The sequence below is a fragment of the Flavobacterium sp. NG2 genome (genome assembly GCF_034119845.1).
Classification (GTDB): Bacteria; Bacteroidota; Bacteroidia; order Flavobacteriales; family Flavobacteriaceae; genus Flavobacterium.
Genome location: NZ_CP139420.1, coordinates 40,001 through 97,671, shown reverse-complemented (window position 1 = coordinate 97,671; position 57,671 = coordinate 40,001). Strand labels below are relative to the sequence as shown.

Here is a 57,671-nt window from a genome sequence, read left to right as displayed (position 1 = left end):
TTGTATAATATGTGGCGTAGTGATGAACTGCTTGATTCCAAAACTTTGAAGTGATTGGGTTAAAAACAATGTCTCTTCAATATTGCGTGCTCCATCATCAATACCAGGGAGTAAATGCGAGTGAATATCAATATGATTGTCTGGAATCAAATCCTTTAAAGTTTGTTTTTTTTTCGAAAAGAAAAGCACTTGTTTTTTTGTTTTTGATTAGACTGCAAAGTAAATGAAATTTCTTGAATTATTGTGGGGTTAGAAGATGTCGTTAGTCGATTAGTTGTTTAAGAGGTTGAGGGTTTAAAAGTTTAAAGGTTTAACTGGTTAATCGGTTAATTATTTGCTGATTGGGTAGGTGATGAGGGTTTAAGGGTTAACTGGTTAGTTGTTTAAGAGGTTGAGGGTTTAAAAGTTTAAAGGTTTAACTGGTTAATCGGTTAATTGGTTTAATTATTTGGTGATTGGGTAGGTGATGAGGGTTTAAAAGTTTAAAGGTTTAACTGGTTAATCGGTTAATTGTTTAAGGGTTTAGTTTGTTGAGGATTGATAAGCAACAATCGTACAACTATTCCACTTTCTGTGGAGGAGTTTGACTTTTTTTCTTTCTTTGGTTGCAAAATAAATACAAAGGAATGTAAGTTGAAGTTGGTTTTCTAAAGGCTTAGCTGTTGTGAGTGTCAATGTTTGTGTCTCGGATTCCTTATTTAGGATTATTTCGTCACTATAACAGCTTTCAAAGGTATCGTTCTCATAATTCCAGTTGGTAGTGGCCATACAGAATCGTACCTCATTTGCAGCTTCAGGCCAATCTAGTTGTGTTTGAGCATTAAAATCGGTTAGTGTTATGGTTTGCTTTTCGAGATTAACCGTTTCTATTGTTTTTAATACTTGACGTAAAGGTCTCAATTTGTTGCTTTCAAAAAGAAGCAATGCTTCTTTGCCGTCCTTGGTTTTTAAAACCTTATCAAGGGTACGTTTTCCTTTGGATTCCGTTAGGTCTTCTTCTAGAATTTCTAATAAGAGTTTGTTTACTCTGCCAGCGAAACTACCGTCTTTAGCTATATTATTGAAACGAGCAGCTAATAACCTAAAGATTTTGGATTTGTGTACGCAGTACTTAAATTCTTTTGCTTGTTGTCTAATAGGGTCGAAAATAGGATTTGTTTTAAATTGCTCTGCTGTTATCCCTGTTTTGCCTTTCGTGCGAACATAATTGTTTCCGTCTGCAGTGACTACATAATTGAGATCATCAAGTGTTCCTTTAATTTTGAATGGAGCGATTACCTTTGCCATATTAGTTTTTTGTAGTAAAAATAGCGGTTATTTTTTTATTTTAGAATTTTGGGCAAAGAATATGTCGGAGGGGTTAACTGGTTAGTTGTTTAATCGTTCAATGAGGAAAGGAAACAATAGTAAAGCAGCTGTGATATTGATCTGGTTTTTTAAGGAAGATGGAAGTCGGAAGTGTAGACATTAGGTTTTCGATACGGGGTTTTACTACTGCTAAGGCTTCAGTCGAACTGAAATATAAAGACGGTTAGTTTTGTAGTGTTTTTTTTAGATATCACCCAAATGCCTATTTTTTGTGTCATTGGTCGGTTTTATTAGGAATGGCCCAATGTATATTAGTACTTTTAAAAAATAGATTATTTATTAGTAAACCATATATTGGATATATTGGTCATCAACAAACAGAATTCCATTGGAAACAAGAATTTATTCAAATAATACAAAATATAGCATTCGTCAAATACTTTTAGAGAGTATTAAAGGCTTTAAGTCTTCTTTCTACTTGGCTAGACAGTTAGCAAAAAGAGATATAAAATCCCAACATAGACAGTCCATTTTGGGAATCTTTTGGGTATTAGTTCCAGTGGTAATGAATGCTATGATATGGATTTTTTTACAAGGTACGGGTGTTATTAATCTAAGTGAAACAGGAATACCTTATCCAGTTTTTGTATTGATAGGAACAACCATTTGGTCCATTTTTGGTGAATGTTTAAATATGCCAATGACTACAGTAAATAGCAACAGAAGTATATTAACAAAGATTAATTTTGAAAAAGAAGCATTAATCAGTTTAGGTTTTATTAAATTGTTTTTTAATTTGACCATTAAGTTGAGTTTGATTCTTTTCTTTTTAATTTATTTTCGAATATTACCATCGCAAACTATTTTGCTGTTTGTTCCTTTCTTGATTGTAATGATTCTATTATTTACTAGTATTGGGGTGTTGCTGATGCCATTAGGAGTATTGTACAATGATATCAGCAAACTAATTCCTATTGGGTTACAACTTTTAATGTATGTGAGTCCTGTATTGTATGCCGTTCCTAAAAGTGGATTAATGCAAAAAGTAATGTATTTAAATCCTTTGACCTATCTACTAATAGATATCCGAAATTCATTAACAGGCATGCCAATTGCAAATTGGATGTTTTGGGGAGTATTAGTTTTAGTGACTTTTTTTTTAAGTCTAATAGCAATGGTAGTTTATCGAGTTTCGATTCCGATTATTACTGAAAGAATGAGTGCCTAATGGGAGAAGTGTTAATCAAAGTAGAAAACGTTTCTAAAAAATTTGCGAAGAACTTAAAGAAAAGTCTTTATTATGGAGTGCTCGACTTAATAAGAGGGATTTCCAGAAAAGAACAGCATAAGACTTTGCGTGAAGATGAGTTTTGGGCCGTTAAGGATATCAGTTTTGAAGTAAGAAGAGGGGAGTGTTTAGGACTTATAGGGCATAATGGTGCGGGTAAAAGTACTTTGTTAAAAATGCTTAATGGATTGATTTTACCTGATGAAGGCACTATTACTATCAAAGGGAAAGTGGGTGCTTTGATTGAATTAGGTGCTGGATTTAATCCTATCCTTAGTGGAAGAGAAAATATCTACAATAATGCAGCGGTCATTGGTTTCTCAAAAAAGGAAATTGAAGAAAAGTTTGAGGCTATTATCGCCTTTTCTGAGATTGAAGAGTTTATAGATATGCCAGTACAGAATTACAGTTCTGGTATGAAAGTACGTCTGGGGTTTGCCATAGCTGCGCAAATGCAACCTGATGTTTTGATTATTGATGAAGTTTTGGCAGTGGGGGATTTGGGATTTGTATTGAAATGCTTTAAACAAATTGATTCTTTACTCCCAAATACCGCCGTAATTTTTGTATCTCATAGTATGCCAATGGTAGCTAGGGTTTCTAGTCAAATCATTTTAATGCAAAATGGTGTAGTTGAGTATCAAGGAAAGAATGTTCCTAAAGGGATTGATGCTTATTATGGGAAATTTAATTCCAACGAACTCAATATTATGTTTGATGATGGTACTGTAACATTATTAAACCATAAGACAACTAAATCCATTAAGAGAGGGGATGATTTACATATTGAATTGGAATTGTCTTTTAAAGCGTCTTTTGCTAAAGTTCCGCTCGTTTATTTAGAATTTAGAGATAAAGAACAAAGGCCCATAGCGGGAATATTAAATGAGAAACATGAGGTAGATTGGCTGAGTAAAAAAATGAAACTGATGATTAAGCTACCAAATGTTTTATTGGCAAAAGGGATTTATACCTATGATTTGTCGGTTAATCATTTTGAAAATAAATCACCTATATTGCGTATTAACAATGTCGATAGCTTTCAAGTGGAGAGTGAAACTGAGATGTGGGTACCCTTTCATTTAGACGCCCAATGGCAATTTAAAGACAAACAAAATGATTAATGTAACTCAAACTTTCTTACCGCCTATCGAAGAATACCAACTTCAGGTGCAACGCGCTTGGAATAACCAATGGTTGACTAATCGCGGAGAATTAGTTTTGGAATTGGAAGATAAGTTAAAGGTACATTTAGGAGTTCCTCATTTGATTGCGACTAACAATGGCACGACTCCTTTGCAAATTGCATTGAAATTATTAGGAAATCAAGGGGAAATCATCACCACGCCTTTTTCCTATGTGGCAACTACTGCCGCCATTGTCTGGGAACATTGTACCCCAGTGTTTGTAGATATACATCCTGAATACCTCACTATCGACGAAACCAAAATAGAAGCTGCTATTACAGAAAAAACAACAGCTATATTAGCCACACATGTATTTGGTAATCCTTGTGATGTGGAAGCAATTGAAGCAATCGCCAAAAAATACCATCTTAAAGTAATTTATGACGGAGCCCATTCTTTTGGGGTGCATTATAAGGGGCAATCTATTTTTAATTATGGAGATATCTGTAGTTGTAGTTTTCACGCAACCAAACTATTTCATACAGGTGAAGGGGGAGCTATGTTTGCCAACGATGAATCTTTAATAGATAAAATGTTTTACAGTCATAATTTTGGTCACAATGGTCCTTTGGCTTTTCATGGTTTAGGGATAAATGCAAAAATGTCCGAATTGCAAGCAGCGATGGGATTAGCCGTATTACCGTATATGGAATTCATTTTGGAAGAAAGAAAAAAAGTAATAGAGTATTATAACCAGCATCTGGATTTATCCAAACTTCAAACATTAAAAATAAGAGAAAATACGAGCTGGAATTATAGTTATTATCCCGTTATTTTTGAAAGTGAAAACCAACTTTTAAAAGTTGAAATAAAATTGAAAGAAAACGGAATAATTCCCAGGAGGTATTTTTATCCTGCTTTGAATACGATTGAATATACTAAGGGACAATCAATGCCTATTTCAGAAAGTATTGCTAGTAGGATATTGTGTTTGCCTTTGAGTCATGTTTTAAGTATTTCCGATACTGAAAAAATTGTAAATATTATTAATACTAATGAGTAAAAAAAATATTTTAGTATTTCCATGTGGTTCAGAAGTTGCGTTGGAAATATATAGGTCATTAGAACATTCTATTCATTTTAATATAATAGGAGGGAATAGTATTGATGATCATGGTAAATTCGTCTTTGAACAGTATATCGGTAATATCCCTTTTGTAACAGATGATTTGTTTATTGAATCGTTAAAAAAAATAGTAGTTGAATATAACATTGATGCCATTTATCCAGCGATGGATTTGGTTCTCCATAAATTGAAAGAGAATGAGGAGGAATTAGGTTGCAAGGTAATTTCCTCCGATATTGATACGACTTCCATTTGTTTGTCCAAATCTAAAACTTATGAGAAGTTTAAAAGCTTAATTCAAGTTCCTGAAGTTTTTCAGACAATTGAATCGATACAAACCTATCCTGTTTTTTTGAAACCCGATGTTGGTTATGGATCAAGAGGTGTCTTAAAAGCAAATAATTCTAATGAAGTCCATAATCATATTGTAAAACACCCTAATGCATTAATATTAGAATATTTACCAGGAAAAGAATTTACCATTGATTGTTTTACCAATTTTAAAGGAGAACTGTTATTTGCTGGAGCCAGAGAAAGAAGTCGGATAGCTAATGGGATAAGTGTTCATACAAAAACGATGGCTTTAGATGAAAGATTTCATTCTATTGCCCTAATAATAAATGCAACTTTAGAACTCAATGGAGCTTGGTTTTTTCAACTAAAAGAGAACAAACAAGGAGAATTAGTTTTGTTGGAGATTGCTTCACGAATAGGTGGTTCTTCGGCCGTTTATAAAGCTAAAGGGATTAATTTTGCAGCCTTATCTTTGTTTAATGCTTTTGAATTACCTGTTTCTATATTAGAAAATGATTTTGAAGTAGAAATGGATAGAGCTTTAAATAATATCTTTAAAATAGCTATTGAATTCAATCATGTATATGTTGATTTAGATGATACAATAATTGTAGACAATAAAATTAATTATAATTTAGTCGCTACCCTTTATAAATTTATAAACGAAGGAAAACAAATTCATCTCATAACAAAACATCAATTCAATTTAGCAGAGACATTACTTAACTATAAGATTGATAGATTGTTTGATAGTATTATTCATCTAAAGAGAGAAGATAATAAATTTGAACATATTAAGTATACGGACGCTATTTTTATAGATGATTCGTTTCAAGAAAGAAAAGATGTTTTAGATAAATTAAAAATTCCTGTTTTTGGAATTGATTTATCTTTTAAATAAAGAAAAAATATGATTGTAGCTCATGATTTGTTAAAATGTTTCGAGAGAAATAGTATTGATAAGAGATTACTTTTAGAGGAATTAAGTTCTTCAAAATTACCTCTATTGATTTATGGAGCAGGAGGGTATGCAAAAACTCTAAATATTTTTTTAAATGAACATAATATTAATATCAGTGGTGTTATTGTGGATAAGCAATATTATTTCTTGCCAAATAAAGAATGGGAAGTTGTTTATTCATTTGATGAAATAGATACTAAGTTTGATGCGTATAATATAGTAATTGGATTTACGGATTATTTGGTCGCTGAAAATAATATTATAGAACTTAAGAAGAAAAATAAAGTTTACTTTCTAGACACAACATTAAGCGTTGAGTTTTTAGATTATAAGTTTATTGAGGATAATTTAGACGCATTTTATTTTTCATACCAATTACTAAATGATGATGTTTCTAAAGAAACGTTTGTAGGTTATTTAAATGGAAAATTAACATTGAGATGTGATGGGATTTATGGACTTATTAATAAAGAACAATATTTTGTTAAGGATATTATTAATTTAAGTGAAAATGAAGTTTTTATTGATGCAGGAGCTTATAATGGAGATACTCTTCTTAAATTTATTAATTCAGTTAATGGCAAGTATAAAGAGATAATATGCTTTGAACCAGATTCAAATTCATACAGTAAACTAACTAATAGAGTTAAAGGTGATAATATTAGAAATGTGAGAACTATAAACAAAGGAGTATGGTCGGGGAAAAAAGCATTAAGATTTAATAGTAATGATTGTAATGCTGAGAGGTCATATTTGTCTGAAAGTTTAGGTGAAATTGAAGTTCAATGTGATTCTATTGATAATGTTTTAAATGGTCAGGAAGCTACTTTTATTAAAATGGATATTGAAGGAGCAGAAATGGAGGCTCTTAAAGGAGCAGAAGAAACAATTAAAAAATATAAGCCAAAATTGGCAATTTGTGCTTATCACAAGCCTACTGATTTAATTTTAATTCCTCAATACATTAAGTTATTAAACCCAGATTATAAGTTTTATTTGAGGCAACATTTACATATAACCCAAGAACTTGTTCTTTACGCAATTTGATTTTTTATGAAAAAAGTAATTACTTATGGAACATTTGATTTAATTCATCGAGGACATATCAATATTTTAAAACGGGCAAAAGAGCTTGGAGACTATCTGATAGTTGGGATTTCGTCGGATGAATTTAATGAATTAAAAGATAAAAAATCTTATTATACTTTTGAGGAACGTAGGTTTATAGTTGAATCCATAAAATATGTTGATGAAATTATTCCAGAGCATACTTGGGAACAAAAAGCTACAGATATTCAGAATAACAATATTGATGTTTTTGTAATGGGAGATGATTGGGCTGGGAAATTTGATTTCTTAAAAGAATATTGCGAGGTTGTTTATTTGTCAAGAACAGAAGGTATTTCGACTACTAAAGTTAGAATTGATTTAGGAGATAAACTATGAGGATATTCGAAAATTATTTTATAGTTCAATATATAATAGCACCCTTGTTTAGGGTTGTTGATTTTATACTGCCTAAAAATGAAAATTATTGGGGTTTTTCAGTTCATTTTATTAAGTCAGACCAATTTGTTGAAAACACCAGAGCAGTATTTGAAGAAGTGAAAAGTGATCAGTCTATACATAAAATCCTTTTTACACGAGATAATTTAACCGATTTTTATATTGAAGAGGCCTTAAATTATAGAGTTGTTAAGCTAAAATCATTTGAGGGACTTTATTTATTTATGAAATGCAAAGTGCTTTTTGTAGCGCATTCTATTTCAATGGATTATACGTTGAGGTATGGTCCATCAAAGTTTGTTGTTTTAAAAGCAAATATGTCTAAGAGAAAAGTTATCAATTTATGGCATGGAATTCCTTTTAAAAAATTATTTGCACTTTGGAACCCTTTAGTGAAAAAGAGAGGTGATAGAGTTCGGTTTAGACGTTATGAGCGTAAAATGTATTCGGGCTTAATATGTTCATCTGAAGTAGATGCATATGCAATGACAGCCATGTTTCATCCCATAAAAAACGCACAGGTATGGCAGACTGGTTTACCTCGAAATGATTTTTTGTTACTAGCATATAATGAATTACCAAATTACTTAAAAAGCCAAATTGATTATATTAAAGAGATTAAGAAAGATAAAAAACTGATCCTTTATGCACCTACCTACAGACAAACAGCGGCGGTAGGAAGTTCAGAATATTATCAATTTACGGATGAAGAAATTAAAAAACTAGTCGTTATCTTAAAAGATAATAATGCAATTTTAGGGATACGACTTCATTATTTTAGACATAGTGATACATTATTTAATATTGAAAAGTATATTGATGATGAATTTATCTTTGATTTAGGTCATACTAAAATTCCAGAAATTGCACCTCTAATAAGAGAAGCCGATTTTGTCGTTTCAGATTATTCGAGTGTATTTATTGAAGCCATGTATCTTAATAAAAGTGTAATTGCTTTTGCTTATGATTTTGAGCATTATTCAAAAGAACAAGATGGCGTATTGTATGATTTTAAGATGGTGTTCCCTGGGGATATAGTAAGTAATTATGATGAATTGTTAAGTTCATTGGATGTTGCGCTTCAAACTAATGAAGAGAATAGTAATGAAAGGTATAGAAATGCACAACGATTCTTCTATAAGCACAGAGATACAAGTAATAGCAAAAGAGTAGTTGAAATGGTTAAAAGCGAACTATATGATTTCTAAAACGGAAATGGATAGAAGATTTATTATTTTAGATGAATTAGAGCATTTAGGAAAAAAGAAACAAGTTAATTCCATAAAACCTTTAGTTTCAGTTTCTGTAGCCACCTATGAACAAGAAGACTTTATTAGAGAATGCTTGGAGGGGATTTTAATGCAAAAAACTAATTTTGATTTTGAGATCGTAATTGGTGAAGATGAATCAAATGATAAAACAAGAGAAATATGTAAAGAATATGCAGAAAAATACCCAGATAAGATTAGATTATTCTTAAGAGATAGAAAATTAACAGCATTGTATGATTCAAAAGGGCAATTTTATAAAAGCCTAAATGGAACAGTTACTTTTCTTTCATGTAGAGGAAAATACATCGCCCTTTGCGAAGGTGATGATTACTGGACTGATCCTTTAAAACTACAAAAGCAAGTTGAATTTTTGGAAAGCAATCCGGAATTTGGAATATGCTTTCATAATGTTATACAATTGAATACATTTGACACCTCTAAAAGTGTTGTTATTCCTAATGTTAATTATGATTTAGATTATACTTTAGAGAACTATATTTTAAGCAATAAGACGGCTACTTGTTCAATTGTTTTAAAAAAGGAGTGTGTCAACACTATTCCACGTTGGTTTTATAAAGTTCCTTTTGGGGATTTAGCATTAATTCTTTTGGTTATGAATAATTCAAATGAAAAGGGGCGTGTTTTAAAGGACCTTATGGGAGTTTATAGAATTCATAAAGGAGGTATTCACGGGAGTTTTCATAAAGATGATAAAAGTTTAATTAAAGCTTATATACAGCATGTTTCGTTTACCAAAATAATTTCTAAAGAATTTTTAGTAGAAAAAAAATATCAAAAAATTATTTTAAAAAAAATGTTGAATACGTATCATGTTTTAACAACATTATACAAAAAAGAGAACAATAAATTGCAATTTTACAAAACCTTTTTATTAGTTAAATATTATAAATTAAAATTAAAATTTATCTAGTTGAAAAAAATCCTATTCATATCGCATGATGCCACTAGGACAGGTGCTCCAATTTTGTTATTAAATTTGGTTAAATTAATACTTTCGTTTGGGAATTATGAGGTGAACTTTATACTATTAAAAGGTGGGGAGTTAGAGAGTGAGTTTAAAGATTTAGCACCAACTTTTTGTTTGAATGAAAAAAAAAGTAAGGGGAATTTATTAAGGAATAGGTTTTTTAAAATGAAATCTATTTTGGAAGATTCCTTATTTTTGAATCAATATCATTGTATAGTTTCTAATACGATAACCAATGGTGGTATTTTAGAAATAGTTAAATCAAATTATAACGGTCCTATAGTAAGTTACGTTCATGAATTAGAAATTGCATGCAAAACTTATACTACGACAGATGATTTAAAAAAAGTAATTCAAAATACAGATGTTTTTTGTGTTCCTTGTAATTTAGTAAAAGATTTTTTACATGTTAATTTAGGAGTGTCTTATTTGAAAATAAGTGAATTACCTTACTACATTCATAACAAATCTGCAATAGTATCTGGAACGAATTTACATCACGATCAGTTTATTATTGGAGGATGCGGTACAATAGACTGGAGGAAAGGTCCCGATTTATTTGTGCAAGTGGCAACGCAATTGTTTTTGTTAAGACCTGATATTTCTATTGTTTTCAAATGGAAAGGTGCTTATAAAGGAATTGAATTAGAAAGACTTCAATACCAATTAGAAAAAGCAAATTTAGGGGGTAAAGTTTTTTTTGAATTTACGTCAGATAATATGGCTACTTTTTATGATGTGATTGATTTATTGTTACTAACTTCGAGAGAAGATCCTTACCCCTTAGTAGTGTTAGAAGCAGCTAGTTATGCTAAACCGTCTATTTGTTTTGATGAGGTTTGTGGTAGTAAAGATTTTATTAATAAATCAGATGGTGGAATTGTGGTCCCATTTTTAGATATTCAAGCAATTGTTTCTTCTATTTTGAAGTTTTATGATGATGAATCGTATAGAAAACAAAAAGGAGAAAATGCAAAACATTTTTTATTAGATACACATTCAAATAAACAATATGTGTATAATGAATTTGAAACTTTAATAAAAAACTTGAATTTAAATTAATGAATAAAATAAAGCCTATAGCGATTTATTTACCGCAGTTTCATCCTATAGCTGAAAATGATGCATGGTGGGGAAAAGGTTTTACAGAATGGACGAATGTAGCTAAAGCAAAACCACGTTTTGAAGGGCATTATCAACCGCATTTACCTGCTGATTTAGGTTTTTATGATTTGCGTTTGGATGAAGCAAGAATGGCTCAAGAACAAATGGCTAAAGATTATGGTATTCATGGTTTTTGTTATTATCATTATTGGTTTAATGGTAAAAGAGTACTTCATGAACCTTTGGATAGAAAACTAAAGAACTCTAACGAGGATTTCCCTTTTATGATGTGTTGGGCTAATGAGAATTGGACAAGGACATGGGATGGAGGAGAGAATAATATACTGTTAAAACAAGTTTATTCTGAAGAGGATGATTTAAAACATATATTACATTTAATCCCCTATTTTAAAGATGATAGGTACATCAAAATAGATGGGAAACCTGTGTTTGTGATTTATAGGGCTAATTTATTTCCAGATATAAAAAGAACAATCCAAATTTGGAACGAAATTGCTATAAATAATGGATTGGCAGGATTGCATATAGGATATGTGGAGGCTTTTGAAGATAAAGAAGATAAAAAATATTTAGGATTTGATTTTGGGATAGAGTTTCAACCTAATTTTTCAAATGTGCCTAAAAAACCAATAAAAAAGGAGAAACTATTATCGAAGTATTATAAAAAGTTTCTAAAAAATATAAAGGTAAAATCTAGTAAAAGAGTGAATGAACATGATCGAGTTTTTGAATATGAAGACTTTATGGTTCTGCAAAAAAAAGCACGTTATAAGGATGATGTTAGCCCTATGATTACTCCTATGTGGGATAATAGTCCACGAAGAAAAAGAGATGCATTTATATTAAAAAACGCTAGTCCAGAATTGTATGGAAATTGGTTGGAACATTTGAGAAATAATTATGATTGGGATAAAAACAAAGAAAAGTTTTTGTTTATTAATGCTTGGAATGAATGGGCAGAAGGAAATCATTTAGAACCTTGTCATAAATGGGGTACTTCCTATTTGGAAATTACAAAAAAAGTCTTGAGTCAATGATAGCAATCGTTATTCCTTATTTCAAGCATAGTTTTTTTGAAGCTAATTTACAATCATTAGCAAATCAGACAGACAAGAGATTCAAAGTTTATATTGGAGATGATGCCAGTAAAGAACCGCCAATTGATTTATTAAAAAAATATAAGGGACAGTTTGATTTTGTTTATCATCGTTTTGAAAAGAATTTAGGAGGGAAGTCGTTAATTAAACAATGGGAAAGATGTGTCTCTTTGACTCATACTGAGGAATGGCTTATGGTTTTGGGTGATGATGACCTTTTAGGTAAGAATGTGGTGAAAGAGTTTTATTCGTTAATTGAAACTAAGAAGAAGGAAGAGATCGATTTAATTCGGTTTCGTGTCCGTACTGTGGATGAGAATAATATAATCCATAATAATGATTTTTTATTTGAAGAGCATGAAACAGCACATAAGTTGTTAGACAGAATGTTTTCAATAAAAGAAACGATTACAGCAAGTGAGTTTATTTTTAGTAGGGAGATTTATAATAGGAATAATGGTTTTGTCGAATTTCCGTTGGGATGGTTTTCAGATTATGCTTCTTGGTTGCTTTTTGCAAGTAAAACAGGAATTTTTAATATTCAAACAGAATCTGTATATTGGAGAATAAGTGGAATTAATATTTCGTCTAAATCAACAGATTTTAAAACTATTAGACTGAAAGTTAAAAGTCTTTTTATGTTTATGTTTTTTTTGCAAAATCATTTTGTAATCGATAAAATGAAACAGAAAGCATATGTCTTTAATCATTTAATAACTCTTTTGAGAGGAGTTAATATTTTAGCAATTAATACGATTTTAATTGGACAATTATTAGAGAATAAGTTTCATTTTTTGAATCAATTTATTATCCAATTTATTTTTAAAAAAAATAAAGAAAAAGCAAAAAGAGTTTATGGATATATTTGTTCCGCACGAAAAGGATAGAAATATTTATCTAGATGAAATTATTTTTTTCTCAAATCATAATTTTATTTTTGATAATTATAAAAATTATAAAGAGTCCTATAGCATTGTGAATATTCAGTTTCCAGAAGCGATTTTTGATTGGAAATCACCTAGTCAAGAACAATTGTTGAACTTTGAAAAAGAGTTAATATCATGGAAAAAACGTTCTAAAATTATATATACCTTAAATGATTTTGAAAGTCATTATGATGAGAAAAAGCAGTTTTTAGATTTATTCAGATTATTATATAAATATGTGGATGGAGTGATACATTTAGGTAATTATTCCTTAGATAATTTTAAAAAGTATTTCCCTGATAATTGTTTGCATAAGGTTATTTTTCATCCATTATATAACAGTTTAAATGATAATTTTAAAACGAAGAAGTTTCAAGATATGATTTCGGCTGATTTATCGAATAAATTTATTGTTTCTGTAGTAGGAAGTGTTAGGTCACAAGAAGAGTTAGATTTCATTATTAAGATTTTTAGGAAAATACCTATTGCAAATAAATTTTTGATTGTTCCTCGAGTTTTAAAATTTAATAAGATTCCAGATTATATCCCCACAAGGTTTAGGAAATATTATAAAAAAATGATTGAGAAAAGGGGATGGTTTTTGCTTTCTAAAAAACGATATTATTTCATGTCTCAATTTATCGAGTACAATTATTTAGTTGATTTAGTTAAGCAATCTTCACTAATGATTATTCCTAGAATAAGAAGTTTAAATTCAGGTAATTTATATTTAGGATTAACCTTTGATAAACCGATGATTATTCCCGAAATAGGAAATTTGACTGAAACAGCAAAGAATTTAAAATTGCCTTTATTGAACTTTAAAAAAGGTAATTATAAAGAAGTGATTTCAGAAGTGTTATCATTAGAATCAAATCAATATTTTACTTCAAATGATTATCTAGCAAAAAAAAGTATGTATCATCCAAGAAAAATAGCTCATGATTATGATGTTTTTTTTAACAAGATAAAAGGAATATAATGAAACCTTTAGTATCAATTATAATACCCACATATAATCGTGCAAGCCTTATTAGTCAGACCCTTGATAGTGTTTTGTTACAGACATATAATAATTGGGAGTGCATTATTGTAGACGATGGTTCATTTGATAATTCAGAAGAAGTGATACTTTCTTTTGTGAAAAAAGATATTCGTTTTCGGTATTTTAAAAGACCAATTGGGAGAAATAAAGGAGCTAGTAGTTGTAGGAATATAGGTGTTGAAAAATCTAAAGGGAATTTTATTCAGTTTTTAGATTCAGATGATGTGTTGTCTGAAAATAAACTTCAAGATCAGATAAAAAGAATCAAAGATTGGGATGCGAATATAATATGTACGTGTAAATGGGGGAGGTTTGTTAAATTCCCTAATGATTCCGTAAATTTTGATTCGTTAAATTCATATAGTGATTTTAATAGCATCCCTGTTTTTTTAGAAGCATTAGCATCATCAAAAGGATATTTTCCGATTCATGCTTATCTCATAAAAAAAAGCATCATTGATAAATCTGGATTGTGGAACGAACATTTAAGTTTGAATGATGATTCAGAATTTTTAATTCGATTATTCTGTCAAACAGATAAAATATATTTTGCACCAAATGCAATAGTTTATTACAGATGGACCAGTGCCGAAAATATTAGTAATTATAATGATTATCAAAAAGTGGATGATGCAATCCTAAGTTGGAAATCAATTGAGCTGATTTTGAAAATTAGATTTAAGGATCAAAAAACAAATTATGTTGAACTAATGAAAAATGGGTTGTATATCAATGTTGAGAGAAGTTTTCCAGAATTAATAAAAAAACATAAGTTGTTTTTCAAAAGACAAATAGAGGGACAATCCTTATTATTTAGGGGAAAAAGAAAGATTTTTAATTTATTTATAAAATTATGGAAACCTCGTCATTAGTGTCTGTTATTATTCCGTGTTACAATCATGCTGAATTTTTACCAGAAGCTCTTCAATCAATTTTAAATCAAAGCTATATGCATTGGGAATGTCTTATTGTAAATGACGGGAGTCCTGATCATACTGAAATCGTTGCTCAAGAATGGTTGTCAAAAGATTCCAGATTTAGATATTTAAAAAAAGAAAATGGAGGATTGAGTAGTGCAAGAAATTATGGGATTAAAGAAGCTAAAGGGGAATACATTCTTACTTTAGATGCGGATGATAAATACGAATATAATTTTATAGAGAAAGGTATAGGTATTCTTTTTGGGAGAAGGGATATTGGTTTAGTGAGTAGTTGGGGGGTTCGTTTTATAGGGGATAGTAAATTAACTGAATTTAAACCAACAGGTAAATCGATTGATGATTTTTTATTCCGTAATGCAGCCATTGGGACTTCATTGTTTAGAAGAGAGTGTTGGGAACAAGTTTCTGGATATGACGAAAATATGAAATATGGTTATGAAGACTGGGAATTTTATATAAGAATTTGTTTACTAGGATGGAAAGTACATATTATTGAGGAGCCATTATTTTTTTATAGACAACATGAAACTTCTATGAGAACGACTGCTGTAAAAAATCATGATAAGGATATTAAAAAATATATCTTTTTAAAACATAAAGAATTGTATATTGAGCATTTTGAGTCTTTTGTAAATTATTTTTTATCAAGAATTGAAATGGAAAAAGAAGAAAAAATAAGGTGCACAAAAAGATTAGAGTATAAAATAGGAAGTATGATAGTAAAGCCTTTGAGGTGGTTTAAATCTTTATTTAGATGAGTTCAATTCCAAAAGTTTCTATTATTATGGCAACCTACAATAGAGCACATTTTATTGTTGAAACCTTGCAGTCAATACAAAATCAAACTTTTGAAGATTGGGAATGTTTAATTATTGATGATGGGGGGAATGATAATACCAAAGAAAAAATAATACCAATTTTACAAAATGATCATCGTTTTCGTTTTGTAAAACGCTCAGATAATTACAAGAAAGGATTACCGGGTTGTCGTAATTATGGATTAGATTTGGCAAAAGGTGATTGTGTTATTTTCTTTGATGATGACGATATCGTACATCCTCAAAATTTAGAAATTAGTTTTTTTGAACTTACTAAGGGAGATGTTTCATTTTGCAGATATATTAGAGAAGTCTTTAGAGGTGATTTTAATTATAATTTTGACTATTCAAAAGATTATGATTCATTTTACATTGACAAGAATGATGTTGAGAAAATTCTAAAAAATGAACTACCTATTAATTCCTGTGCTGTGCTGTGGAAAAAAGAATGTTTTAAAAATAATAGATTTGAAGAACATTTGATGTACGCTGAGGAATGGGAATTGTATTCTCGAATAATTTCATTAGGATTTGTTGGAATATCAATAGAAAAATGTTTGTTTTTTGGTAGAAAGCATTTAAAATCAAACACAGGAGAGTTTTATTCAAACAATCCTATTCGTAGAGAGTCTAAAAAGAATGCAATATTGTTAATTATTCAGAATTTAGAGAGACAGAAGTTACTATCAGATTCGTTATTACGTTATTTTATTCAAACATCTCTAAGTTTTAAAGAGTATCAATTGTTTGATAAAATTATAAATAATCTAGAAATTTCTAAAACTTCTAAAATTAAGTGGAGGTTGTTCTATTTTGTATTGCCTTTTAGACTTATATTATATAGAGTTTATAAAAAAAAATCAAGAAATTAATTCTTTGTCATCGATAAAATAGACATTTGTTTCTATTTTAATAAACCTTACATATGAAAATCGATATAATTGCAGGCGCAAGACCAAATTTTATCAAAATAGCACCTTTAATAGAAACTATTAATAAATTTAAAAAAAACGGAAAAGATATTAATTATAGGTTGGTTCATACGGGGCAACATTATGATAAAAATATGAGTGGCAGTTTTTTTGAACAACTGGGGATTCCTGATCCAGATGTTAATCTAGGAGCTGGAGGTGGTACACAAGCGGAACAAACTGCAGCTATAATGATGGGCTATGAAAAATTATTATTGCTTGAACCTGTCGATTTATGTGTTGTAGTAGGAGATGTTACTTCAACGATGGCTTGCACAATTGTTGCGCGAAAACTAACTATTCCAGTTGCTCATATTGAAGCGGGAATTCGTTCAGGAGATTGGACTATGCCTGAAGAAATAAATAGAGTAGTTACGGATAGTATAACTAATTATTTTTTTACAACTACTGTTACAGCAGTTGAGAATTTAATAAAACAAGGAGTAGATGAGTCTCATATATTTTTTGTTGGAAATATTATGATTGATACTTTTTTCAAAAACCGAAATCATTTTAAACCTCCTCTTATCTGGAATCAACTACAACTGAAAAAAGAAGATTATCTTTTGTTAACTATGCATCGTCCTAGTAATGTTGATGATAAAGAGAAATTAATCGCCTTTTTGACTCAGATAATCAATAATTCCAAAGTTCCAGTTGTTTTTCCAGTACACCCAAGAACGAGTAAAATACTGCAAGAGATGTGCTTTGAGAGTGATAGTTTACATTTAATTGAACCATTAAGTTATTTGGAATTTAATTATCTTGCCGAAAATGCCAAAGCTGTTATTACTGATTCGGGGGGGATTACTGAGGAAACAACAGTAATGGGAGTTCCTTGTATAACCTTAAGAAACTCAACTGAACGACCAGAAACTATAACAATAGGTACGAATGAATTGATAGGTTCTAATCCCCAAGCTATTCCACCAATACTAAAAAAATTGTTTGAGAATCAGTGGAAAAAAGGAAAAATTCCTGAAAAATGGGATGGAAAAACAGCGGAGCGTATCGTTGAGATTTTATGGAATTTACGTGATGATTTGAACTAAACTATTTTTTAATTGAAAATAGGTATAAATTGAATATTGAATTTGGGAAAAACTAAAATACTTGTTGTTGTTGAGTCTATAGATATTAATGCAAATAGTGCCTCTAAAGGTAGAGTTGCTCTTATTCAAAACTTGCATAAAGCAGGATATGACTTAAAAGTGTATCATTATAGTCGAAAGACAATAAGTTTAGAAGGGATTTCATGTGTTCTAATACAAGAACAAAAATGGAATCTAGTGTATTTGCTTAGCAAGTTTCAAGTGCGCTTTAGGATGTTGACAGGAATAAATATTAATGCAACTATTGAAAAGTTTTTTGGGTTTTCGTTAACCTTTTTTAATGATTGTAAAAGTATAAAAAAGGCATTAGAAAAGGAGGTGTCATTTGAGCCAGATTGGGTGCTTACATTGAGTTATGCATCAAGTTTTCGCTCTCATAAAGCTTTATTAGATTTGCCAAAATGGCATAGCAAATGGTTGGCGTATGTTCATGATCCTTATCCTATGCACAGTTATCCCAGACCTTATGATTGGGTAGAACCGGGACATCAGTTTAAAAGAAATTTTTTCTTGAAAATTGTTAGGAGTTCACAATACCTGTTGTATCCGAGTCAGCTGTTGTCTGAATGGATGCAAAGTTATTACCCTGGTCAAAAGAATGAAGGGATTGTTGTTCCTCATCAAATTTCTGAGCAGGCAATTAATAAAGTGGAGGTGCAAACTGTTTTGTCTCCAAGTGATTTTATTATTTTACATGCTGGTAATATGATGAGTGCCAGAAATCCGTTGGCCCTGATTCAAGCTTTTGAACAGTTTTTAGATCAATTTCCAGAAGCTAAAAGCCATGCTAAATTATATTTTATTGGGGCTCCATCTTGCTATGATTTACCTATAAAAGAAAAACAAAAAATTATGCCTCAACTTTTTTTAAGTGATGGTTATATTCCTTTTAAAGAAGTTTTGGCTATGCAGGAACAGGCCTCTGTTAATGTTATTTTAGAGGCATTAGGGCCAATTAGTCCTTTTTTACCAGGTAAATTCGCTCATTGTATTCAAACTCAAAACTCAATATTATTATTAGGTCCTTTTTATAGTGAATCTAAACGATTGCTTGGGGAAGATTATAAATATTGGAGTCCAATAAATGATACAAAACTTATCCAAAAGCATATTACCGATTTATATCAACTTTGGTTGAAGAATAACAAACAAATTATAATGCGTAGGGATGATTTATTGTATTACCTATCTTCAGATTATCTAAAAAAAACTATTGATAATTTAAAGAATAAAGAATGATTACTATAGTATTTACATATCGAAATCGACAGATTTTAACTGTTGAAAAATGCTTGAATTCTTTGGCTAAACAAACAGTTGTTGATTTTAAAGTTGTAGTAGTCGATTATGGCAGTGAAATTAAATTTGCTACTGATTTAAAACAATTAATTGAGTTATATGATTTTGTTGAATTGATTAGTTTTCCAGTACAAGGACAGCTTTGGAATAAATCAAGAGCAATTAATATGGCATTGCAACAAGCAACTACTCCTTACTTTTTTGTTGGGGATATTGATATGTTATTTCGGGACGATTTTGTAGAAAAACTCTATGCACTTAAAAGCGACCAAACTGTAGTTTATTTTCAAGTTGGAGTACTGAGCCAAACAGAATCCAAGGTAGATAAAGCTTTTCAAGAATACCTAATTAAACATAAAACTAATGAAGAAGCTACAGGTATGACATTGTATCCTACTGCTGTTTTAAAAAGTATTCAGGGGTATGATGAGTTTTATCACGGTTGGGGTGCAGAAGACACCGATGTTCACATTAGGTTGCGATTAGCAGGGTATAAGATTAACTTTTTTGATGAATCAATATTGATGTTGCATCAATGGCATCCTAAAAAATATAGATCTAAAAATAGCAAAGAACCTTTTCATTCTAATTTGGAACAAATTAACCATCAATATCTTCAGAAAATAGCAATAAGAAAAGACTATGTAGCCAATACAGTTTTTGGTTGGGGGATGGTTCCTGAAATTGTTGATTTTAATATTAGTAAACCGGTAAGGATTTCGCTTACTAATCAATTGTTTGAAGTGGATGCTTTATTATACGGTTCATTAGAACATTATAAGGGGCAATGTATATCTATTGAAATAGAACCCCATCAAGAGTATAACAGTTTTAAAAATGCTCTCAAAAAAGTTATTGGAAAAAAAAGCAGGAATTTTTATAATTTTCAAACAATAAATGATTTATTATTAGTTCAAATAATTTCACGTTTTAGAGATAAGTTTTATTCTTATGAATGGGATAAACAAAAGAATTGTATTGTTTTAAAAATAGCTTTGTAAGATGAGAATACTTATGGTGTCAATGCCATCGTTGCATTTTTTTCGTTGGACAGATCAATTGAAAGATTCTGGACATGAAGTGTTTTGGTTTGATATCAAAGGAGCTGGCGAAATGGCATCTTCCATTCATTGGGTGCACCAAAATGTAGATTGGAAATTGAAATATGATTATCCTGGACGTTATTTATTCAAGATGAAGTTCTCAAAATTGTATCGATGGTTGCAACAGTATAATGAAAAAGATACAGCTTTGGCTTTTGAAAAATACCTTCAAGAAGTTCGGCCTGATGCAGTGCATAGTTTTGCTTTGTATGTTTCTTGTACTCCTATTGTTGAAGTTATGCAAAGACATAAAAACATAAAATGGATTTATTCATCTTGGGGTAGCGATTTGTTTTATTTTCAAGATAAGGCGAATTATTTATATGATATTAAAAGAGTTTTAAATCGTGTTGATTGTTTATTTACAGATTGTAAAAGAGATTATGAAATAGCAAAACAACATGGTTTTTTAGGTCAATTTTTAGGCGTTTTTCCAGGAGGAGGCGGATTTGATATGCAGTTGATGGAAAAATTTAAACTCCCTATTGAACAAAGAAAAATAATATTAATAAAGGGATTTCAAGGTCGTTCAGGAAGAGCAATACCCGTTTTGAAAGCAATAATATCTTTGAAAGAACGATTAAGTCATTTTAATATTGTCGTTTTTGGAACTGATTTGGATGCAATTGATTATATTAATTCTTCCGAACTAATACATTGGAGTAATTTTAAAGCTATTGGGAAAATTACGTACCAAGAGGTACTGAAATTAATGGGGCAGGCATTGATTTATATTGGAAACAGTAATTCAGATGGGATTCCTAATACACTTTTAGAAGCCTTATGTATGGATGTTTTTCCAATACAATCAAATCCAGGAGGGGCAACAGCTGAGATTATAATAGGTGGTGTAAATGGATTATTGATTGAAAATGCAGAGAATATAATTGAAATAAAACAACTAGTTTTAGAGGTTATAAGTGACATTTCAATAATTGAAAAAGGAGTTGTTTATAATAGTGAAATTATTAGACCAACCCTAGAATATCAAAATATAAAAGATCTTGTAATGAAGAAATATGATTTAGTTGACATATTGTTAAATTGATTAAAAAGCATTCTAAACAATGAAATTTTTAAACACAATCCGACTTTTCTGGTGGAATGAGAAGGTAATTCAAGGTAAATCTAAAGAGAATTATGGTGATTTATTGGGGAAATATCTCGTTGAGAAAATTTCAGGAAAATTAGTGGTTTTTAGTTGGCCTAGGAAATGGTCAATATTAGATTTTTTTCAACCTATCTATGTTACTATTGGTAGTATTTTGACTCATGTAGATCATAAATGTATTGTATGGGGTAGTGGTATTATCAGTAAAGAATACACTATAAAAAAAGCAAAATTTTTGGCGGTAAGAGGACCTCAAACGCGAAAGTATTTATTAGCTCTAGGGTATGAAGTCCCTCAAGTGTATGGAGATCCAGCTCTGTTACTACCACGCTTTTTTTATCCAACAGTTCAAAAAAAATACCGATACGGTATTGTACCGCATTATAGTGACTGGGAAAGAGTAAAAGATTGGTTTGTTAATAATAAAGATGTTTTGGTAATTGATATGATGACTACAGATATTGAAAGTAAAACCATTGAGTTTTTGCAATGTGAAAAGATAATTTCGTCATCACTACACGGTATTATAGTAGCTCATGCTTATGGAATCCCAGCAGTTTGGCAAAAATTTTCAGATAAGGTTTTTGGAAATGATATTAAATATAAAGATTATATGGAGTCTGTGGATATAGAATTTTATTGTCCTAAAATTCAAGAATATTGTTATTCATATTCGCAATTAGAAGACTTGTTTTCTATTTATCCTAGTTTGCCCAAACCTGAAGTGGTGGAAACATTAAGGAATGACTTGATGGCTGTTTGTCCTTTTAAAAGGGATTTTCAAAAAGCATAAAAAATTATATCTGATTTTTAAAAACAATTAAATGAAAAAAATAGCACTACTCCCATTACGGAAAGATTCCAAGGGGATACCTGGAAAAAACAAAAAGAAATTATTAGGCAGACCTTTGTTTTCGTGGGTACTATCGGAAGCTGTTTTTTCAAATTTGGATGCCGTATATGTGTTTACTGATGATTGTGAGATTTTAAGTTTTATAGAGAAAGAATACGCTTGGAATCCTCGGATAAAAGGATTGCTTCGTAATGATGAAAATGCTACAGACACTGCTTCAACAGAAAGTGTGATGATTGAGTTCGCCACTAAAATAAATTATGACTTTGATGTTTTATGTTTGCTACAAGCCACTTCACCATTGACTAGAGCGAGTGATATCAATTCAGTATTAGATAAAATTGAAAACTACGATTCGGCTTTAACAGTAGTGAAAACCCATCGTTTTATCTGGAATTCAGATGGGACTGCACAAAATTATGATGTATTCCAAAGGCCAAGACGTCAAGATTTCGAAGGGCTTTTAGTTGAGAATGGAGCGGTATATGCGACCACCAAGGCTGCTTTTTTAGATTCTAATAACAGGATTAGTGGTAAAATTGGCTTGGTCGAAATGGATGAAGCAAGTTATGTAGAAATTGACAGTATTACTGACTGGGAAATTATTGAAAAATTACTCGCGAATCGTTTGCAAAAATCTAAAGGACATCGCAGAATTGACTATTTAGTGCTTGATGTGGATGGCGTTTTTACAGATGGTTGTGTTTACTTTGGTGCTGAAGGCGAGTTGATGAAAAAATTCGATATGCGCGATGGAATGGGCTTGGAAATTTTAAGACAAAACGGAGTTGAAGTGATAGTGATGACTTCTGAGAACTCAGCATTGGTAGAGCAACGCATGAAAAAATTACAAATAGAACATGTTTTCATGGGGGTCAAAGATAAATATGCACGTTTGACACAATTTCTTAAAGATAGAACAGCCAGTTTTGATCAAGTTGCCTATGTGGGCGATGATGTCAATGATTTGGCAAATATATGTAGGGTAGGTTGGTCTTTTTGTCCTGCCAATGGAACTGAAGTGGTAAAACAGCAGTCTGATTATATCCTAACCCACAATTCCGCTGATGGTGCTATTAGGGAAGTAAGTGAGATCATTATGAAGTATAATAGGAGGTATTAATGGTCTTCGACCCTTCGACAAACTCAGGACAGGCTTAGCCCAGACTGACAGTGTGTTTTGGGTAAGAAAGAGCTATGTTTTTCGATTATCACATTCTGATATTTGAAGTAGTTGAGAGATATAATTCCACTATTGTCAGACTGAGCTTGTCGAAGTCAATTGTAGTATTATAGAACGTGAAGTTAGGAATGGGTCTTCGACCCTTCGACAAACTCAGGACAGGCTTAGCTCAGACTGACAGCTGAATTTAATGAAGTATAATAGGAGATATTAATGGTCTTCGACCCTTCGACAAACTCAGGACAGGCTTAGCTCAGACTGACAGCTGAATTAATCAAGAATAATTATCCCTTGAAAATATAATAATAGAGTATAAAAAATATTTACTTTAAGAAAAGGAAAAAATGAATCACTATAAAAAGCCTTATGTTATTGCCGAAATTGGATGTAATCACAAAGGGGATATGGAAATAGCCAAAGAGCTTATTAAAATCGCTAAAATATTTTGTAATGTTGATGCAGTAAAATTTCAAAAACGCAACAATAAAGAGTTATTGACCGAGGCTCAATACCTTGCACCCCACCCTAATGAGAGTAATTCGTATGGTGCTACCTATGGCGAACATAGAGAGTTTCTGGAGTTTGATGTGCAACAGCATGCTGAATTGAAAGCCTATTGTGAGGAAGTTGGGGTTGTTTATTCAACTTCCGTTTGGGATTTAACATCAGCCAAAGAAATTGCATCGCTGAATCCTGAGTTTATTAAAATTCCTTCGGCTTGTAATAACAATTATAAAATGTTGGATTGGTTGTGTGAAAACTATCAAGGCGAAATTCATATTTCTACAGGAATGACGACCAAGAATGAAACCGAGGATTTAGTTGATTTCTTTGTGTCCAAAGGTCGAAATAATGATTTAGTACTTTACAACTGTACTTCAGGTTATCCAGTTCCTTTTGAAGATGTATGTTTGTTAGATATTAATCTATTAAAACAAAAGTACGAAGCCAAAGTAAAATATATTGGTTTTTCAGGACATCACTTAGGAATTGCAGTTGATATGGCAGCTTATACTTTAGGAGCAAACATCATCGAAAGGCATTATACTTTAGATAGAACCTGGAAAGGAACCGATCACGCTGCTTCATTAGAACCGATGGGATTGCGAAAATTAGCACGTGATTTGAATGCTGTTCATGCAGCTTTGACTTTCAAAGCAACAGATATTTTACCGATTGAACAAGTGCAAAGAGAGAAGCTGAAGAATCAGAAGGGGTAATAATATTGAGTGTTACTGGGGTCAACCCAGCGAAGGAGGATTTGATTGATAGCGAATAAGCGAAGCCATCGACAAAAAGAGAAATAAACCTGATATGCCTGATGTGATTGCTTTGCCTGTTCGCTATCGCTCGAGCCCTCGTTCCTCGGAATGACATTCTAATAGCGTTTTTTAATATCAAATAAGAATACTTTTTTCTTAAAATAATCTTACTATATCCAGTGCAATACCCTTATTTTTGCCTCAGTTTTAAAAACATAGTTTCCTAATAAATGAAGAATAAAAAAATATTTGTTTTTTTTCCTGATGGTGTAGGCTTGCGTAATTTTGCGTTTACACAATTCAAAGCCATCGGTGAACAAAGAGGACACCAAATTGTTTATTGGAATAATACCGTTTTCTCACTCAAAGAAGAGTTGGGATTCGATGAGGTAAAAATTGAAAATCATAAAACACACCCTTTAACGTCCATTTATTCTAGAGTTAGAAAACACATTGAACTAAATGTTTCACAAAAAAAGTTTAAGGATGAGGTGTATGCAACCTATAAATTTCCGTTTAATTATAATGGACTTAAAAACACATTAAAGACTTTATATATTAAACTACTAATAGGAATTTACTCTTCTGAAAAAGGAATTCTTTATATTCGAAAAAGGATCAATGCTTTAGAACGTTCCACAACGAAGTACCAGTATTGCAAGGCCCAATTGTTGGAGCACAAACCAGATGTGGTTTTTTGTACCACACAACGAGCAACACAATCAATTAGTGCTTTATTGGCAGCTCAAGATTTAGGAATTCCTACCGTGGCTTTTGTGTATTCTTGGGATAATGTACCTAAAGCTATGCAAGTGGTGGAAACCGATTATTATTGTGTCTGGAGTGATTTAATGAAAGAAGAAGTACTAAAGTATTATCCCTTTATTAAAGAATCTCAGATTTTTGTTACGGGAACTCCGCAATTTGAGCCACATTATGATACAACATTATTACAAACCAAAGAGGAGTTCTTTACGGAACATGGTTTAGATATAAATAAGAAATACATCTGCTATTCAGGTGATGACGAGACAACTTCTCCCTTAGATCAATATTATCTAGAAGATTTGGCTCATGCAGTACGTAATTTAAATTCTAAAGGGTATTCATTGGGAATTATTTATAGAAAATGTCCCGTAGATACCACTAACAGATACGAAACGGTAATTAATTCAAATCAAGACATTATTCAAGTTATTGACCCTATTTGGAAACCAATTGGAACCAATTGGAATGAAGTTTTTCCTGATAAAGCCGATTTGAAAATGCTGTATAACGTATGCGCACATACAGAGCTGGTTACCAATGTTTGTTCTTCGACTGTTTTTGATTTTGTCGCCCATAATAAACCTTGTATTTACTATAATTATGAACAACCACAATTAAAAAAAGGGATTCGTGATATTGGGCAAAATTATAAGTACGTGCATTTTAGAAGTATGCCAAGTCCTGAAGCAGCTGTTTTCTGTACCGATAAAAAAATATTAGAAAGATTAGTTCAACAAATTATAGATGGGGAGTTATCTAATGTAGCGGAAGGAAAAAAGTGGTATGAGATTGTAGCAGGGAATAATCCGACTCAAGGTTCTGAAACGATATGGACAGCGATCGAAAATTGTTTAAAAAAGTAGTATGTTTTTCAATTCCCTAACTTTTGCGGTTTTTTTACCGATTGTTTTTATTTTGTATTGGTTTGTTTTCAATAAAACAAAGAGCAGTCAAAATTTAATTTTGATTGTAGCGAGTTATTATTTTTATTCCTGTTGGGATTGGAGATTTTTGTTTTTACTTGTTTTTTCGACCTTCTTAGATTATTACACTGGAATTCGAATTGAGAAAAGTGAAAACGAGAAATCGCGAAAATTTTGGTTTTGGTTGAGTATTGGAGTCAATTTAGGTTTTTTGGGACTTTTCAAATACTATAACTTTTTTGCTAGTTCATTTTCTGAAATGTTAAACGGTGTAGGACTTAAGTCTAGTCCGTTTTTATTAGATGTGGTGCTACCTGTAGGAATTTCGTTTTATACTTTTCATGGTTTGTCCTATGTGATTGATATTTATTTCAAAAGAATCAAAGCCGAATACAATTTTATTGATTATTCCTTATTTGTTAGTTATTTCCCTTTATTGGTAGCAGGGCCTATTGAGCGTGCGACCCATTTGTTACCTGAAATTAAAGAGAAACGAAGTTTTGATTATGAACAAGCCAAGGCAGGAGTGTACCAATTTATTTGGGGATTGGTCAAAAAGGTAGTTATTGCCGATACTTGTGCCACTTATGCCAATGCAATCTTTGATAATTATGCATCGATGAATTCGTTGTCCTTAATTTTGGGAGCCATTTACTTTGCTTTTCAAATTTATGGAGATTTCTCAGGCTATTCAGATATGGCATTAGGGATGTCAAAGTTATTTGGTTTAGAGTTACTGCGGAATTTTAATTATCCCTATTTCTCTAGAGATATAGCGGAGTTTTGGCGTCGTTGGCACATATCGTTATCGTCTTGGTTTCGGGATTATCTGTACATTCCGTTAGGAGGAAGTAAAGGTTCTAAATACAAACAAGTCCGAAATGTATTTATCATTTTTGTGGTCAGTGGCTTCTGGCATGGTGCCAATTGGACCTATTTGGCTTGGGGGTTTCTAAATGCTGTCTATTTTTTACCTCTATTGTTAATGAAGAGAAATAGAAATAATTTGGAGGCAACACCCTTAAATTGGGATTTAGAATCTGTAAATACGGTTCTTCATATCGTACTTACTTTTCTGTTGTCTTGTGTGGCTTGGGTGTTTTTTAGAGCCAAATCGATTACGGACGCATTTCTATATTTAAAAGGGGTAGTAACTAATGGGGATTTTGTGTCGCAGTATTTATCTAATGAAAGGTATAATTATGAAATAGTGTTGTTGCTCTTTTTCTTTGTTTGGGTAGAATGGAACAATCGATTTAAGGAAGAACCTATTTCAGGGAAATATAATACTGTTAAATTGGCATTTTGTTTGGTCGCAATTTTAGCCTTAGGGACCTATTCAGATTATAAGGAATTTATTTATTTTCAGTTTTAATGAAAAAGTTTTTAGGTTTTATTTTAAAAGGAATTATCATTATAGTGGTATTGGCAGCGGTACTAGATTATGGCTATACTTTAGTTTATAATCAATCAAACAATAGAGGAAAAATAGATTATGTCTATAATTCTAACGGCAAACAATATGATGTAATCATTTTAGGGTCATCTAGAGCAAATAATCATTTTGTAAGTGAAATGTTTGAGAAAAAAGGATTGAAAACCTTTAATTTTGGTATGAGTGGGGGGCATCTTTTTGAGGCTGATTTGTTGATGAAATTAATGTTGGAGAGAAATTATAAAATTAAAAATGTTATTCTAGAAGCTGATTTGAATTTATCAAACGAGCATCAAGCTAAGGGAATAGCTTCGAGATTTTTACCTTATTTACATAGTTCTACTGTAATAAAAAATCATTTTTCATTTGAAGATGATTTTAGTTATCTCTATTATATTCCGTTTTACCGTTATATTAAGTTTGATACTCAAATTGGTTTTAGAGAAATGTTTTTTAACGCAATACATAAAAGAACCAATCATTTAGATCATTCAGGTTATCATCCTTTATTGAGTAATAAGAAGGGAAATATGAAAAATGATTTAACAAACTTAAATCCGTTGAATCAAAATAAATATTACGAAGACATAAAAAGAATTTGTACTGAAAATAATATTAATTTCATTCCAATTATGACTCCCATGTGTGAAAACACAAAAGGCATTCATTACTTTGACAAAGTAAAAAAAGCTTATCCTGAAATTTACAATTATGAGAATGTAGTTGTTGAGGATAAATACTTTTCTTCTTGCGGACATATGAATGATGCTGGAGCAAGATTGTTTACAGCGAGAATAATCAAAGATTTTTTTGATAAATAAATTATGGTCTTAAAGGCTAAAGAGTGCTTATGGAAGACTGAAAGTCTTCTCAGTAAGAAGCCTATTATTTACCACAAATTACACAAATTTCCTCAAATTAATTTGTGCTAATTTGTGTAATTTGTGGTGTATTTATTTCGAAGCTAAAGAGAGATGCTCTAAAGTGCATAGTTTTAAACTTTATTTGTGACCAATAAGAATATGAAAATAGCGTTTTTAACACCTGAATATCCCCATCCTCAAACAGGTAATTCTGGAGGGATTGGAACCAGTATAAAAAACTTAGCCAAAGGACTTTTGGCAGCAGGTTGCGAGGTTCGAGTATTGGTGTATGGACAAAAAAGTGATGGTGTTTTTGATGATGAGGGAGTTTGTGTTCAACAAATTAAAAATGTCAAAATAAAAGGCTTGTCATGGTTTTTTACTCGAAGAAAAATTCAGCAAATAATTAATACCTTATACCGCTCCAAGCAAATAGATGTAGTTGAAGTGGCGGATTGGACAGGGATAAGTTCATTTATGTCTCTAGACTGTCCCGTTGTGATGCGACTCAACGGTTCAGATACTTATTTTTGTCATTTAGACGAGCGAGTGGTCAAATGGAAAAACAAATTTCACGAAAAACGTGCCCTTCAAAATGCAGACGGCTTGCTTTCTGTAAGTCAGTTTACGGCGGATACAACAAATGCTGTTTTTGGTTTGAAGAAAGACTTTACGATTATCCCTAATTCGATTGATGTAACTGCTTTTACAAAAGATCAAAACATACAAGTTTCCTCAAATACTATTTTATATTTTGGTAGTTTGATTAGGAAGAAGGGATTATTGGAACTACCGTTTATATTTAATGAAGTCATCAAAGAAAATCCAACAGCTCAATTGGTCTTAGTAGGTAAAGATGTACCTGATATTATATCAGGTTCAGGGTCAACTTGGGAGATGATGAAATCTTTGTTTTCTGAACAGGCGATGACTCAGGTGCGTTATTTAGGAAGTGTGCCCTATACTACCATACAAGCCTATATCAATCAAAGTACCGTTTGTGTGTTCCCCTCTTTTGCAGAGGCTTTGCCTGTGTCTTGGATTGAAGCTATGGCGATGGAAAAAGCCATAGTTGCTTCTAATATTGGTTGGGCAGCAGATGTGATTGAGGATAATGTGAATGGTTTTTTGGTTCATCCAAAGAATCATGTGGAATATGCTTCAAAAATCAATATATTGCTATCCAATAGCCAAATGAGAACTGAATTTGGTGTGGCAGCTAGATCAAAAGTGATGCGTAAGTTTAGTATTGCAGTAGTCGCTCAACAAAGTTTGGCCTTTTATCAATCCTTAATTCAATAGATTTTGATTTTTGTTTATCATATAAATAACAAAATTAGTTCAGTGCATTCACAAGAAGGAACTGCAATTGAATTTGACGAAAAAGTTTCTATCGCGAAAGGATTGAATCAATTGGCAAACCGTTATCCTAATGAAACTATAGTTTGGTGTCATTTGGATTTCAAAGCATCTTTAAATACTGAGGTTTTACCAATTCTTTTTCATCATAATAAATTATTACTCTCTTATCGACCAAGTTATTCTAATTTTATTAATGAAGCTATAGGTTATGTTGACGATTCCTTATTTGTGAATGTTAATAAGAAAGTAAGTTATCCTAGTTGGCAAATGAGTAGTATTGTTGGTATGGTGCATGCTTCTGTTTTAATTGCCATAGGTGATAGCATCCCTTTTGATACTGATTTTGATTATTATTTAAATTCAGTAGCGAAACAGGCAATGCCTTTGGGGTTATTGTGTTATTCGGAACCACAGTTATTGAAGAATACAGGAATAAACAACATTCTGACCTCTTCCCATTACACCCTTTTCAAATTTGTCAAACAGCACTATAGAACGCGATGGGTGTTTTTGTTGTTTCTAAATTTACTTATTTATGAAAAACGATTAGTATTGTTGCCATTTTTAACTTCTTTTTGTTTTAGAAAAAGGAATTCATCATTTAGTTTGGAAGGTGTTAAAGTTGTATCCTCTAGAGAAGTAATTGACGAGCCTACAATTGATGTTATCATTCCGACAATTGGGAGAAAACCATATTTATATGATGTACTAAAAGACTTAGCGAAACAAATTCTATTACCTAAAAAAGTGGTTATTGTAGAGCAAAATCCGGATGTAGCGAGTAGCACTGAGTTGGATTATTTAGAATCCGATTTTTGGCCTTTCCAAATAAAACACATTTTCACGCATCAAGCAGGAGCTTGTAATGCTAGAAATTTGGCATTAGATGCGGTGGAAAGTGACTGGGTTTTTCTAGCGGATGATGATAACAGATTTGAATCTACTTTGTTAGAAGATGTGCTTTATAAAATGAAGCAATATGGCATCTTTGTAGCGACAACTAGTTATATACAAAATCATGAAACTAAAGTTCATTTACAAATTAAACAATGGCCAACCTTTGGGGCGGGTAATAGTTTCGTCAAAAAAAACGTGCTAGACAATGTACGCTTTAATACAAGTTTAGAATTCGGATATGGTGAAGATGTTGATTTTGGAATGCAATTACGAAATTTAGGATTAGATGTTATTTATTTACCAGAACCACATATTCTACATTTAAAAGCACCCATAGGTGGTTTCAGAACGAAGCCTGTTTTGAAATGGCAAAAGGATAATATTCAGCCTAAGCCATCGCCGACAGTTATGTTGAGCTGTATTTTACATAAAACGAGCAAACAACAATTGGGGTATAAAACAACCCTGTTCTTTAAATATTTTAAACATCAAAAAATAAAAAATCCGATTCGTTATTTGGTGAATTTTAGGAAACAATGGAATCAAAGTGTATTTTGGGCTAATCAATTAAATCAAAAGCAATGAAGTTTTCATTAGTGATTTGTACTTATATGAGACCTGAACCGTTGCTCTTGTTGTTAGAGTCGGTTAAGAAGCAAACCGTTTATCCCAATGAAATTTTAATTATTGATGGTTCATTCAACCAAGAAACTGAAAAAGTAGTCGAGAAAAATTGTTTTGAACAATTGCATTATTTTAAAGTCTCAGATGAAAATCGCGGTTTAACCAAGCAACGCAATTATGGAATAGAAAGAGTTGCAGAAGCAATAGATATTATCTGTTTTTTGGATGATGATACGGTTTTAGAAAAAGATTATTTTGAAAAATTAATGGAGACCTATCAGCTTCATCCTGATGCTTTGGGGGTGGGAGGCTATATCTATAATGAAACAAAATGGGATTATGTAGGGAATCATTATGAAGCAACTCCAAATGAATTTTATTTTGATGGATGGAAGCGTAAAGATGGTTCTCGTTATGTGTTGCGAAAGAAATTAGGATTGGATAGTAATTGTCCTCCAGGATATTCTTCTCTATATTCTCATGGGCGAAGTGTGGGTTTTTTACCTCCGAGTGGGAAGATTTATGAGGTTGAAATGATTATGGGAGGGGTTTCCTCTTTTCGAAAAGAAATATTTGAAAACATGCGCTTTTCAACTTATTTTGAAGGTTATGGTTTATACGAAGATGCCGATTTTAGTTTGAGAGTTTCCAAAATGGGAACGTTGTATTTGAATACTAAGGCTAAATTAAGTCACTATCACGCTGATTCAGGAAGACCTAATCAGTACCGATATGGTAAAATGGTGGTCCGTAATGGATGGTTTGTTTGGCGAACCAAAAATCCTAATCCAAAATGGAGAGACCAATTCAAATGGCATTCTATCACAATACTTTTGACTGTTATCCGATTTAGTAATACATTTACAAGCCACAATAAAAAGAAAGCGTTAACTGAAGCAGTAGGAAGGACCATTGGTTGGTTGAGTTTGTTGTTTAGTAAACCAAAATAAATTATGAATTTATTACAATTGATACAATCCGATTATAAAAAACACCAAAAATATGGTGGCCATTTTTTTGGTATTGTATTTTTTACTCAAGGTTTTTGGGCTGTTTTGCAGTATAGAATAGCACATTTTATTTATACTAATATTAGTTGGCAGCCGTTTCGGGCTGTTTTTTTGTTTATAGCTTTAGTATATCAAAAAGCAATTGAAATAATAACAGGTATATCTATTCCTGCTTCGGTGAAAATTGGTCATTCTTTTTATATTGGTCATTTTGGAGGTATTATAATTAATGCCAACTCTATTATTGGGGATAATTGTAATATTTCACAAGGGGTAACTATTGGAGTATCTGGTTTCGGAGATAAAAGAGGGGTTCCTATAATTGGAAATGATGTTTATATTGGTGCTAATGCAGTTATTGCGGGTAAAATTAGAATAGGGAATCAAGTATTAATAGGTGCCTGCTCATTAGTAAGTCAATCAATTGAGGATGATGAGGTTGTTTTAGGGGTTCCTGCAGTAGTGATTTCAAATAATGGTTCAAAAGGATATATTTAATGAAATTATTAATTGTTTCGACAGCTCCTTTTATATATATAGAGGATTCCGTTTATGCTTATAGCCCTTATGTCGAGGAATTAGTCATTTGGAGTAAATATGCGGATACGATTTCTTTTTGTTGTCCGGTTTGGGGTAGCTCACATGGGCTTTTAATGTCAGAAATGCCTTTTGAATTTAAACATCATTTTAGACTAAAAGATTTTAATCTAAATTCAACGGTAGCTATTTTTAAAGCTATTTTTTTTATTTTTTATAATGTGATTGTCTTGTTTAAGTCGATGATTTGGGCTGAACATATTCATTTGCGTTGCCCTGGAAATGTAGGTTTGTTAGGATGTTTGATTCAAGTCTTTTTTCCTTCGAAAACTAAAACAGCTAAATATGCTGGTAATTGGGATTCTCAATCCAGACAACCTTGGAGTTATCGTTTGCAAAAATGGATTTTAAACAATTCTTTTTTGACTCGTAATATGAAGGTTTTAGTGTATGGAGAATGGCCGAATCAATCTAAAAACATAATGCCTTTTTTTACGGCTACCTATAAAGAGGATGAAAAAAAGGTTTGGAAGCCTAAAGAAATGGGAGCTACCATTAATTTTATATTCGTGGGTACTTTATCCAAAGGGAAAAAACCTTTGTATGCTGTGCAATTAGTAGAAGCATTACATAAAAAAGGATACAATGTTTTTTTAAATTTATATGGCGAAGGTACTGAGAGAGTTGCTTTAGAAAAGTATATTTCAGAACACAATTTGGGTACTATTGTCATGTTAAATGGAAATCAAAGCCAGGCTGTTTTAAAAGAAGCCTATCAGCAAAGTCATTTTGTGATGTTACCATCAGTGAGTGAGGGTTGGCCAAAAGCCATTGCTGAAGGGATGTTTTGGGGGGCTGTGCCACTGGCAACAAAAGTGTCTTGTATTCCTTTTATGTTAGATTATGGTAGGCGAGGCGTAATTTTATCCATGGATTTGGAAAAAGATAGTCAGCAAATTCAGATATTAATAAAAAAGCAGGCTGAATTCAATTTGAAAAGTCAACAAGCTTACAAATGGTCAAATCAATATACCCTTACCGTTTTTGAGCAAGAAATTAAAAAAATAATATTAAATGGATCATCGTTTAAAAACTAGTATCTTTAAAATACTTTCAGTTTTGCCTGACAACCTAGGGTACTTTCTCTATCATTTTTTACAGGATATAGGGAGTAAACAGACTTTAGGAGACAAAATTAAGTCAACAAAACATACTTATGATACCATACTAGGGATTTTACAAAAAAATAATCTTAGTTTAAAAGGGATGAAGATTGCAGAATTAGGTTCAGGTTGGGTACCCATTTTGCCTTATCTATTAATTCTTGAGGGAAAAGCAAAAGAGATTGTTACTTATGATGTCAATGAGCATTATAATGTCAATGAAATAAAGAAAGTCAATGATTTTTATAGGAAATATGAAGATTTTGAAATAAAAAAGAATGAAAAATATCCATTGCATGAAGCAGTTTGCTATTTTCCTAAAAAGGACATTTGTAAAGGGGATTTAGAAGATGTAGATTTAATTGTCTCGCGATTTGTATTGGAGCATGTTTTACCAATAGATATCAAGAAGATGCATGGTTATTTTAGTTCAAATTTAAAGACAGGTAGTTATGTATTGCATTTGATTTCACCAAGTGATCACCGTGCATACAGTGATTCTGCGCTGTCTTTACAAGATTTTTTAAAATATAGTGAAACAGAATGGGATAAAATTCAAACCAAGTTTGATTATCACAACCGTTTACGATTACCACAATATTTAGCAATTTTTGAAAAGGAATTTGATATTGTATTTGTTGAACATGATAGAATAGATGCGAATTCGGTTGCTTATTCTAAATTTAAAGCGTTAGTAATACATGATGATTTTAAGGTTTTTAGTGAGCAAGAATTGATGGCAGGTAGTATTAATGTTTTATTAAGGAAAAAATAAAATGCGGATACTTCAACTCATAGATTCATTAGAAGCTGGTGGAGCAGAACGAATGGCGGTGAATTATGCTAACACACTAGCTCATCAAATTGATTTTTCAGGTTTGGTAGTTAGCCGTAAGGAAGGGGATTTGATTGGGCAAATTAATTCGAATGTCAGTTATCTTTTCTTAAATCGAAAAAGGATAATAGATATTAAAGCTTTATTACAATTACGTTATTATGTAAAAAAAAACAAAGTCGAACTAGTTCACGCACATAGTACTTCTTTTTTTATTGCGGTATTATTAAAAATAATTCAACCTAAGCTGAAAATTGTATGGCATGACCATTATGGCGATAGTGATTTTTTAGAGGAGCGAAAATCATTTGTTTTACAATGGAGTAGCTTTTTTTTTAATGGAATCATCGTTGTTAATCAAAAATTAAAAAAATGGGCTCAGGAAAAGCTTGATTTTAAAAATGTGATTTATTTGCCCAATTTTGTTTCTGAAAATAACGATGAGATAGGACAAACAATTTTGAAAGGAGCAAAGAATAAACGAATCGTTTGTTTGGCTAACTTAAGAAAACAAAAGAATCATTTTTTAATTCTAGAGGTAGCCATGAAAATGAAAAACACACATCCTGATTGGACTTTTCATTTAGTAGGGAAAGATTTTAATGATTTGTACGGAACACAAATCAAAAAGAAAATTCAAGATTATCATCTTGAAAAAACGGTTTTTGTTTATGGGGCAGTACTAGATATTAGTACCGTTTTAAAACAAGCTAACATTGGTATTCTAAGTTCGAAATCTGAGGGTTTACCTGTTGCTTTATTAGAGTATGGCTTACATAAGCTAGCTGTTGTTGTGACTGCTGTTGGAGATATCCCTTTGCTGATTGAAAATGGTTCGAATGGATTTTTAGTAACCGATTTTGAAGTGGTTAATTTTTATAAATGCGTAGTAACTTTAATCGAAAATAGTGAACTACAAACTAATTTTGGACTGGCATTATATAAAACAATATCTGAAGGATATACTCAGGACCCAGTAATGCAGCAATATTTAAGATGGTTAAAAAAGATTGAATTATGAAAAAAGCGGATTTGTCTTATTTGTATGTGATTTTGCTCCATTTTTTTATTGGTTTTTTTGTTTATTTGTTTCCAATTACTTCTAAAATATATGGTTTTTTAACTTTTTTTATTGGCGTTTATTATGTTGTGAAAAAGCAGAATGCCAATCATGAAGTGCTTTTGGCAGCGGCCTATATCACAGGTAGCGAGGTTTTTTTGAGAATGACTGGCGGTAATATATCCTATGAGTTTTCAAAATATGGGGTAATGATCTTTATGTTGATGGGGATGTATTATAAAGGATTTTCTAGGGGGGCTACTCCTTATTGGATTTATCTAATCTTGTTAGTGCCTAGTGTGGTGATTGCCACTTTTGTTTTGGATTTTGATACCAATATAAGGACAACTATTGCCTTTAATATTTCTGGGCCAGTTTGTCTGGGGCTAGCTTCATTATATACTTTTAGAAGAAAAATCACACTGGAACAAACTAACAGTATTCTTTTAGCATTAGGCTTGCCTATTGTGACTTGTATGTCTTATTTAACCTTCTATACTCCAAACCTTAGAGATGTTGTTACTAGTACACAGTCTAATTTTGCTACTTCTGGGGGGTTTGGCCCTAATCAGGTAGCCACTTTTTTAGGTTTAGGGATGTTTATTTTTTTTTCTAGAATCATTTTAGTATCCAAAAATAAGTTTTTATTGATTATCAACTTAATAGTTGCTTTGAATATCACCTATCGTGGAATTGTGACTTTTTCCAGAGGAGGGATGCTTACGGGCTTGTTGATGATTGTTTTTTTATTACTTTTTTTATATATAAAAACGAATTATAAAGGTAAGGTTAAATTAAACTATATCTTGGGATTAATGGCTATGGCATTGATGGTGACTTGGGGATATTCTTCCATTCAAACAGGGGGATTGATTAATAAAAGATATGCTAATAAAGATTCTAAAGGAAGAACTAAAGAAAGTAAATTTACCGGGAGATCTGATATTGCTGAAACAGAAATTAATATGTTTTTGAATAATCCTGTTTTTGGCGTAGGAGTGGCTAAGGGAGTTGAAATTAGGGAGGTTGAAACAGGGATATTTGTGGTTTCCCATGATGAGATAACTCGGATGCTTGCTGAACATGGTTCTTTAGGAGTTATTGCCTTACTAATTTTAATTTTCACACCACTAGTCTTATACCTAGAAAATTCGTTTAATATGTTTATGATTTGTTTTGTGCTTTTTTGGTTTTTAACGATTAATCATGCCGCCATGCGAACTGCGGTTCCTGCTTTTGTGTATTCGTTGTCTTTGTTGAATATTCAGTTAATACCGCCTAGTCAAAAGCGTGATGATTCTTAAGCTATTATTTTTGTTAGCTTTTTGAGGTTTAAGTAAGTCTAAATTGCTAAATTGCGAAGGTAATCACTAGATTTATTTATGTCAAAAAACAAAATACATTTTGAAATATCAGAAAGAAAAATGATTCTTCATCTTTTTGATGTTTTTTTTGTTTTGCTTGCTTTATATTTTGTTGGTACTACTTTTGAAGTCAATTATTTAAAGGAGGTTGTGCTGACCAGAACTTATATCGTTCTTTTTGTATCTTATCTTACGGTTTTCGGACTTGTTTTTGAATTGTATCATCTTCAAGTGGCGAGTAATGAGTTGCAAGTGTTGAAAAGTACCTTGTTGACCGTCTCTTTTACTATTTTAGTTTATTTACTTACCCCTATTTTTTCACCTGAACTTCCTCCAAATAGAATTCAAATTGTTGTTTTTTATGCAGTTGTTTTTATAAGTTTAATGTCATGGCGGTTCTTTTATGTTCGCTATTTGGCTTCCAATCGTTTTATTCAAAGTGCATTGTTGATTTGCGATGATAAACAAGTCGAAGAATTGGTTTTAGGTCTTGAAAATATAGACCCACATTATAAAATAATTGCCTATGTTCCAACGGATACAGAATCAATTAATAAGTCATTAAACACCACTTATATAGATAGAATAGAACAGTTGGAGATGGCTTCATTTGTAAATGAAAATGCTGTTTCAGAAATTGTGATTGCTTCTCAATCAAGTGAAGTGATAACCCCAGAATTGTATCAGCAATTAATGCGATTACTGGAATCGGGGAAAATTATTAGAGACTATTCGCAGGTTTATGAGAGTAAAACCCAGCGCATTCCGGTGCAGTATATTGCTAGAGATTTTTATCGTTTTTTCCCCTTTAGCCGAAGTAATCAAAATAAATTGTACCTGTCAGTTGTTCGCATTTTTGAAATTATATTGTCATTATTAGGGCTGTTTTTTGGACTTATTCTTTTGCCCTTTATTATAGTCGGAAATGTAATAGCTAATAGGGGGGGATTGTTTTATACTCAAAAACGAATTGGGAAAGATGGTGTTCCGTTTGAAATATTAAAATTGCGAACGATGATTAAAAATGCGGAATTAAATGGAGCCGTATTTGCTACTACAAATGACCAAAGAATTACTTCTTTTGGGAAGTTTCTCAGAAAGACAAGAATTGATGAAATCCCACAGGTTATCAATATTTTAAAAGGAGATATGGCAATTATAGGGCCTAGACCTGAACGACCTGAGATTGTTAAACAAATTGCGGGTAATATGCCGTTTTACGAAACAAGGCATATTGTAAAACCTGGTCTTACAGGTTGGGCTCAAGTAAACTATTCTTATGGTGAAAACATTGAGGATAGTTTAATTAAATTACAATATGATTTGTATTATATCAAACACCGTAGCTTTTATCTGGATTTAAATATTACACTTAAAACAATTACAACCGTTTTGTTTTATAGGGGTCAATAATGAAAAATCAAATTACATAATATTAGTAACATTTTTTTTGTGATGTAATACTAATTTTGTTAAAAGAAAAGTATTAGTAGTTATTAAAGGGAGTATAATTAATAAATGGGCTTTATTGATTAATACAACGGCATATATGGCCAATAATAAAAGGTTAAAAAGGGTTAGGTAGTAAATCCATTGGATTTCTTTTTTGGTGTAAAAAAGGAATGATAAGATGAATAAAGGGTTGAATAATAATATATTGTAATTATTGGCTAATTCTAAATGTCCTGAGTAAAAACCTAAGAAAACAAAAAGAATTCCAATTACTCCAAGGATGAAAAAGTAGGTTTGATTAATAATTCGATTATGTAGTACGATAATTAATCCCAGTATTATAAGATAAGAATACCAATTGTTCCACCAAGAGTGTTCCAAATTATCTTCAAAATTTAAAATTGTTTTTGTTTCTTTTTCAACTAGGTTTTGATTCTTAAATTTGGCAAGTTTTAGATTTTCCATTAATTCTAATGGCAAAAAAATATGATCTCCTTTTTGGTCTACTTTGGGGCCAAAAATGATGCTGGTTCCTAATTGTTCGTAAAAATGATTGTCAAAATAAGGAAACAAGATTGTTCTGTAGGTAAGTTCAGTGTCTATCTTTTTTGATATTGCCTTTTCACCTAAGGTTTGATTGATGATGTCAACTACCATTGAAGTACAGTTTTTATCAATAAATTTATAGGTGTAATAACTGTCTCCAGAGGCTAAAGAGGCATTTAAATTATCAAATAACTTTTGTTTTAAATCAAGACTGAGATTGAGTTCTTGTTCGTAAACGGCTCTTCTTTCATAAATGTATTGCGATATGAAATTATCGTAAGGATGTGTAATTGCGAAGTACTGTAAATCTCCTTTGGCAAATTTGGCAACAAAATTGGGTGTGTTAAAGTCAAATGCACCGTAATTGTAAACAAGGTCTAAATTATTTTCAATATCTGAAATTCTGATTGCAGTATGACCAAACAGAGAGTATGATTCATTTCCTGTACCACATGTTAGAATACTAACTTGTGTATTATTCGATAAAATTGGATTTTGGCAAAATGAGGAAAGTGAACACGATAATAAAAAGAAAGAAAAACAAATCAGTTTGCTCAAACGGTTGGTTCTCATTAGCATTGGGTGTTGTGTTTTTTATTTTCTGAATAGTCCTAAGTCTACTTTTAGTGAAAATATATTGGAATATAATGTTGTGTTTTGATTTCCTAAATTTGTCAAGGCATAATCGACTTGTATGCCTTTGTATTTGAAACCTAAGCCAATGTTGGGTTGGAATTCTACCTTTTTGCTACTGTCTAGTTGTTCTACGTTTTGGAAATTTCCAACTCCTGCACGCACAAAAACTAAATTGGTATAGCCAAATTCAAATCCTAATGCGGGGTCGATACTGGCAAATTTGGTCGAGATAATGTCATTTGTTTGTGTAAAGCGCATATTCATATTGGCTGCAGCCAAAAGACTATAATCGTAATGAAAGATGAATTTTTTAGATAGTCCAAGTTGTAATTTTGGTGCTGTGATTTCAGTAGATTCTGGTAAATCTTGATTTTGTCCTTCCACGGCATCAGCTACTTTTTGGTACTCCGCTTCGTTAATGTTCCAAACATTATAGGTTGTGGTAATGTCTCTGGCCATTAAACCGAATTTCCAATTATTTCGTTCGTATTGGATTCCAGCATCAAATCCAAATCCCCAAGCACTGGCAAATTTACCAATTACCCTTCTGATTATTTTAGCGTTCACACCATAATGTAAACCATCAAGCGGAAGTTTTCGGGCGTATGAAAAAGTAAATCCATAATCGGCAGTCGAGAAAAGACTTATTCTGTTGTAGTCAATATTTCCTTGGCTATCAATTAATTCGGTTGTGTTTAGGATATCGTCCACGCCAAAACGAATCAATGAAACTCCCCAAGCACTTTGATCGTCGATAGGACTTCCATAAGCGATATAATCGTATTGTGCAATATTGGCGAAGTAATTGGCATGCATTAACGAAACTTGGTGGTCTTCTAGGTGAAGCAAGCCTGCAGGATTCCAATAACCAGAATTAACATCGTTTGTAGAAGAAACGACACTATTAGCCATCCCTAATGCGGCTGCATCTACTCCTATATTCATGAATTCATTGGAATATTTCCTAACGGTTTGACTATAGGTTGTACCGCAAATTAAAGCTAAAATGAAGTATTGAATTTTTTTCAATTGTATGATTTTAAAACACAAAGGTTGTTATTTTGCATCAAAAATATAATTTTTTAGTGAGCTTCTTTCTGTTTAATGACAAATAAAGATAAAAGAAGTTATTGTTGTTGAAAATCTATAGTAAAAAACTACAGTTTCATTCGGACTATTGTGTTAAATTTGTCCGAACAAAATTTCTTGAATTATGAGTAGCATTAAAAAGCATGTTCCCAACTTAATTACTTTATTGAATCTTTTTTCTGGTTGTATTGCTTTGGTTTTTGCCACTCAATCTAATTTTGAATTTGCTTTTTATTTTGTGTGCTTAGGCATCTTCTTCGACTTTTTTGATGGTTTTTTTGCTCGTTTATTTAAGGTTTCGAGTCCATTAGGGTTGCAATTAGATTCATTGGCTGATATGGTAACGAGCGGTGTTGTGCCGGGCTATGTCATGTTTGCGATGTTGTCCAATAGTCAACATGAAATTTCAAGCTGTCCTTTCGTTCCTTATTTAGGGTTTATTGTAACTTTAGGTTCTTGTTATCGTTTGGCTAATTTCAATATTGATACCCGTCAAACGGATTCTTTTATTGGGTTGCCAACACCAGCTAATGCATTATTTATTTTGAGTTTACCATTGGTTTTACAATATTCAGATTCATTAATTGTACTAGAAGCCTTGACTAATCAGTGGCTTTTATTCACTATTGTTTTGGGGAGTGCATATATCTTAAATGCTGAAATTCCATTATTTTCATTAAAACTAAAAAAGTTTACAGTGAAAGATAATCTTCTACAAATTCTGTTTTTAGTAGTTTCATTTTTATTGGTTTTCTTTTTCCATTTCCTAGGGATTTCATTGTTAATCCTGTTTTATGTTTTACTTTCAGTGGTAAATAACAAGTTAATCAAGAATTAATTTGTTGGATGAAAAAGAAAACGGTTCGCAGAAAATCCACAGTCGTTAGGAAGAGCAAAAAGAAAACGACTTTGTTTTACGGTAAGTTCCTGCGTTATTCAGTATTGTTATTTTGTGTTGGTATCTTTTTTCTTTTGTTGTATCATTATCGAAATGGATTAGCCTATTATTTTAGTTTTAAAACAGATAAGATATTAAGTGAAAAAGCGGAGGACAAAAGGCTTTCGGATATTCGTAATCATCAGGTTTTGGTGAAAATTGATGGAAAATCAATTGGAATAGATGTTTCAGAATATCAAGGAGATATCAGCTGGTCGTATGTTGATACGCTTGAGAATCAATTTCCTATTCATTTTGTGTTGATTAGGGCTACTGTAGGTAGTGATCGTTTGGATCGAAAATTTGAGAAAAATTGGCTTGGCGCCAAAAGCAATAAAATGATTAGAGGTGCTTATCATTATTATCGACCTAATGAAAATTCATTGGAACAAGCAGCACTTTTTATCAAAACGGTTCGTTTGAATAAAGGCGATTTGCCACCTGTTTTGGATATTGAAAGATTAGCTGAAAATCAATCTATAGGTAGGCTTAAAATAGGATTAAAACGTTGGCTAGATAAAGTAGAAGCGCATTATAAAGTGAGGCCAATAATTTACACAGGTGAAAAATATTATGATGATTTCTTGAAAGAAGAATTTAAGGATTATCTTTTTTGGATAGCAAATTACAATTTTTACAGAGAAAAAATCAATGAGGATTGGTTGTTCTGGCAATTTACCGAAAAAGGAACTGTACCAGGAATAAGTGGAAATGTAGATTTAAATATCTTTAACGGGGATTTACAACAATTGCAGTTTATTACTGTTGAATAGACTATAAAAGTTTGACACGAATTACACAAATTGTAATGTTGTATATTGAATTACACAAATTTACTGCCTTAAGCTTGCTAATTCGTGAAATATTGAAGGTTTTAAATTTGTGTAAATCTGTGAAATTTGTGTTTAAAATTGAAGTTAAAGATTGGATTTTTTAAAACTCAATTTTCTTTTTTCTCAATTCGAAATTTTGTCCTAAATAAACTCTTCGTACCATTTCGTCTTCTACTAGCTCTTCAGGGATTCCAGCTTTCAGAATTCCTCCTTCAAACATCAAATAGGTTTTGTCAGTAATCGCAAGTGTTTCCTGAACGTTGTGATCCGTTATTAAGATGCCAATGTTTTTATTTTTCAACTGAGCAACAATACGCTGAATGTCTTCTACCGCTACAGGGTCAACTCCTGCAAAAGGTTCGTCAAGCAAAATGAATTTAGGGTCAGTTGCCAAGCAACGTGCGATTTCAGTACGACGACGTTCACCTCCAGAAAGTAAGTCCCCTCGATTGGTACGAATATGCTCTAAGCTAAACTCAGCTATCAAGCTTTCCATTTTAGCAATTTGAGCTTCTTTTGAAAGTTGGGTTAGTTGTAGTACACTTAAGATGTTGTCTTCAATACTTAATTTTCTGAAAACAGAAGCTTCCTGAGCTAGATAGCCTATTCCCTGTTGTGCTCGTTTGTACATCGGGTAATCGGTAATGTTCAAATCGTTAAGGTAAATGTTTCCGGCATTTGGTTTTACCAATCCTACAATCATATAAAAGGATGTCGTTTTACCAGCACCGTTTGGACCTAAAAGACCTACGATTTCGCCTTGATTCACTTCTACTGAAATACCTTTTACAACACTTCTTCCTTTGTATGTTTTTACTAAATTGTCAGCTCTTAAAATCATTTTCTCTTGTTGGTTTATTCAATACCCTGTTTATTCTTTGCAAATTAACGAATAAACAGCAGACATTAATCATAATTATTTGTTACGAATCGATTTCTTTTTTGGACACAAATACTGATAGGAAGATACTCGCTTCATATATCAATAGCATTGGTATTGCAACAATGGTTTGGCTTACAACATCAGGTGGAGTGACAATGGCGGCAACAATAAGTACAAGTACAATGGCGTATTTTCGATAATTTCTTAAAAAATTAGGGGTCACTAGTCCTAATTTGGTCAAGAAGTAAATGATAATTGGTAATTCAAAAAACAATCCACCTGCTATAACAGAGGTTTTTACCATTCCAATATAAGAGTTTAAGGTAAATTGATTCAGAACAACATCACTTACGGTAAATGTAGCAACAAAATTGACAGACATCGGGATGATGACAAAATAGCCAAAAAGAACTCCTAAAAAGAAAAGTAAAGAGGAGAAAAAGATAAATATTTTGGCGTTTTTCTTTTCATTTTCATAAAGTGCTGGGCCAATAAATTTCCATATTTCCCATAATATATAGGGGAAAGCAAGGATGAAGCCAGCAAGAATACATATCCAAATGAAGACATTGACCTGTCCTTCCATTTCTGTGTTTTGGATGATAAATGGCATTTCGGTTATGCAAATACTTTCAGCAAAACCTAAGCTATGGGAGAGTTCACAGAGGTAGGTGTAGGTGAAAAATGTTGGTCTTGTAGGGCCAAAAATAATAGTGTCAAAAAGATAGTCACTAATGAAATAAGTGACAAACGCCATGATAATGATCGCAATAGTGCTGCGAACTAATAGCCATCTTAAGTCTTCAAGATGATCTAAAAAAGACATCTCGTTTAAGTTTTTTTTTGCCATTATATGATTCCTTCTTTTAAGATGTCATGTAAATGTAATACACCTTTATATTCATTATTGTCGACCACTATTAATTGTGTGATTGAAAAGTCTTCTAGGATATTTAATGCGTCAACTGCCATGGTTGATGATTGAACAATTTTAGGGTTTTTGGTCATTATATCTCGAGCTGTTAATTCAGAAAAACTGTCTCTTTCATTAAGCATTCTACGAATGTCACCATCGGTTATGATTCCTATGACAGAATTATTTTCAACAACTGCAGTAACACCTAGGCGTTTTTCGGATATTTCGAAGATTGCTTTTTTGATAGATGCATCCGGTGAGACTGTAGGTTTTAAGCTATGTTCAATCATGTCGCTCACTTTAAGTAATAATTTTTTACCTAATGCGCCTCCTGGGTGATATACAGCAAAATCTTCGGGCTTAAAGTCTCTAATTTCCATTAAACATACCGCCAAAGCGTCTCCCATTACTAATTGCGCAGTGGTGCTATTGGTAGGCGCAAGGTTAATTGGGCAAGCTTCCTTATCGACCGTTGTGTTCAAAATATATTTAGAGCCCTTTGCAAGGAATGAGGTTGTGTTTCCTGTCATTCCAATCAAAGTGTTTCCAAAACGTGTTAATAGCGGCACTAAGGCTTTTATTTCAGGACTATTTCCGCTTTTTGAAATACAGATAATTACGTCTTCGTTTTGAATCATTCCTAAGTCGCCATGAATGGCTTCAGAAGCATGAAGAAATAATGATGGGGTACCAGTGGAGTTAAATGTCGCGACCATTTTTTGTGCAATAATGGCGCTTTTTCCAATGCCTGTTATGACTAATCTGCCTTTTGATTGGTAAATAGTTTGTGCAGCTTGGTAGAAATCATCATCCAGAAAATCAGTTAGTTTTGCAATAGCTTCGCTTTCAGATAAAATGGTTTTTTTGGCTATTGCCAATATATTTTCTTTAGTTATCAAAACAGAATAGTTAAAATTTGTAAGTGTAAAAGAAAGTTGTATCTTTATATGGTGCAAATTTATATAAAATACCATATAATAAAGAATGAATTCAAACGAAATTGACATCCATAAAGAATTAAAAAAATATTTTGGTTTTAGCCAATTTAAAGGATTACAAGAACAAGTAATTAAAAGTTTAATAAATAAACAGAATACATTCGTAATTATGCCCACAGGTGGTGGGAAGTCACTTTGTTACCAACTGCCTGCTTTGATTCAAGAAGGAACTGCTATTGTGGTTTCTCCGTTAATAGCTTTGATGAAAAATCAAGTGGATGCTATTCGGAGTTTGTCCTCTGAGAATGGAATTGCACATGTCTTAAATTCATCCCTTACCAAAACTGAAATTTCTCAAGTTAAAAAAGATATTACATCTGGATTGACTAAGTTACTCTATGTGGCTCCAGAGTCTTTGACGAAAGAAGAAAATGTCGAGTTTCTGAAAAGCGTCACCGTTTCTTTTGTAGCGATAGATGAGGCGCATTGTATTTCGGAGTGGGGTCATGATTTTAGACCGGAGTATCGAAACTTAAAAAACATTATTAAACAAATAGGAGAGGTGCCTGTTATTGGCTTAACGGCTACGGCGACACCTAAGGTACAAGAAGATATTTTGAAAAATTTAGACATGTCAAATGCGACTACTTTCAAAGCTTCTTTTAATAGACCTAATTTGTTTTATGAAGTGCGTACCAAAACAAAGAATGTAGAATCAGATATTATTCGATTCATTCGTCAACATAAAGGGAAGTCAGGAGTTATTTACTGTTTGAGTCGCAAGAAAGTAGAGGCAATTGCCGAAGTGCTAAAGGTAAACGGTATAAGTGCTGTTCCTTATCACGCTGGATTAGATGCTAAAACTAGGGCGAAACATCAGGATATGTTTCTGATGGAAGATGTGGATGTTGTTGTGGCAACTATTGCTTTTGGAATGGGGATTGACAAACCAGATGTTCGTTTTGTAATTCATCATGATATTCCTAAATCATTAGAAAGTTATTATCAAGAAACTGGGCGAGCAGGACGAGATGGAGGCGAAGGACATTGCTTGGCTTATTACTCCTATAAGGATGTCGAAAAGTTAGAGAAATTCATGTCGGGAAAACCTGTAGCGGAACAAGAAATAGGTTTTGCTTTGCTGCAAGAAGTGGTAGCTTATGCTGAAACTTCGATGTCTAGAAGAAAGTTCTTGTTGCACTATTTCGGAGAAGAGTTTGATAGTGAAACCGGAGAAGGTGCCGATATGGATGATAATGTTCGAAATCCTAAAAAGAAAGTAGAAGCCAAAGATGAAGTGGTCAAATTACTTGAAGTAGTAAGAGATACTAAACATTTATATAAGTCTAAAGAAATTGTCTTTACCTTAATAGGTAGGGTAAATGCGGTAATAAAAGCACATCGTACCGATGTACAGCCTTTTTTTGGCTCAGGAGCTAATCACGACGAAAAATATTGGATGGCCTTATTGCGTCAAGTCCTGGTTGCGGGTTATTTGTCAAAAGATATTGAGACTTATGGTATTGTAAAAATCAATAAAAAAGGATTGGATTTTATAAAAAAGCCAACTTCTTTTATGATGTCTGAGGATCATGAATACAATGAAACGGTAGACGAAGCTATTGTTACTGCCTCAAAATCTACTGCAGCTGTTGATGAAGCTTTGATGAATATGTTGCGCGAACTTCGTAAAAAAGAAGCCAAGAAGATTGGAGTTCCACCTTTTGTGGTTTTTCAAGACCCTTCTTTGGAAGATATGGCGTTAAAGTATCCTATTTCCATAGAGGAATTAGTTAATATTCATGGCGTTGGTGAAGGAAAAGCCAAGAAGTATGGTGGTGCATTTGTTACGTTGATTAATCGTTATGTTGAAGATAATGATATTATTCGTCCGGATGATTTAGTTGTGAAATCTACTGGGACTAATTCGGCTAATAAATTGTATATCATTCAAAATATCGATAGAAAATTATCTTTAGAGGATATTGCTAAAGCTAAAGGCTTTACTATGGATACTTTGATTAAAGAAATGGAACAAATTGTGTATTCGGGAACAAAACTGAATATTAAATATTGGATAGATGATTTGCTTGACGAAGATCAACAAGAAGAGATTCATGAATATTTTATGGAGTCGGAATCAGATAAAATTGATGAGGCGCTCAAAGAATTTGATGGTGAATATGATATTGATGAGTTGCGACTTATGCGAATTAAGTTTATTAGTGAAGTAGCAAATTAGAAAATAAAAATTCCAATAAAAAAAATAAATCCCAAATTCCAATACTTAAACGAGTAACTTGGAGTTTGGGATTTTTTTATTGGAATTTAATTAAAATTTATTCTTCATATAAAGTAGCACGGTGGGGTTTTAAAGCATCACGTACGCTAATCATATTTTCGTCAGTGACAACCATATAAGCAATTGCGTTCATCTCATTAAGTATTTCGAATCCTGTAATATTTAAGGGTGATTTCTCTATTGCAATGTATTCTTTTAGGTGGATTTCGTGATGCTCTGCAGTTTTAGCTGCTGCAGGTCCGCGAAAATCCCAAATCATTTTAATTTTTCTGGACATTTTATACTATTCAAGTTTATTGGTTCCAAAAATAGTTAAAACTATGCACTTTATTGCATTTGGCTTTAGCTTCTAAAAATTTTAGCCACAGATTTAAAGAAAGTGGTCGGACTTTGACAAAGAGTTGCTAACTTGGAAAAAGACCACAAATTACACAAATTAGCACAAATTCAAAAATGTATTAAATTGAATTACACAAATTTCTAATTAATATCAAAATTATTATCTGCAAAAATCTGCCAAATCTGCGTGCTTATTTTTTGCACGCAGATTTACATAGATTTTTTTTAATAGAAATATTTGATAAACACACATTTAGACAAAGAGTTAGATAGAATTATAAAGATTTCAAGGATTAATCGGTGCTAATCTTTTTAATCTGTGGCTAATTATAGCGTTTTCTTATGCAGACTTTTAGTCTGGCAACCAAATCTATGGACTTTCAGTCCATGCTGGTTTAGTTATGGCAAAGTTACAAAGTCTATTTTGATTATTTTAAAATGCTTTGTCCTTTGAAGGAAAAGAATTCAGTACAAAATACTACTTTTGCAATTAGACTCCTTTTGAATATAAAAGGAGTAATGAATAATACCTGTGAAAATGCCTCAAGAACTTCTTATACAAGTCAGTCCAGAAATTGCTGCTAATGAATCTTTATTAAAAGGTTTTGTGGCTAATAAAATTAAAGTTGCTGCTCATTCTATTCATCATATTGTTATTTTAAAGCGTTCCATTGATGCGCGTCAAAAAGCAATTAAGATTAATTTAAAAGTAGTGGTTTACTTGGATGGTGAGCCTTTTCAGGAAAGACTATTGGAATTGCCAGATTATCCTAATGTGGCTAATTCTCAAGAAGTAATTGTTGTAGGAGCTGGTCCTGCGGGACTTTTTGCTGCTTTGCAATTAGTGGAATTAGGATTAAAGCCAATTGTTGTTGAAAGAGGGAAAGATGTCAGAGGGAGAAGAAGGGATTTAAAAGCCATCAATAGGGATCATATTGTTGATGGAGATTCTAATTATTGTTTTGGAGAAGGTGGAGCAGGAACTTATTCGGATGGAAAATTATATACTCGTTCCAAAAAACGAGGTGATGTTACCCGAATTTTAGAATTGTTAGTTGCTTTTGGTGCTACCCCTGATATTCTGGTGGATGCACATCCACATATTGGAACTAATAAATTACCTCAAATCATTCAGGATATTCGTGAAAAGATTATTGAATGTGGTGGTCAAGTGCTTTTTGAGACAAGGGTAACGGATATTTTAATAAAAAATAATGAGGTCGAAGGTGTGGTGACTCAAAAGGGAGATACTATATCGGCTAATAAATTAATATTGGCTACAGGGCATTCTGCTCGTGATATCTTTGAATTATTAGATAAAAAAAAGATTTTCATTGAAGCCAAAGCATTTGCCTTGGGCGTAAGGGCAGAACATCCACAATCATTGATTGATCAAATCCAGTATAGTTGTGATTACCGCGGGGAATTATTACCGCCTGCTCCTTATAGTATCGTAAAGCAAGTGGGTGGTCGCGGGATGTATTCTTTTTGTATGTGTCCAGGTGGCGTAATCGCTCCTTGCGCAACAAGTCCTGGTGAAGTAGTTACTAATGGTTGGTCTCCATCCAAAAGGGATCAAGCTACTGCTAACTCAGGGATTGTAATCGAATTAAAGTTAGAAGATTTTAAACCTTTTGCTAAGTTTGGTCCTTTGGCAGGAATGGAATTCCAAAAAAGCATCGAAAAGAAAGCTTGGCATTTGGCTGGAGAGACACAAAAAGTGCCTGCACAACGCATGGTTGATTTTGTTCAAAATAAAGTTTCTAGTGAGATTCCAAAAACATCCTATGTTCCAGGAACAACTTCAGTTGAAATGGGGCAAGTGTTTCCAAGTTTTTTAAGTCAAATATTAAGAGAAGGATTTTCAGAATTTGGAAAATCAATGAAAGGGTATTTGACAAATGAAGCGATTCTGCATGCGCCAGAATCTAGGACGTCTTCTCCAGTACGTATTCCTAGAGACGGAATAACATACGAACACCTTCAAATAAAAGGGTTATATCCTTGTGGTGAAGGTGCAGGATATGCTGGCGGAATCATTTCGGCAGCTATTGATGGCGAAAAATGTGCTCTGATGATAGCTGAAAGTCTTAAAAGGTAGAATTCTTAAGATATAGCACCTGATAAATTAAATAAGCTTGGTTATCTTTTTGTATTTTTGTGAAGCTAAAAATAATTATGAAAGAAGAAAATGTAATATTGGTTGACGAAAATGATGAGCAAATTGGGTTGATGCCTAAGTTGGAAGCTCATGAAAAAGCTGTATTGCATCGTGCTTTCTCCGTTTTTGTGTTAAATGATAAAAATGAAATGATGCTCCAGCAGCGAGCGCAGCATAAATACCATTCTCCAATGCTTTGGACGAACACTTGTTGTAGTCATCAACGTGAGGGGGAGACTAATCTTCAAGCAGGTAGTCGTAGATTGTATGAGGAAATGGGATTTAAAACGGAGTTAAAAGAATTGTTTCATTTTATTTATAAAGCACCTTTTGATAATGGATTAACAGAACATGAGCTAGATCATGTAATGATTGGTTATTATAATGAGAGTCCAATTATTAATCCTGAAGAAGTTCAAGATTGGAAATGGATGGGGATTGAGGAGGTTCAATCAGATATAAAAGTGAATCCAGAATCGTATACGGTATGGTTCAAAATAATTTTTGAAGAATTTTATCATTTTTTAGAAGAGCATAAAATATAAAATACTATTCAAGTGAATCGTTAATTGTAAATTTATTTCCATGAAAGTAACAATAAGTAGAAGGGCACATTTCAACGCGGCACATCGATTGCATCGCAAGGATTGGACTTTTGAAAAAAATGATGCGGTTTTCGGGAAATGTAATAATCCTAATTATCATGGGCACAATTATGAGTTAATTGTGAGTGTGACTGGACCTATTGATCCTGAAACGGGTTTTGTGGTGGATGTTAAGATTTTATCGGAAATTATAAAAGAAGAAGTGGAAATTCCTTTTGATCATAAAAATTTAAATCTAGATGTAGCAGAATTTCAGGATTTAAATCCTACGGCTGAAAATATTGTGGTCGTTATTTGGAATAAAATTAGAAAAAGAATTCAGTCGGATTTTGATTTAGAGGTTGTGCTTTATGAAACGCCTCGAAATTTTGTAACGTATAGAGGAGAATAATGGGGTTAAAAGTTGGTGATAAAATCCCTTTGTTTCGTGCTCAAGATAGTTTGGGTAATGTTTTTGACAGTCAAACCTTGATTGGTCAAAAGCCAGTTGTGATTTACTTTTATCCAAAAGATGATACTCCAGGATGTACTACTCAAGCCTGTAGTTTTAGAGATCAATACCAAGATTTTAAAGAATTGGGGGCTGAAGTGATAGGGATCAGTAGTGACGGATTAGAATCTCATCAAGAATTTTCTAAAAAATATAAATTACCATTTATATTGCTATCAGATGAAAATCAAAAAATTAGAAGCTTATTTGGTGTTCCATCTCGTTTTTGGGGTTTACTTCCTGGTAGGGTGACTTATGTTGTAGATAAGAATGGAGTGGTACAAATGGTTTTCAATGGAATTTTTGCTGCAAAGCATATTCCTAAAGCGTTAGAAGTAGTTAAGCAGTTAGTCATTTAATATGTAATTATATTTAAGTGTAAAAAACACAGAATTGTTTATAGAATAATCAAGAATGAAAATATATCCATTACAGTTTGAGCCAATTCTAAAAGAAAGAATTTGGGGAGGAGAAAAACTAAAAACCTATCTTAATAAGCCAATCACTTCTCCTATAACAGGGGAGAGTTGGGAGTTGTCTACGGTGGAAGGTGATGTTAGTGTGATTGCGAATGGCGATTACAAGGGCGAGAAGTTGACAGATGTTATTAATGAATTTCCTGTTGAACTGCTTGGAATAGATGTTTATGGGCGTTTCGGGAAGCAATTTCCATTACTTTTTAAATATTTAGATGCTCGTGAGGATTTATCTATTCAAGTGCATCCTAACGATACTTTGGCTAAAGAGCGTCACAATTCTTTTGGAAAAACAGAGATGTGGTACATTATGCAAGCTGATGAAGAAGCGAGGATAATTGTTGGTTTTAAAGAAGATAGTACTACAAATGAGTATGTTCAGAATCTTGAAAATAATACTTTGTTGTCGATTCTTAATGATGTGAAAGTTAAAGAAGGAGATGTTTTCTTTCTTGAGACAGGGACGGTACATGCTATTGGTGCTGGAATGGTAGTGGCTGAAATTCAACAAACTTCGGATGTAACCTATCGTTTGTATGATTTTGACCGAACAGATGCTAATGGAAATAGAAGAGAGTTACATGTTGACTTAGCTTTGGATGCTATCAATTATAAGAAAACAAATACTTATAAGGAGTATGCAAATAACAGTAATCAATCGAACACTATTGTAGATTGTACTTATTTTACAACGAATGTTATTCCTTTGGAAGGAAATATGCCAGTTAATAAAAAAGGTGAAAGCTTTACTGTGTATATGTGTATTGATGGAGCTTTCAAAATTGTTTTAGATGAAGTAGTTAATGAATATAAAAAAGGAGATACTGTTTTGGTTCCAGCGGCAATGCGTTCATTTGTTTTGAATGGAAAAGCTTCTCTTTTAGAAATTTATATTTCATAGTTCGGAATAGAAAGATTATATGTACTTTTGCAAACGCAAATTAAAATTAAAGAAAAATGGCAAACGTTAAGAATTTAAAAAAAGACATCAACTACGTTTTAGGAGATATTATTGAGGCAGTTTATTTGTATGAGATTACTACAACAGGAAAACCTACTGAAGAAACAAACAAATTAATTGATGAAGCTATTGCTGCTTTTGATGTTTTGATTACAAAAGTAAACGAAAAGAACGTTGAAAACAAAAAAGCACATTTTAAACAAATCAATGTTGAATTAGAACAAACTGCAAATCAGTTAATTGCAAAAATCAACGATTTGTAGTCAATAAAATTGCGGAAAATTGCAAAAATATTTTGGTGATTTCAAAATCATGTCTATCTTTGCACCCGTAATGAGACGCCAGCGTAGCTCAGTTGGCTAGAGCAGCTGATTTGTAATCAGCAGGTCGTGGGTTCGAGTCCCTCCGCCGGCTCATCGTAAAACCATCTAACTTTTGTTAGGTGGTTTTTTTATTTATAGCCTGTTTTTTGTGGTGTTTGAGTTGTAGTGGTTGATTTAAAATATTTTTAAAAAAATAAATATTTTTTTTGTATTTTTCAGAATCATGTTTATATTTGCAGCCGAAATAAAACGCCAGCGTAGCTCAGTCGGCTAGAGCAGCTGATTTGTAATCAGCAGGTCGTGGGTTCGAGTCCCTCCGCCGGCTCATCGTAAAACCACCTAACTTTTGTTAGGTGGTTTTTTTATTTTAGGGTTATGCTGTTTTGGTGGTTAGATTCAAGTCGATTCCAAAATTTTCAGAATGTAATAGTTAGTTATAGTTGTTAGATTAGTCTCAAAACAGAAAGTTTAAGGTCTTTTGGTTTTGTGATTAATTGTTTAAAATGGATTGATGGTTGGTTGTATTGTTTTTGATACTTCAGTTTGTGGTGCTTTTGGTATTTGGATGTGTTAGTTTTTGATTTTTTATGCAATCTATTGTTTTGATTATGTTTTTTAGGAGCTAATCCTGCTATCCGCTATATTTTGTGGCGGCATAAATGCCCGCCGCCACAAGGATGCCGCTACTATCAGGGCTAGGGCAGAGGTGTTTCAGGAAGGTTTAGGTGAATAAGATTCTTTGCTACTATATATAAGGAGACGAATCTGTCCTTAATATATAGGTGTTGTTTCAAATTCCTCCAGTAAATCAGTAGTCAGTCTCTGTTGGTTGTCTTTAATCGGTGTTAATTTGAGAAATCTGTGTTCAAACTCCTAGTGTTTCCTCTGTGTATCTTTATAAAATCCCTTTTTAAGTGTCTTTAATCTGTGCCAATCTGAGCCATCTGTGTTTAATTGCTTTGTGATCTTAGTGCTTCCTTGGTGCTCTTTGTGTTTAAAAAAGTCTAAACTCTTACAAAACCATAATTCTCTTCAAAAACAATATTCACATTTTCAGCGAGTTGAGAAAAAGGTTAAAATAAAGTTATGAAAAGGTATTGTTTAATTGAATAAAGGCGGTACTTTTGCACCCGCAACAAGCAAGACGTTCACTGACATACTGACAAGCGATTGAGATATAAAGGAGATAAAACTGCTTAAAATAAATATCAAAAAAAGCTTGTGAGAAAAGAATTTAGGTTTTACATTTGCACCCCGCAAAAGCGCTAAGTTATTTGAAATACTGACAAGAGAAATAAGGTTTTGATCTTTGAAAAAAGAATAAAAAAACTTTAAATTTTTCTTGTGAGATTAAAAAGAAGTTGTACTTTTGCACCCGCTTCGAGAAACACAAACATTGTGAGATACGAAGAGAAAATAAGAAGAACACGTTCCTAGACATATTGAATTGACAGCCGTTCTTAAGAGAGATTTTAAGAACAAAAGAATAAGAGTAATAGAATCGATAGATTTGAAACGAACCACTAGAACTTCAGTCAAAAATAAATAGTCCGCCACGGCGGACGCATAATATACGATGAAGAGTTTGATCCTGGCTCAGGATGAACGCTAGCGGCAGGCCTAACACATGCAAGTCGAGGGGTATAGTTCTTCGGAACTAGAGACCGGCGCACGGGTGCGTAACGCGTATGCAATCTACCTTTCACAGAGGGATAGCCCAGAGAAATTTGGATTAATACCTCATAGTATATCGAGTTGGCATCAACATGATATTAAAGTCACAACGGTGAAAGATGAGCATGCGTCCCATTAGCTTGTTGGTAAGGTAACGGCTTACCAAGGCAACGATGGGTAGGGGTCCTGAGAGGGAGATCCCCCACACTGGTACTGAGACACGGACCAGACTCCTACGGGAGGCAGCAGTGAGGAATATTGGTCAATGGACGCAAGTCTGAACCAGCCATGCCGCGTGCAGGATGACGGTCCTATGGATTGTAAACTGCTTTTGTACAGGAAGAAACCGCTCTACGTGTAGAGCCTTGACGGTACTGTAAGAATAAGGATCGGCTAACTCCGTGCCAGCAGCCGCGGTAATACGGAGGATCCAAGCGTTATCCGGAATCATTGGGTTTAAAGGGTCCGTAGGCGGCCTTATAAGTCAGTGGTGAAATCTCCCCGCTCAACGGGGAAACGGCCATTGATACTGTAGGGCTTGAATTATTAGGAAGTAACTAGAATATGTAGTGTAGCGGTGAAATGCTTAGAGATTACATGGAATACCAATTGCGAAGGCAGGTTACTACTAATATATTGACGCTGATGGACGAAAGCGTGGGTAGCGAACAGGATTAGATACCCTGGTAGTCCACGCCGTAAACGATGGATACTAGCTGTTGGGGGCAACTTCAGTGGCTAAGCGAAAGTGATAAGTATCCCACCTGGGGAGTACGAACGCAAGTTTGAAACTCAAAGGAATTGACGGGGGCCCGCACAAGCGGTGGAGCATGTGGTTTAATTCGATGATACGCGAGGAACCTTACCAAGGCTTAAATGTAGATTGACCGGTTTGGAAACAGACTTTTCGCAAGACAATTTACAAGGTGCTGCATGGTTGTCGTCAGCTCGTGCCGTGAGGTGTCAGGTTAAGTCCTATAACGAGCGCAACCCCTGTTGTTAGTTGCCAGCGAGTCAAGTCGGGAACTCTAACAAGACTGCCAGTGTAAACTGTGAGGAAGGTGGGGATGACGTCAAATCATCACGGCCCTTACGCCTTGGGCTACACACGTGCTACAATGGACGGTACAGAGAGCAGCCACTATGCAAATAGGAGCGAATCTATAAAACCGTTCTCAGTTCGGATCGGAGTCTGCAACTCGACTCCGTGAAGCTGGAATCGCTAGTAATCGGATATCAGCCATGATCCGGTGAATACGTTCCCGGGCCTTGTACACACCGCCCGTCAAGCCATGGAAGCTGGGGGTGCCTGAAGTCGGTGACCGCAAGGAGCTGCCTAGGGTAAAACTGGTAACTAGGGCTAAGTCGTAACAAGGTAGCCGTACCGGAAGGTGCGGCTGGAACACCTCCTTTCTAGAGCCTTAGTGTTAGCGTAAGCACGCTAAGGAAAAAGACGAAAAGAACTATTGGGATTAGATTTAGACATTATATTACTCTTGCTGTTAATTTAAAAAAAAAAGAATAAAACTTAAGTAAAACAGAGTCTCGTAGCTCAGCTGGTTAGAGTACTACACTGATAATGTAGGGGTCGGCAGTTCGAGTCTGCCCGGGACTACTATTTAAACTTAAGAAAAGGAAATTTTAGAGGTTGGCTAACCGTTCTAAGTACTGTTAACTGAGAACTGTTAACTGTACACTAAAGAATGGGGGATTAGCTCAGCTGGCTAGAGCGCCTGCCTTGCACGCAGGAGGTCAACGGTTCGACTCCGTTATTCTCCACAAGCTCGAAGAGCAAATTTCAAAAAAAAGAAATTACAAATACCAATTATTGGAATTTGGGATTTAAAAATTGGAATTTATCCAGAGTAAAAGTTCATTGACATATTGAGATAAGAAAAATATAAAAAGTAGAAAGCGTTTTTTACTATTTATAGTAGAAAACAAACAAAAACGGTCATAATTAAATTTATGATTGGTACAATAAGCAAAATAAGGGCGTATGGGGGATGCCTAGGCTCTCAGAGGCGATGAAAGGCGTGATAAGCTGCGAAAAGTTACGGGGATCTGCACACAAGAGTTGATCCGTAAATACCTGAATGGGGCAACCCACTATGTTGAAGACATAGTACACCGATAGGTGGGCAAACCCGCTGAACTGAAACATCTAAGTAGGCGGAGGAGAAGAAAACAAAAGTGATTCCGTAAGTAGTGGCGAGCGAACGCGGATTAGCCCAAACCAATGTTGTTACGGCAATGTTGGGGTTGTAGGACCACGACATTTCTTGCATGAAGAATTAGAATTTACTGGAAAGTAAAGCCATAGAAGGTGATAGCCCTGTATAAGTAATGACTGTAAAGGATAGTGGTATCCTGAGTAGGGCGGGGCACGTGAAACCCTGTCTGAATTTGGCGGGACCATCCGCTAAGGCTAAATACTCCTGAGAGACCGATAGTGAACCAGTACCGTGAGGGAAAGGTGAAAAGAACCGTGAATAACGGAGTGAAATAGATCCTGAAACCATACGCTTACAAGCGGTCGGAGCCCTTTAGTGGG

Annotated in this window: 52 protein-coding genes, 4 tRNA genes and 2 rRNA genes (2 of these 58 running past the window's edge); 50 read left to right on the top strand and 8 right to left on the bottom strand. The window is 32.9% G+C overall.

Features of this window, described 5'->3' with window-relative positions; translation table 11 throughout:
- Together SLW70_RS00425 and SLW70_RS00420 are read right to left on the bottom strand one after the other, a co-directional pair.
- Positions 1-189 carry the beginning of a tyrosine-protein phosphatase gene (locus tag SLW70_RS00425; protein WP_320889894.1) on the bottom strand. 552 nt of this gene lie to the left of the window's left edge, so 189 of the gene's 741 nt are visible here — the first part of the coding sequence; it begins with the start codon at positions 187-189; its stop codon lies beyond the left edge, outside the window.
- Positions 190-522: 333 nt separating this feature from the next.
- Complete coding sequence (locus tag SLW70_RS00420) at positions 523-1,287, bottom strand: hypothetical protein (protein WP_320889893.1); 765 nt, start codon at positions 1,285-1,287, stop codon at positions 523-525.
- A 409-nt stretch (positions 1,288-1,696) separates the two neighbouring features.
- On the opposite strand from SLW70_RS00420, the gene SLW70_RS00415 reads away from it, so the two are divergent.
- The 34 genes from SLW70_RS00415 to SLW70_RS00250 all read left to right on the top strand — a co-directional run bounded on the left by SLW70_RS00415 (position 1,697) and on the right by SLW70_RS00250 (position 38,969).
- Positions 1,697-2,536 (top strand): ABC transporter permease, encoded by an 840-nt coding sequence (locus SLW70_RS00415; RefSeq protein ID WP_320889892.1) that lies wholly within the window; start codon positions 1,697-1,699, stop codon positions 2,534-2,536.
- Entirely contained in the window at positions 2,536-3,720 is a 1,185-nt protein-coding gene (locus tag SLW70_RS00410) for an ABC transporter ATP-binding protein (protein ID WP_320889891.1), read from the top strand. The genes SLW70_RS00415 and SLW70_RS00410 overlap by 1 nt, the downstream gene beginning before the upstream one ends.
- Complete coding sequence (locus tag SLW70_RS00405) at positions 3,713-4,786, top strand: DegT/DnrJ/EryC1/StrS family aminotransferase (RefSeq protein WP_320889890.1); 1,074 nt, start codon at positions 3,713-3,715, stop codon at positions 4,784-4,786. Before SLW70_RS00410 ends, SLW70_RS00405 begins: the two co-directional genes overlap by 8 nt.
- Positions 4,779-6,044: an ATP-grasp domain-containing protein gene (locus tag SLW70_RS00400; protein ID WP_320889889.1), complete on the top strand. Its 1,266-nt coding sequence runs from the start codon at positions 4,779-4,781 to the stop codon at positions 6,042-6,044. The genes SLW70_RS00405 and SLW70_RS00400 overlap by 8 nt, the downstream gene beginning before the upstream one ends.
- Before the next feature lie 9 nt (positions 6,045-6,053).
- Positions 6,054-7,151 (top strand): FkbM family methyltransferase, encoded by a 1,098-nt coding sequence (locus SLW70_RS00395; RefSeq protein ID WP_320889888.1) that lies wholly within the window; start codon positions 6,054-6,056, stop codon positions 7,149-7,151.
- A gap of 6 nt (positions 7,152-7,157) precedes the next feature.
- Positions 7,158-7,550 carry a glycerol-3-phosphate cytidylyltransferase gene (tagD, locus tag SLW70_RS00390; RefSeq protein ID WP_320889887.1) on the top strand — a complete coding sequence of 131 codons (393 nt, stop codon included), beginning with the start codon at positions 7,158-7,160 and terminating at the stop codon, positions 7,548-7,550.
- Entirely contained in the window at positions 7,547-8,818 is a 1,272-nt protein-coding gene (locus SLW70_RS00385; RefSeq protein WP_320889886.1) for a CDP-glycerol glycerophosphotransferase family protein, read from the top strand. The genes tagD and SLW70_RS00385 overlap by 4 nt, the downstream gene beginning before the upstream one ends.
- Entirely contained in the window at positions 8,808-9,812 is a 1,005-nt protein-coding gene (locus SLW70_RS00380) for a glycosyltransferase family 2 protein (RefSeq protein WP_320889885.1), read from the top strand. Before SLW70_RS00385 ends, SLW70_RS00380 begins: the two co-directional genes overlap by 11 nt.
- Positions 9,813-10,931 (top strand): glycosyltransferase family 4 protein, encoded by a 1,119-nt coding sequence (locus SLW70_RS00375; protein WP_320889884.1) that lies wholly within the window; start codon positions 9,813-9,815, stop codon positions 10,929-10,931.
- Entirely contained in the window at positions 10,931-12,031 is a 1,101-nt protein-coding gene (locus SLW70_RS00370; protein WP_320889883.1) for a glycoside hydrolase family 99-like domain-containing protein, read from the top strand. The genes SLW70_RS00375 and SLW70_RS00370 overlap by 1 nt, the downstream gene beginning before the upstream one ends.
- Positions 12,028-12,978, top strand: a complete 951-nt coding sequence (locus SLW70_RS00365; RefSeq protein ID WP_320889882.1) for a glycosyltransferase — start codon at positions 12,028-12,030, stop codon at positions 12,976-12,978. The genes SLW70_RS00370 and SLW70_RS00365 overlap by 4 nt, the downstream gene beginning before the upstream one ends.
- Positions 12,947-13,999, top strand: a complete 1,053-nt coding sequence (locus SLW70_RS00360) for a hypothetical protein (RefSeq protein ID WP_320889881.1) — start codon at positions 12,947-12,949, stop codon at positions 13,997-13,999. Before SLW70_RS00365 ends, SLW70_RS00360 begins: the two co-directional genes overlap by 32 nt.
- Positions 13,999-14,934: a glycosyltransferase family 2 protein gene (locus SLW70_RS00355; protein WP_320889880.1), complete on the top strand. Its 936-nt coding sequence runs from the start codon at positions 13,999-14,001 to the stop codon at positions 14,932-14,934. The genes SLW70_RS00360 and SLW70_RS00355 overlap by 1 nt, the downstream gene beginning before the upstream one ends.
- Positions 14,916-15,761 carry a glycosyltransferase family A protein gene (locus SLW70_RS00350; protein WP_320889879.1) on the top strand — a complete coding sequence of 282 codons (846 nt, stop codon included), beginning with the start codon at positions 14,916-14,918 and terminating at the stop codon, positions 15,759-15,761. Before SLW70_RS00355 ends, SLW70_RS00350 begins: the two co-directional genes overlap by 19 nt.
- On the top strand, positions 15,758-16,693 hold the full coding sequence (locus tag SLW70_RS00345; RefSeq protein ID WP_320889878.1) for a glycosyltransferase family 2 protein: 936 nt from the start codon (positions 15,758-15,760) through the stop codon (positions 16,691-16,693). Before SLW70_RS00350 ends, SLW70_RS00345 begins: the two co-directional genes overlap by 4 nt.
- A gap of 53 nt (positions 16,694-16,746) precedes the next feature.
- Positions 16,747-17,844, top strand: a complete 1,098-nt coding sequence (wecB, locus tag SLW70_RS00340) for a non-hydrolyzing UDP-N-acetylglucosamine 2-epimerase (protein ID WP_320889877.1) — start codon at positions 16,747-16,749, stop codon at positions 17,842-17,844.
- A gap of 36 nt (positions 17,845-17,880) precedes the next feature.
- Positions 17,881-19,143, top strand: coding sequence for a glycosyltransferase (locus tag SLW70_RS00335; RefSeq protein ID WP_320889876.1), 1,263 nt, complete (start codon positions 17,881-17,883; stop codon positions 19,141-19,143).
- Positions 19,140-20,204, top strand: a complete 1,065-nt coding sequence (locus tag SLW70_RS00330) for a glycosyltransferase family 2 protein (RefSeq protein ID WP_320889875.1) — start codon at positions 19,140-19,142, stop codon at positions 20,202-20,204. The genes SLW70_RS00335 and SLW70_RS00330 overlap by 4 nt, the downstream gene beginning before the upstream one ends.
- Before the next feature lies 1 nt (position 20,205).
- Entirely contained in the window at positions 20,206-21,354 is a 1,149-nt protein-coding gene (locus tag SLW70_RS00325; RefSeq protein WP_320889873.1) for a glycosyltransferase, read from the top strand.
- A 19-nt stretch (positions 21,355-21,373) separates the two neighbouring features.
- Complete coding sequence (locus SLW70_RS00320) at positions 21,374-22,210, top strand: polysaccharide pyruvyl transferase family protein (protein ID WP_320889871.1); 837 nt, start codon at positions 21,374-21,376, stop codon at positions 22,208-22,210.
- 31 nt (positions 22,211-22,241) lie between these two features.
- Positions 22,242-23,393: an acylneuraminate cytidylyltransferase gene (locus SLW70_RS00315; protein ID WP_320889870.1), complete on the top strand. Its 1,152-nt coding sequence runs from the start codon at positions 22,242-22,244 to the stop codon at positions 23,391-23,393.
- Between the two features lie 404 nt (positions 23,394-23,797).
- Positions 23,798-24,673 (top strand): N-acetylneuraminate synthase family protein, encoded by an 876-nt coding sequence (locus tag SLW70_RS00310; protein ID WP_320889869.1) that lies wholly within the window; start codon positions 23,798-23,800, stop codon positions 24,671-24,673.
- A 272-nt stretch (positions 24,674-24,945) separates the two neighbouring features.
- Positions 24,946-26,346: a CDP-glycerol glycerophosphotransferase family protein gene (locus SLW70_RS00305; RefSeq protein ID WP_320889868.1), complete on the top strand. Its 1,401-nt coding sequence runs from the start codon at positions 24,946-24,948 to the stop codon at positions 26,344-26,346.
- Position 26,347: 1 nt separating this feature from the next.
- A complete protein-coding gene (locus SLW70_RS00300) occupies positions 26,348-27,781 on the top strand; it encodes an MBOAT family O-acyltransferase (RefSeq protein ID WP_320889867.1) in 1,434 nt (477 codons plus the stop codon).
- Positions 27,781-28,662: a hypothetical protein gene (locus SLW70_RS00295; protein WP_320889866.1), complete on the top strand. Its 882-nt coding sequence runs from the start codon at positions 27,781-27,783 to the stop codon at positions 28,660-28,662. Before SLW70_RS00300 ends, SLW70_RS00295 begins: the two co-directional genes overlap by 1 nt.
- 201 nt (positions 28,663-28,863) lie before the next feature.
- Positions 28,864-30,006 carry a glycosyltransferase family 4 protein gene (locus SLW70_RS00290; RefSeq protein ID WP_320889865.1) on the top strand — a complete coding sequence of 381 codons (1,143 nt, stop codon included), beginning with the start codon at positions 28,864-28,866 and terminating at the stop codon, positions 30,004-30,006.
- Between the two features lie 42 nt (positions 30,007-30,048).
- Positions 30,049-31,548: a glycosyltransferase family A protein gene (locus SLW70_RS00285; RefSeq protein WP_320889864.1), complete on the top strand. Its 1,500-nt coding sequence runs from the start codon at positions 30,049-30,051 to the stop codon at positions 31,546-31,548.
- Positions 31,545-32,537 carry a glycosyltransferase family A protein gene (locus SLW70_RS00280; protein ID WP_320889863.1) on the top strand — a complete coding sequence of 331 codons (993 nt, stop codon included), beginning with the start codon at positions 31,545-31,547 and terminating at the stop codon, positions 32,535-32,537. The genes SLW70_RS00285 and SLW70_RS00280 overlap by 4 nt, the downstream gene beginning before the upstream one ends.
- A 3-nt stretch (positions 32,538-32,540) precedes the next feature.
- Positions 32,541-33,095: a serine acetyltransferase gene (locus SLW70_RS00275; protein ID WP_320889862.1), complete on the top strand. Its 555-nt coding sequence runs from the start codon at positions 32,541-32,543 to the stop codon at positions 33,093-33,095.
- Positions 33,095-34,231, top strand: a complete 1,137-nt coding sequence (locus SLW70_RS00270) for a glycosyltransferase (RefSeq protein ID WP_320889861.1) — start codon at positions 33,095-33,097, stop codon at positions 34,229-34,231. The genes SLW70_RS00275 and SLW70_RS00270 overlap by 1 nt, the downstream gene beginning before the upstream one ends.
- Positions 34,209-35,072, top strand: a complete 864-nt coding sequence (locus SLW70_RS00265; protein WP_320889860.1) for a hypothetical protein — start codon at positions 34,209-34,211, stop codon at positions 35,070-35,072. Before SLW70_RS00270 ends, SLW70_RS00265 begins: the two co-directional genes overlap by 23 nt.
- 1 nt (position 35,073) lies before the next feature.
- Entirely contained in the window at positions 35,074-36,153 is a 1,080-nt protein-coding gene (locus SLW70_RS00260) for a glycosyltransferase (RefSeq protein WP_320889859.1), read from the top strand.
- Positions 36,150-37,496, top strand: coding sequence for an O-antigen ligase family protein (locus SLW70_RS00255; protein ID WP_320889857.1), 1,347 nt, complete (start codon positions 36,150-36,152; stop codon positions 37,494-37,496). Before SLW70_RS00260 ends, SLW70_RS00255 begins: the two co-directional genes overlap by 4 nt.
- A 78-nt stretch (positions 37,497-37,574) precedes the next feature.
- On the top strand, positions 37,575-38,969 hold the full coding sequence (locus tag SLW70_RS00250) for an exopolysaccharide biosynthesis polyprenyl glycosylphosphotransferase (protein ID WP_320889856.1): 1,395 nt from the start codon (positions 37,575-37,577) through the stop codon (positions 38,967-38,969).
- 12 nt (positions 38,970-38,981) lie between these two features.
- Here SLW70_RS00250 and SLW70_RS00245 read toward each other — a convergent pair whose 3' ends face one another.
- Positions 38,982-40,133, bottom strand: a complete 1,152-nt coding sequence (locus tag SLW70_RS00245) for a DUF4105 domain-containing protein (protein ID WP_320889854.1) — start codon at positions 40,131-40,133, stop codon at positions 38,982-38,984.
- Positions 40,134-40,148: 15 nt separating this feature from the next.
- A complete protein-coding gene (locus tag SLW70_RS00240; protein WP_320891728.1) occupies positions 40,149-41,135 on the bottom strand; it encodes a PorV/PorQ family protein in 987 nt (328 codons plus the stop codon).
- A 268-nt stretch (positions 41,136-41,403) separates the two neighbouring features.
- Here SLW70_RS00240 and SLW70_RS00235 point away from each other — a divergent pair, with 268 nt between their 5' ends.
- Together SLW70_RS00235 and SLW70_RS00230 are read left to right on the top strand one after the other, a co-directional pair.
- Positions 41,404-42,117, top strand: a complete 714-nt coding sequence (locus SLW70_RS00235) for a CDP-alcohol phosphatidyltransferase family protein (RefSeq protein WP_320889853.1) — start codon at positions 41,404-41,406, stop codon at positions 42,115-42,117.
- 8 nt (positions 42,118-42,125) lie between these two features.
- A complete protein-coding gene (locus tag SLW70_RS00230) occupies positions 42,126-42,989 on the top strand; it encodes a glycoside hydrolase family 25 protein (protein ID WP_320889851.1) in 864 nt (287 codons plus the stop codon).
- 160 nt (positions 42,990-43,149) lie between these two features.
- Here the strand turns inward: SLW70_RS00230 and lptB are convergent, their stop codons facing one another.
- The 3 genes from lptB to SLW70_RS00215 form a co-directional block, all read right to left on the bottom strand.
- Complete coding sequence (gene lptB, locus SLW70_RS00225) at positions 43,150-43,890, bottom strand: LPS export ABC transporter ATP-binding protein (protein ID WP_320889849.1); 741 nt, start codon at positions 43,888-43,890, stop codon at positions 43,150-43,152.
- Positions 43,891-43,972: 82 nt separating this feature from the next.
- On the bottom strand, positions 43,973-44,782 hold the full coding sequence (gene tatC / locus SLW70_RS00220) for a twin-arginine translocase subunit TatC (RefSeq protein ID WP_320889848.1): 810 nt from the start codon (positions 44,780-44,782) through the stop codon (positions 43,973-43,975).
- A complete protein-coding gene (locus tag SLW70_RS00215) occupies positions 44,782-45,747 on the bottom strand; it encodes a KpsF/GutQ family sugar-phosphate isomerase (RefSeq protein ID WP_320889846.1) in 966 nt (321 codons plus the stop codon). The genes tatC and SLW70_RS00215 overlap by 1 nt, the downstream gene beginning before the upstream one ends.
- Positions 45,748-45,832: 85 nt before the next feature.
- Between SLW70_RS00215 and SLW70_RS00210 the strand changes: the two genes are divergently transcribed.
- Positions 45,833-48,028: a RecQ family ATP-dependent DNA helicase gene (locus SLW70_RS00210; RefSeq protein WP_320889845.1), complete on the top strand. Its 2,196-nt coding sequence runs from the start codon at positions 45,833-45,835 to the stop codon at positions 48,026-48,028.
- Positions 48,029-48,125: 97 nt separating this feature from the next.
- Here SLW70_RS00210 and SLW70_RS00205 read toward each other — a convergent pair whose 3' ends face one another.
- Entirely contained in the window at positions 48,126-48,365 is a 240-nt protein-coding gene (locus tag SLW70_RS00205) for a hypothetical protein (protein ID WP_320889843.1), read from the bottom strand.
- Between the two features lie 512 nt (positions 48,366-48,877).
- Between SLW70_RS00205 and SLW70_RS00200 the strand changes: the two genes are divergently transcribed.
- The 13 genes from SLW70_RS00200 to SLW70_RS00140 all read left to right on the top strand — a co-directional run.
- Positions 48,878-49,012, top strand: a complete 135-nt coding sequence (locus SLW70_RS00200; protein WP_320889842.1) for a hypothetical protein — start codon at positions 48,878-48,880, stop codon at positions 49,010-49,012.
- Positions 48,966-50,528 (top strand): NAD(P)/FAD-dependent oxidoreductase, encoded by a 1,563-nt coding sequence (locus tag SLW70_RS00195; RefSeq protein ID WP_320889841.1) that lies wholly within the window; start codon positions 48,966-48,968, stop codon positions 50,526-50,528. The genes SLW70_RS00200 and SLW70_RS00195 overlap by 47 nt, the downstream gene beginning before the upstream one ends.
- Positions 50,529-50,605: 77 nt before the next feature.
- Positions 50,606-51,133, top strand: a complete 528-nt coding sequence (idi, locus tag SLW70_RS00190) for an isopentenyl-diphosphate Delta-isomerase (RefSeq protein WP_320889840.1) — start codon at positions 50,606-50,608, stop codon at positions 51,131-51,133.
- A 40-nt stretch (positions 51,134-51,173) separates the two neighbouring features.
- Complete coding sequence (locus SLW70_RS00185) at positions 51,174-51,584, top strand: 6-pyruvoyl trahydropterin synthase family protein (protein ID WP_320889839.1); 411 nt, start codon at positions 51,174-51,176, stop codon at positions 51,582-51,584.
- Positions 51,584-52,042: a peroxiredoxin gene (locus SLW70_RS00180; protein WP_320889837.1), complete on the top strand. Its 459-nt coding sequence runs from the start codon at positions 51,584-51,586 to the stop codon at positions 52,040-52,042. The genes SLW70_RS00185 and SLW70_RS00180 overlap by 1 nt, the downstream gene beginning before the upstream one ends.
- A 55-nt stretch (positions 52,043-52,097) precedes the next feature.
- Entirely contained in the window at positions 52,098-53,060 is a 963-nt protein-coding gene (locus SLW70_RS00175) for a type I phosphomannose isomerase catalytic subunit (RefSeq protein WP_320889836.1), read from the top strand.
- Positions 53,061-53,116: 56 nt separating this feature from the next.
- Positions 53,117-53,383: a hypothetical protein gene (locus SLW70_RS00170; protein ID WP_320889835.1), complete on the top strand. Its 267-nt coding sequence runs from the start codon at positions 53,117-53,119 to the stop codon at positions 53,381-53,383.
- 77 nt (positions 53,384-53,460) lie between these two features.
- Positions 53,461-53,534, top strand: a tRNA-Thr gene (locus SLW70_RS00165).
- Between the two features lie 160 nt (positions 53,535-53,694).
- A tRNA-Thr gene (locus SLW70_RS00160) sits at positions 53,695-53,768 on the top strand.
- A gap of 1,248 nt (positions 53,769-55,016) precedes the next feature.
- Positions 55,017-56,530 (top strand): 16S ribosomal RNA (locus SLW70_RS00155).
- Between the two features lie 128 nt (positions 56,531-56,658).
- A tRNA-Ile gene (locus SLW70_RS00150) sits at positions 56,659-56,732 on the top strand.
- 90 nt (positions 56,733-56,822) lie between these two features.
- A tRNA-Ala gene (locus SLW70_RS00145) sits at positions 56,823-56,896 on the top strand.
- A gap of 199 nt (positions 56,897-57,095) precedes the next feature.
- Positions 57,096-57,671 (top strand): 23S ribosomal RNA (locus SLW70_RS00140); it runs 2,306 nt beyond the window's last position.
- The 16S and 23S rRNA genes sit together here with 2 tRNA genes alongside, the layout of an rRNA operon.

Coding starts and splice junctions, on each gene's coding strand:
- SLW70_RS00420 (WP_320889893.1), bottom strand. CDS start 1,287: ATGGCAAAGGTAATCGCTCCATTCAAAATTAAAGGAACACTTGATGAT.
- SLW70_RS00410 (WP_320889891.1), top strand. CDS start 2,536: ATGGGAGAAGTGTTAATCAAAGTAGAAAACGTTTCTAAAAAATTTGCG.
- SLW70_RS00405 (WP_320889890.1), top strand. CDS start 3,713: ATGATTAATGTAACTCAAACTTTCTTACCGCCTATCGAAGAATACCAA.
- SLW70_RS00400 (WP_320889889.1), top strand. CDS start 4,779: ATGAGTAAAAAAAATATTTTAGTATTTCCATGTGGTTCAGAAGTTGCG.
- SLW70_RS00395 (WP_320889888.1), top strand. CDS start 6,054: ATGATTGTAGCTCATGATTTGTTAAAATGTTTCGAGAGAAATAGTATT.
- tagD (WP_320889887.1), top strand. CDS start 7,158: ATGAAAAAAGTAATTACTTATGGAACATTTGATTTAATTCATCGAGGA.
- SLW70_RS00385 (WP_320889886.1), top strand. CDS start 7,547: ATGAGGATATTCGAAAATTATTTTATAGTTCAATATATAATAGCACCC.
- SLW70_RS00380 (WP_320889885.1), top strand. CDS start 8,808: ATGATTTCTAAAACGGAAATGGATAGAAGATTTATTATTTTAGATGAA.
- SLW70_RS00370 (WP_320889883.1), top strand. CDS start 10,931: ATGAATAAAATAAAGCCTATAGCGATTTATTTACCGCAGTTTCATCCT.
- SLW70_RS00365 (WP_320889882.1), top strand. CDS start 12,028: ATGATAGCAATCGTTATTCCTTATTTCAAGCATAGTTTTTTTGAAGCT.
- SLW70_RS00360 (WP_320889881.1), top strand. CDS start 12,947: ATGGATATATTTGTTCCGCACGAAAAGGATAGAAATATTTATCTAGAT.
- SLW70_RS00355 (WP_320889880.1), top strand. CDS start 13,999: ATGAAACCTTTAGTATCAATTATAATACCCACATATAATCGTGCAAGC.
- SLW70_RS00350 (WP_320889879.1), top strand. CDS start 14,916: ATGGAAACCTCGTCATTAGTGTCTGTTATTATTCCGTGTTACAATCAT.
- SLW70_RS00345 (WP_320889878.1), top strand. CDS start 15,758: ATGAGTTCAATTCCAAAAGTTTCTATTATTATGGCAACCTACAATAGA.
- wecB (WP_320889877.1), top strand. CDS start 16,747: ATGAAAATCGATATAATTGCAGGCGCAAGACCAAATTTTATCAAAATA.
- SLW70_RS00330 (WP_320889875.1), top strand. CDS start 19,140: ATGATTACTATAGTATTTACATATCGAAATCGACAGATTTTAACTGTT.
- SLW70_RS00325 (WP_320889873.1), top strand. CDS start 20,206: ATGAGAATACTTATGGTGTCAATGCCATCGTTGCATTTTTTTCGTTGG.
- SLW70_RS00320 (WP_320889871.1), top strand. CDS start 21,374: ATGAAATTTTTAAACACAATCCGACTTTTCTGGTGGAATGAGAAGGTA.
- SLW70_RS00315 (WP_320889870.1), top strand. CDS start 22,242: ATGAAAAAAATAGCACTACTCCCATTACGGAAAGATTCCAAGGGGATA.
- SLW70_RS00310 (WP_320889869.1), top strand. CDS start 23,798: ATGAATCACTATAAAAAGCCTTATGTTATTGCCGAAATTGGATGTAAT.
- SLW70_RS00305 (WP_320889868.1), top strand. CDS start 24,946: ATGAAGAATAAAAAAATATTTGTTTTTTTTCCTGATGGTGTAGGCTTG.
- SLW70_RS00300 (WP_320889867.1), top strand. CDS start 26,348: ATGTTTTTCAATTCCCTAACTTTTGCGGTTTTTTTACCGATTGTTTTT.
- SLW70_RS00295 (WP_320889866.1), top strand. CDS start 27,781: ATGAAAAAGTTTTTAGGTTTTATTTTAAAAGGAATTATCATTATAGTG.
- SLW70_RS00290 (WP_320889865.1), top strand. CDS start 28,864: ATGAAAATAGCGTTTTTAACACCTGAATATCCCCATCCTCAAACAGGT.
- SLW70_RS00280 (WP_320889863.1), top strand. CDS start 31,545: ATGAAGTTTTCATTAGTGATTTGTACTTATATGAGACCTGAACCGTTG.
- SLW70_RS00275 (WP_320889862.1), top strand. CDS start 32,541: ATGAATTTATTACAATTGATACAATCCGATTATAAAAAACACCAAAAA.
- SLW70_RS00270 (WP_320889861.1), top strand. CDS start 33,095: ATGAAATTATTAATTGTTTCGACAGCTCCTTTTATATATATAGAGGAT.
- SLW70_RS00265 (WP_320889860.1), top strand. CDS start 34,209: ATGGATCATCGTTTAAAAACTAGTATCTTTAAAATACTTTCAGTTTTG.
- SLW70_RS00260 (WP_320889859.1), top strand. CDS start 35,074: ATGCGGATACTTCAACTCATAGATTCATTAGAAGCTGGTGGAGCAGAA.
- SLW70_RS00255 (WP_320889857.1), top strand. CDS start 36,150: ATGAAAAAAGCGGATTTGTCTTATTTGTATGTGATTTTGCTCCATTTT.
- SLW70_RS00250 (WP_320889856.1), top strand. CDS start 37,575: ATGTCAAAAAACAAAATACATTTTGAAATATCAGAAAGAAAAATGATT.
- SLW70_RS00245 (WP_320889854.1), bottom strand. CDS start 40,133: ATGCTAATGAGAACCAACCGTTTGAGCAAACTGATTTGTTTTTCTTTC.
- SLW70_RS00240 (WP_320891728.1), bottom strand. CDS start 41,135: ATGAATATAGGAGTAGATGCAGCCGCATTAGGGATGGCTAATAGTGTC.
- SLW70_RS00235 (WP_320889853.1), top strand. CDS start 41,404: ATGAGTAGCATTAAAAAGCATGTTCCCAACTTAATTACTTTATTGAAT.
- SLW70_RS00230 (WP_320889851.1), top strand. CDS start 42,126: ATGAAAAAGAAAACGGTTCGCAGAAAATCCACAGTCGTTAGGAAGAGC.
- lptB (WP_320889849.1), bottom strand. CDS start 43,890: ATGATTTTAAGAGCTGACAATTTAGTAAAAACATACAAAGGAAGAAGT.
- tatC (WP_320889848.1), bottom strand. CDS start 44,782: ATGGCAAAAAAAAACTTAAACGAGATGTCTTTTTTAGATCATCTTGAA.
- SLW70_RS00210 (WP_320889845.1), top strand. CDS start 45,833: ATGAATTCAAACGAAATTGACATCCATAAAGAATTAAAAAAATATTTT.
- SLW70_RS00205 (WP_320889843.1), bottom strand. CDS start 48,365: ATGTCCAGAAAAATTAAAATGATTTGGGATTTTCGCGGACCTGCAGCA.
- SLW70_RS00195 (WP_320889841.1), top strand. CDS start 48,966: ATGCCTCAAGAACTTCTTATACAAGTCAGTCCAGAAATTGCTGCTAAT.
- idi (WP_320889840.1), top strand. CDS start 50,606: ATGAAAGAAGAAAATGTAATATTGGTTGACGAAAATGATGAGCAAATT.
- SLW70_RS00185 (WP_320889839.1), top strand. CDS start 51,174: ATGAAAGTAACAATAAGTAGAAGGGCACATTTCAACGCGGCACATCGA.
- SLW70_RS00180 (WP_320889837.1), top strand. CDS start 51,584: ATGGGGTTAAAAGTTGGTGATAAAATCCCTTTGTTTCGTGCTCAAGAT.
- SLW70_RS00175 (WP_320889836.1), top strand. CDS start 52,098: ATGAAAATATATCCATTACAGTTTGAGCCAATTCTAAAAGAAAGAATT.
- SLW70_RS00170 (WP_320889835.1), top strand. CDS start 53,117: ATGGCAAACGTTAAGAATTTAAAAAAAGACATCAACTACGTTTTAGGA.